This window comes from Hymenobacter citatus (assembly GCF_014333615.1).
GTDB classification, from domain to species: Bacteria; Bacteroidota; Bacteroidia; order Cytophagales; family Hymenobacteraceae; genus Hymenobacter; species Hymenobacter citatus.
Genome location: NZ_JACSCY010000001.1, coordinates 115011 through 172681, shown reverse-complemented (window position 1 = coordinate 172681; position 57671 = coordinate 115011). Strand labels below are relative to the sequence as shown.

Annotated in this window: 39 protein-coding genes, 3 tRNA genes and 3 pseudogenes (2 of these 45 cut by a window edge); 32 read left to right on the top strand and 13 right to left on the bottom strand. The window is 59.0% G+C overall.

All coding sequences use genetic code 11. The features are described 5' to 3' along the window. Together H8B15_RS00710 and H8B15_RS00705 are read left to right on the top strand one after the other, a co-directional pair. A protein-coding gene (locus H8B15_RS00710; RefSeq protein WP_187317736.1) for a BamA/TamA family outer membrane protein crosses the window boundary here: on the top strand, positions 1 to 1153 show its 3' portion. Its footprint begins 2573 nt before the window's first position; 1153 of the gene's 3726 nt are visible here — the last part of the coding sequence; the start codon falls outside the window, past its left edge; it ends in the stop codon at positions 1151 to 1153. 263 nt (positions 1154 to 1416) lie between these two features. Further along, entirely contained in the window at positions 1417 to 2400 is a 984-nt protein-coding gene (locus H8B15_RS00705; protein WP_187317735.1) for a Ppx/GppA phosphatase family protein, read from the top strand. A 232-nt stretch (positions 2401 to 2632) separates the two neighbouring features. Here the strand turns inward: H8B15_RS00705 and ppk1 are convergent, their stop codons facing one another. Continuing rightward, complete coding sequence (ppk1, locus tag H8B15_RS00700) at positions 2633 to 4975, bottom strand: polyphosphate kinase 1 (RefSeq protein WP_187317734.1); 2343 nt, start codon at positions 4973 to 4975, stop codon at positions 2633 to 2635. A gap of 156 nt (positions 4976 to 5131) precedes the next feature. On the opposite strand from ppk1, the gene H8B15_RS21145 reads away from it, so the two are divergent. Further along, on the top strand, positions 5132 to 5353 hold the full coding sequence (locus H8B15_RS21145; protein WP_187317733.1) for a hypothetical protein: 222 nt from the start codon (positions 5132 to 5134) through the stop codon (positions 5351 to 5353). A 232-nt stretch (positions 5354 to 5585) separates the two neighbouring features. Here the strand turns inward: H8B15_RS21145 and gyrB are convergent, their stop codons facing one another. Then, the gene (gene gyrB, locus H8B15_RS00690) at positions 5586 to 7562 is read right to left on the bottom strand and encodes a DNA topoisomerase (ATP-hydrolyzing) subunit B (RefSeq protein ID WP_187317732.1); all 1977 of its coding nucleotides are present in this window, start codon (positions 7560 to 7562) and stop codon (positions 5586 to 5588) included. Between the two features lie 254 nt (positions 7563 to 7816). On the opposite strand from gyrB, the gene H8B15_RS00685 reads away from it, so the two are divergent. Then, positions 7817 to 8029 (top strand): hypothetical protein, encoded by a 213-nt coding sequence (locus tag H8B15_RS00685; RefSeq protein ID WP_187317731.1) that lies wholly within the window; start codon positions 7817 to 7819, stop codon positions 8027 to 8029. Between the two features lie 77 nt (positions 8030 to 8106). Here H8B15_RS00685 and H8B15_RS00680 read toward each other — a convergent pair whose 3' ends face one another. Both H8B15_RS00680 and H8B15_RS00675 read right to left on the bottom strand, forming a co-directional pair. Continuing rightward, positions 8107 to 8844 carry an SDR family NAD(P)-dependent oxidoreductase gene (locus H8B15_RS00680; protein WP_187317730.1) on the bottom strand — a complete coding sequence of 246 codons (738 nt, stop codon included), beginning with the start codon at positions 8842 to 8844 and terminating at the stop codon, positions 8107 to 8109. Between the two features lie 51 nt (positions 8845 to 8895). Continuing rightward, entirely contained in the window at positions 8896 to 10212 is a 1317-nt protein-coding gene (locus tag H8B15_RS00675; RefSeq protein WP_187317729.1) for a family 1 glycosylhydrolase, read from the bottom strand. A 302-nt stretch (positions 10213 to 10514) separates the two neighbouring features. Here H8B15_RS00675 and H8B15_RS00670 point away from each other — a divergent pair, with 302 nt between their 5' ends. Beyond that, positions 10515 to 11585, top strand: coding sequence for a 3-oxoacyl-ACP synthase III family protein (locus H8B15_RS00670; protein WP_187317728.1), 1071 nt, complete (start codon positions 10515 to 10517; stop codon positions 11583 to 11585). 77 nt (positions 11586 to 11662) lie between these two features. Here the strand turns inward: H8B15_RS00670 and H8B15_RS00665 are convergent. Continuing rightward, positions 11663 to 11736: transfer RNA gene (locus tag H8B15_RS00665), tRNA-Arg, on the bottom strand. 52 nt (positions 11737 to 11788) lie between these two features. Continuing rightward, positions 11789 to 11862, bottom strand: a tRNA-Pro gene (locus tag H8B15_RS00660). Between the two features lie 801 nt (positions 11863 to 12663). Between H8B15_RS00660 and H8B15_RS00655 the strand changes: the two genes are divergently transcribed. Further along, complete coding sequence (locus tag H8B15_RS00655; RefSeq protein ID WP_281383862.1) at positions 12664 to 12993, top strand: transposase; 330 nt, start codon at positions 12664 to 12666, stop codon at positions 12991 to 12993. 303 nt (positions 12994 to 13296) lie between these two features. Here H8B15_RS00655 and H8B15_RS00650 read toward each other — a convergent pair. The 4 genes and pseudogenes from H8B15_RS00650 to H8B15_RS00640 form a co-directional block, all read right to left on the bottom strand. Beyond that, a pseudogene (locus H8B15_RS00650) lies at positions 13297 to 13995 on the bottom strand (IS3 family transposase); the annotation flags it as partial. A gap of 109 nt (positions 13996 to 14104) precedes the next feature. Next, positions 14105 to 14236 (bottom strand): hypothetical protein, encoded by a 132-nt coding sequence (locus H8B15_RS21140; RefSeq protein ID WP_281383853.1) that lies wholly within the window; start codon positions 14234 to 14236, stop codon positions 14105 to 14107. Further along, a pseudogene (locus H8B15_RS21335) lies at positions 14233 to 14421 on the bottom strand (hypothetical protein); the annotation flags it as partial. The gene H8B15_RS21140 and the pseudogene H8B15_RS21335, both read right to left, overlap by 4 nt. A gap of 332 nt (positions 14422 to 14753) precedes the next feature. Beyond that, positions 14754 to 15848 (bottom strand): acyltransferase family protein, encoded by a 1095-nt coding sequence (locus H8B15_RS00640; RefSeq protein WP_187317726.1) that lies wholly within the window; start codon positions 15846 to 15848, stop codon positions 14754 to 14756. A 172-nt stretch (positions 15849 to 16020) separates the two neighbouring features. Here H8B15_RS00640 and H8B15_RS21135 point away from each other — a divergent pair, with 172 nt between their 5' ends. Together H8B15_RS21135 and H8B15_RS00635 are read left to right on the top strand one after the other, a co-directional pair. After that, positions 16021 to 16152, top strand: a complete 132-nt coding sequence (locus tag H8B15_RS21135) for a hypothetical protein (RefSeq protein ID WP_281383852.1) — start codon at positions 16021 to 16023, stop codon at positions 16150 to 16152. A gap of 655 nt (positions 16153 to 16807) precedes the next feature. Further along, the gene (locus H8B15_RS00635) at positions 16808 to 16957 is read left to right on the top strand and encodes a hypothetical protein (protein WP_187317725.1); all 150 of its coding nucleotides are present in this window, start codon (positions 16808 to 16810) and stop codon (positions 16955 to 16957) included. Here H8B15_RS00635 and H8B15_RS00630 read toward each other — a convergent pair. Both H8B15_RS00630 and H8B15_RS00625 read right to left on the bottom strand, forming a co-directional pair. After that, positions 16954 to 17690, bottom strand: a pseudogene (locus H8B15_RS00630) (IS5 family transposase). The gene H8B15_RS00635 and the pseudogene H8B15_RS00630 overlap by 4 nt on opposite strands. Before the next feature lie 820 nt (positions 17691 to 18510). Continuing rightward, positions 18511 to 18598: transfer RNA gene (locus H8B15_RS00625), tRNA-Ser, on the bottom strand. A 196-nt stretch (positions 18599 to 18794) separates the two neighbouring features. Here H8B15_RS00625 and H8B15_RS00620 point away from each other — a divergent pair. The 22 genes from H8B15_RS00620 to H8B15_RS00515 all read left to right on the top strand — a co-directional run bounded on the left by H8B15_RS00620 (position 18795) and on the right by H8B15_RS00515 (position 53758). Beyond that, positions 18795 to 19766, top strand: a complete 972-nt coding sequence (locus tag H8B15_RS00620; protein ID WP_187317724.1) for a VWA domain-containing protein — start codon at positions 18795 to 18797, stop codon at positions 19764 to 19766. Beyond that, the gene (locus tag H8B15_RS00615) at positions 19763 to 20755 is read left to right on the top strand and encodes a tetratricopeptide repeat protein (RefSeq protein WP_187317723.1); all 993 of its coding nucleotides are present in this window, start codon (positions 19763 to 19765) and stop codon (positions 20753 to 20755) included. Before H8B15_RS00620 ends, H8B15_RS00615 begins: the two co-directional genes overlap by 4 nt. A gap of 130 nt (positions 20756 to 20885) precedes the next feature. Next, positions 20886 to 22070 carry an acetyl-CoA C-acyltransferase gene (locus H8B15_RS00610; RefSeq protein WP_187317722.1) on the top strand — a complete coding sequence of 395 codons (1185 nt, stop codon included), beginning with the start codon at positions 20886 to 20888 and terminating at the stop codon, positions 22068 to 22070. 167 nt (positions 22071 to 22237) lie between these two features. Continuing rightward, positions 22238 to 23593, top strand: coding sequence for a sigma-54-dependent transcriptional regulator (locus H8B15_RS00605; protein WP_187317721.1), 1356 nt, complete (start codon positions 22238 to 22240; stop codon positions 23591 to 23593). A gap of 384 nt (positions 23594 to 23977) precedes the next feature. Beyond that, on the top strand, positions 23978 to 24088 hold the full coding sequence (locus H8B15_RS00600) for a potassium-transporting ATPase subunit F (protein WP_216859031.1): 111 nt from the start codon (positions 23978 to 23980) through the stop codon (positions 24086 to 24088). 84 nt (positions 24089 to 24172) lie between these two features. Continuing rightward, positions 24173 to 25870, top strand: a complete 1698-nt coding sequence (kdpA, locus tag H8B15_RS00595) for a potassium-transporting ATPase subunit KdpA (protein WP_187317720.1) — start codon at positions 24173 to 24175, stop codon at positions 25868 to 25870. Positions 25871 to 26179: 309 nt separating this feature from the next. Next, entirely contained in the window at positions 26180 to 28225 is a 2046-nt protein-coding gene (gene kdpB, locus H8B15_RS00590; RefSeq protein WP_187317719.1) for a potassium-transporting ATPase subunit KdpB, read from the top strand. A 191-nt stretch (positions 28226 to 28416) separates the two neighbouring features. Then, positions 28417 to 28974 (top strand): potassium-transporting ATPase subunit KdpC, encoded by a 558-nt coding sequence (gene kdpC, locus H8B15_RS00585; protein ID WP_187317718.1) that lies wholly within the window; start codon positions 28417 to 28419, stop codon positions 28972 to 28974. Between the two features lie 118 nt (positions 28975 to 29092). Then, positions 29093 to 30184, top strand: coding sequence for a porin (locus tag H8B15_RS00580; RefSeq protein ID WP_187317717.1), 1092 nt, complete (start codon positions 29093 to 29095; stop codon positions 30182 to 30184). A gap of 25 nt (positions 30185 to 30209) precedes the next feature. Beyond that, positions 30210 to 32180: a KUP/HAK/KT family potassium transporter gene (locus H8B15_RS00575; RefSeq protein WP_187317716.1), complete on the top strand. Its 1971-nt coding sequence runs from the start codon at positions 30210 to 30212 to the stop codon at positions 32178 to 32180. Between the two features lie 15 nt (positions 32181 to 32195). Continuing rightward, positions 32196 to 33365, top strand: a complete 1170-nt coding sequence (locus H8B15_RS00570; RefSeq protein WP_187317715.1) for a universal stress protein — start codon at positions 32196 to 32198, stop codon at positions 33363 to 33365. A 122-nt stretch (positions 33366 to 33487) separates the two neighbouring features. Continuing rightward, entirely contained in the window at positions 33488 to 35263 is a 1776-nt protein-coding gene (locus H8B15_RS00565) for a HAMP domain-containing sensor histidine kinase (protein ID WP_187317714.1), read from the top strand. Between the two features lie 226 nt (positions 35264 to 35489). Further along, positions 35490 to 40016 carry a glutamate synthase large subunit gene (gene gltB, locus H8B15_RS00560; protein ID WP_187317713.1) on the top strand — a complete coding sequence of 1509 codons (4527 nt, stop codon included), beginning with the start codon at positions 35490 to 35492 and terminating at the stop codon, positions 40014 to 40016. Positions 40017 to 40234: 218 nt separating this feature from the next. Continuing rightward, positions 40235 to 41710: a glutamate synthase subunit beta gene (locus tag H8B15_RS00555; RefSeq protein WP_187317712.1), complete on the top strand. Its 1476-nt coding sequence runs from the start codon at positions 40235 to 40237 to the stop codon at positions 41708 to 41710. 148 nt (positions 41711 to 41858) lie between these two features. Continuing rightward, entirely contained in the window at positions 41859 to 43259 is a 1401-nt protein-coding gene (locus tag H8B15_RS00550; protein ID WP_187317711.1) for a toxin-antitoxin system YwqK family antitoxin, read from the top strand. Between the two features lie 492 nt (positions 43260 to 43751). Beyond that, the gene (locus H8B15_RS00545) at positions 43752 to 46277 is read left to right on the top strand and encodes a TonB-dependent receptor (protein WP_187317710.1); all 2526 of its coding nucleotides are present in this window, start codon (positions 43752 to 43754) and stop codon (positions 46275 to 46277) included. Positions 46278 to 46532: 255 nt separating this feature from the next. After that, the gene (locus H8B15_RS00540) at positions 46533 to 47189 is read left to right on the top strand and encodes a TIGR02117 family protein (protein ID WP_187317709.1); all 657 of its coding nucleotides are present in this window, start codon (positions 46533 to 46535) and stop codon (positions 47187 to 47189) included. 178 nt (positions 47190 to 47367) lie between these two features. Continuing rightward, complete coding sequence (locus tag H8B15_RS00535; protein ID WP_187317708.1) at positions 47368 to 47733, top strand: hypothetical protein; 366 nt, start codon at positions 47368 to 47370, stop codon at positions 47731 to 47733. 168 nt (positions 47734 to 47901) lie between these two features. Continuing rightward, positions 47902 to 49320, top strand: a complete 1419-nt coding sequence (gene hisS, locus H8B15_RS00530; protein ID WP_187318032.1) for a histidine--tRNA ligase — start codon at positions 47902 to 47904, stop codon at positions 49318 to 49320. 62 nt (positions 49321 to 49382) lie between these two features. Further along, on the top strand, positions 49383 to 50606 hold the full coding sequence (locus H8B15_RS00525; protein WP_187317707.1) for a hypothetical protein: 1224 nt from the start codon (positions 49383 to 49385) through the stop codon (positions 50604 to 50606). Between the two features lie 34 nt (positions 50607 to 50640). Further along, positions 50641 to 51768, top strand: coding sequence for an aromatic amino acid lyase (locus H8B15_RS00520; RefSeq protein WP_187317706.1), 1128 nt, complete (start codon positions 50641 to 50643; stop codon positions 51766 to 51768). Between the two features lie 64 nt (positions 51769 to 51832). Then, a complete protein-coding gene (locus H8B15_RS00515) occupies positions 51833 to 53758 on the top strand; it encodes a T9SS type B sorting domain-containing protein (RefSeq protein ID WP_187317705.1) in 1926 nt (641 codons plus the stop codon). Positions 53759 to 53760: 2 nt separating this feature from the next. On the opposite strand, the gene H8B15_RS00510 is transcribed toward H8B15_RS00515, so the two are convergent. Beyond that, entirely contained in the window at positions 53761 to 56562 is a 2802-nt protein-coding gene (locus tag H8B15_RS00510) for a PAS domain-containing hybrid sensor histidine kinase/response regulator (protein ID WP_187317704.1), read from the bottom strand. 710 nt (positions 56563 to 57272) lie between these two features. Between H8B15_RS00510 and H8B15_RS00505 the strand changes: the two genes are divergently transcribed. Continuing rightward, positions 57273 to 57608: a YbaB/EbfC family nucleoid-associated protein gene (locus H8B15_RS00505; protein ID WP_187317703.1), complete on the top strand. Its 336-nt coding sequence runs from the start codon at positions 57273 to 57275 to the stop codon at positions 57606 to 57608. Then, on the top strand, positions 57598 to 57671 hold the beginning of the coding sequence (locus H8B15_RS00500; protein WP_216859030.1) for a glycosyltransferase family 2 protein. Its footprint extends 1018 nt past the window's final position; the window shows 74 of its 1092 coding nt (coding positions 1-74); the start codon lies at positions 57598 to 57600; its stop codon lies off the right edge, out of view. The genes H8B15_RS00505 and H8B15_RS00500 overlap by 11 nt, the downstream gene beginning before the upstream one ends.

Here is a 57671-nt window from a genome sequence, read left to right as displayed (position 1 = left end):
ACTAGGCAGGGAGAGCGACAACCGCACCTCTACCCGCCCCGGCGTGAACCGCTACGACCGGGAGGACTTTGAGTACGACTCCTACCGCCCCAGTGCCACGCTGGGCTACAACCGCAACGACGGTTTTATCATCGGGGCGGGCATCAACTTTATGCAACAGGGTTTTCGTAAGCCCGGTTTCAAGAATATGTATACGTTGGATGTGCGTGGCTCCAGCAATGGCAACTTCCAGGTGGGGCTGGGCACGCGCTACCGCCATGCTATTGGCAACTGGGATATTGGCGCCCGCACTGAGTACGGCAACTACTTTCCCTACTACAACTTCTTCGGGCTGGGCAACAACTCAGTGAAGGATGAAGGCCTGTACGACGCGAAGTATTATAAGGCGCGCTACAAAGGCTTCACCCTCAATGGCTTTCTGGAGCGCACCTTCTTCAACAACAAGAGCACGTTCCGCATTGGCCCTACCTACGAACAGTACACTAGCAGCTTCGCTGGCAATAGCTATTTAGGCGACTTGCTCCGCAACCCGCCCACCGATGCGCTGGTACCGAACACCGACTTTCAGCGCCTGCTCGGGCTGAATGCCTTGTTTGATCTGGATTTGCGCGACCGGCAGACGTTTGCCCAGCGCGGCGTACGCCTGCTGGTGCAGCACGACAGCTACCATCAGCTCAACCGCGCCAAGGGTAACTTCGGCCTCACCCAAGGTTTTGCCGAGTATTACGGCACGGCCCGCATCGGCATCCCCGTCACGCTGGTAGTGAAAGGCGGCGGCGCCAAAAACTACGGCGACCGGGACGAAATTCCCTTCTACAAATACACCAGCCTGGGCCTGGCCGAAAACCTGCGCGGCTATTACCGCAACCGCTTCACCGGCGACGCCAGTCTGTACCTGAACACGGAATTGCGCCTGGCGCTGGGCCACGTCCAAACGTCGTTCCTACCCTTCTCCTACGGCATCTTCGGGTTCTACGACCAGGGCCGGGTATACTACCGCGGCAGCTCGCCCGATGGCTGGCACCGCGGCACCGGCGCGGGCTTCTACATCGCGCCCGTTACCGATCAGCTGGCATTGTCCATCTCGTTTCAGCATTCCAAGGAGCAGAACGTGCTGTTCCGGTTTGGGGTAGGCTTTCGTATTGATAAGTAGCGCGTGTGAGCATACCGTCCTGCTGAGCGGAGCCGAAGCATCTGGCGTGCCTTACTAGGCCGTCATTTCGACCAGCGGGAGAAATCTCGCGTGCTGATGGTAGATAGTAATCCAACATCAGCACGCGAGATTTCTCCCGCTGGTCGAAATGACAATCACTTCCCAACTCACAGCCAACAGCGCCAACGACGAGACACAAAATATTGTGTCTCTACTTCGTCCGGCTATATTTGAGCACTTTTCTCTCACGTTTCCCCTTCCTTATGGAATATCCGCTGCTGAAACTGGCCGCTATTGATATTGGCTCCAACGCCGTCCGTTGCCAGATTTCGGCAGTTTTGCTCTACGAAGGCCAGTTTCGGCTGAAGCGCGTGGAGTATGTGCGCTACCCCATGCGCTTGGGGGAGGACGTATTTGCCACCGGCCAGATTTCGGCGCCCAAGGAGGAGAAGTTCGTGAAGTTTCTGCACTCGTTGAAGCTGCTGATGGAGGTGCACGACGTCAACCACCACCTTATTTGCGCCACCTCAGCCATGCGTACTGCCACCAACGCCCCCGGCATTGTGGAGCGGGTGCGTCAGGAGCTGGGGCTCGAAATACAGGTGATTGACGGTCAGGCCGAAGCCGCCTACATCAACCGTGTAATGGAGCACCTGCTGGAGGACAAAAAGCACTACCTGCACATTGATGTAGGTGGCGGCAGCACCGAGTTCAACATCTACCACGACCGCCACAAGGTAGCTTCGCAGTCCTTTGAAGTAGGCTCGATCCGGCGCATGCAGCAGGCCGAGCAAGGCGCCGATGGTACCGCTTTGGAAAGCACTTGGGACCGGATGGAAGCCTGGGTACGCGAGAATGCACGGCGCTACCACGTAACGCGGGCTATTGGCACGGGCGGCAACATTGGCAAGATCTACAACATGAGCAAGCCCGCGCCTGGCACGCCCATCACTCGCAAAACTATTGCCGCTACCCTGCGCGGCCTCGAAGCCATGACCATGGACCAACGCGTGAACGTGGCCATGCTCAATCCCGACCGCGCCGACGTTATCCTACCCGCCGGCAACATCTACCTCTCGGCCATGGAATGGGCCAATATCAAGACCATGCAGGTACCTGACATTGGCCTAAAAGACGGCATGATGCAGACGCTCTTTGAGGACCACTTCGAGGAAATCCGCCCCGCCGCCAACCATTCCGGCCGCATGCCCTTCCCCAACTTACAGAACAATCCGACGACGGAGTAAGTGGTGAGATGGTGAGTGGTGAGATGGTGAGTGGTGAGATGGTGAGTGGTGAGATGGTGAGTTTATGAATGCAAAAGCGTCTGTCATCTTGAGCTTGCGAAGGGCCTTATCCCGTTTGAACGATAGGCGTAGCAACGACTCGTTCTGCGGGCATAAGGTCCTTCGCAAGCTCAAGATGACAGACGCTTTTGCATTCACAAACTCACCATCTCACCACTCACCATCTCACCACCTAGTCCTTACTTGGCCCCAGGTGGTGGTTGGGCGTTTCCAGCATTTCTTCCGATTCCTCAGCATCACACTCTTCTTCGCCCAGGGCGGCTACGGCCAAGGGGTCGAGTAGCTCGTCGGCGGGTACCTCAGGGGCTGTGCCAGCCACAGCAGCTTGTTGAGCGGCAGCCACAGCTTGCTCCGTGCGGCGACGCTGGTGGTCCAGTAGCTCCAGCAGGCCTTCGGGCGTGGCGTTGGCGAGCAACTCTACGTCGGGTTGGTAGAAGGCGCGGTGAATGTCGATGGCTGCTTCGTCTGGGCCGGGTTTGAGGCGGATGTAGGCCCCGTCCTCGCGCATGAGGTAGGAGTTCTGGTTGTCCAACAGGTTCATCATCAAAATGCTGATGGCCTCGCGCTTGAGCTGCGGATTCACAATCAGGAACAGTGCCTCAATACGCCGATCGAAGGAGCGGACCATAATATCGGCCGAGCCAGCATACACTTTGGGTTGCCCGGCCTGGTGGAAGTAGAACAGGCGCGAGTGCTCCAGGTAGTCACCCACAATGCTGCGCACCTCAATGTTCTCGCTCAGCCCTACCCTACCCGGCCGCAGGCAGCAGATGCCACGCACGATGAAGCGAATGGGCACGCCGGCCTTGCTGGCCTTATAGAATTCATCTATTATCTCCTTGTCTTCCAAGGAGTTCATTTTCATGACAATGCCGCTGGGTAGGCCCTTCTTGGCGTTCTTCACCTCTTCCCGAATCAGGTGGATGAGCTGCTGGCGCATGTCTTTAGGCGCCGTGATGAGGTACTCGTAGTCGTCGGGCTGGGAGTGGCCGGTGATGACGTTGAAGAATTCCGACACGTCGTGGCCGTACACGTCGTTGGTAGTCAGCATGCTCACGTCGGTGTACAGGCGCGAGGTTTGCTCGTTGTAGTTGCCTGAGCCGATGTGCACGTAGCGCGTTACCTTTTCGCCCTCTTTGCGGATGATTTGCAGCATCTTGGTGTGGGTCTTGTACTTCCCTACCCCATAAATCACGAAGCAACCGGCCTTTTCCAGCTTGGCGCCCTCGCGGATGTTGCGCTCCTCATCGAAGCGCGCCTTCACCTCAAACAGCACCGACACGTGCTTGCCGTTCTCGGCCGCCTTCAGCAGGGCTGCCGACACCCGCGAATCCTCGGCCAGGCGGTAGATGGTTTGCTTGATACCCAGCACGTAGGGGTCCTCGGCCGCCTGCTCCAGCAGCCGCACCATCGGCTCGATGCTGTTGTAGGGGTGGTGCAGCAGCACGTCGTAGTGCTTAAGGTACTCAAACAGGTTTTCCTCGGCGCCTTCGGGTAGGCTGAGTGGGGGCACCGCCGCCGGCATGCGGGCCGCCTTGCCACGGAAGTTGGGGTGCTTCAGAATCTGAAACAGGCCCTTCATATCCATCATCGAATTGATAACGAACACGTTGCCGTTGTCAATCTTCCAGCGCTCCTTCAGCACGTTCAGGAGCACCGGCGAGGCGTTCTGCTCAATTTCCAGGCGCACCACCCTACCCTTCTTGCGCGTCTTCAGGCCCGACTGAATTTCTTTGATGAAGTCCACGTCGATGTCGTCTGACTCTTCCAGGGTAAAGTCGCCATTGCGGGTGATGCGGAACAGGCTGGCTGCCAGAATATCTACGTTGCGAAACAGTTTGGGCAGGTTGGCCCGCACAATCTCCTCGATGGGTACAAACAGCACCTTATCCTTGCGCGACAGCTCGAAGAAGCGCGCCAGGTTCTGCGGAATCTGCACGAAAGTGAGGCGCTCCTGGCCTTTTTCCAGGTCGCCGTCGCCCAGACTGCCGCTGCCCGCCCGCGTCACTACTCCGAAGATGAGCATCTGGTTCATCATCATCGGGAAGCCGTGGTAGGAGTCGTACACCATGGGCGTGAGCAGCGGAAACACCGTGTTTTTGAAGTAGCCCTCGGCCTTCTTCAACTCGGTTTCCGTCAGGTCCTCCATTTTCAGAATGCTGAACCCATTTTTGTCGAACAGGGGCTTCAGCTCATTCAAGAAAGTGAGCGACTGGTCGTTCACGAAGCGGTGGGCAAAGTCCAACAGCTTGCGCCGAAACGGTAGCTCGCGCAGACCCGAGTAGTCGATGCGCTCCTTGCCGTAATCAAGGTAGTTATACAGCGACCCTACCCGGATCATGAAGAATTCGTCGAGGTTGCTGGACGTGATAGCCAGGAATTTCAGGCGGTCGAAGAGCGTGCGTGACGTATCCTTAGCTTGATCGAGCACGCGGTAATTGAAGCGCAGCCAGCTCAGGTCGCGGCTAATGTACTTGCTTTTGCGGATGAGGTCGGAAGATTTGAAGAGTTTCATAGGAACACGGATGGGCGCGGAATGTGGCGGATTGCACGGATTTCGTGAACGATATCCGCTGCGCGGCCTGCGGTTTGGCAAGTTAGCGGCTTCTACTCGTTCCGCTAGAACTAGAAACGAAAAGAAAATATCCCTGTTGCGCCAAAACGACACGGTTTGACGCCTTGGTGCCGCACTTTTACGCCAACCAACCGCTACGCCGACGCAGCCCTACCCCACCATTACCGCCAAAACCCTGTTACACGACTGGGAAATCCTGGCCCGCCCTACCCCTACCCCTACCCCTACCCCTACCCCTACCCCTACCCCTACCCCCGCCTACTAAGCCGCCCGCGCCGTCATGCACACCGTGCTACACGCACTCTTATCTTACATTGACTTAGATGACAATATAAGTATAGCCTCCTGAGGATCTACGCTACCTACTGCACTGTGTTAGTGGGTTTCTGGGCGGAACGGCTGCGGCCACTAGCCCCCGCCGTACCAAGGAAGCCGCGCATCCTGCCAAAGAAAAACGCCGCCCAAAATTGGGCGGCGTTTTCATAAGGAATAAGGTAGAATCGTCTACAAAATCCGTGTAATCCGCTACAATCCGAGCGAATCTGTGGTCCTAGACGTCCAGCTTGGCGTACTTGGCGTTCTTTTCGATGAACTCGCGGCGGGGGCCTACCTCGTCGCCCATCAGCATGGAGAACAGGTGGTCGGCCTCAGCGGCCGACTCCACGGTTACCTGCTTCAGAGAACGGGTTTCGGGCTGCATGGTGGTTTCCCAGAGCTGCTCGGCGTTCATCTCGCCCAAGCCCTTGTAGCGCTGCACGTTCACCGATTCGGGTTTGCCTTTGCCCATTTCTTCCTGGGCATCCATGCGTTCCTGCTCGGTCCAGCAGTAGCGCTCTTCCTTGCCTTTCTTCACGAGGTAGAGTGGGGGCAGGGCAATGTAGATGTAGCCGCGGTCCACCAGCTCGCGCATGTAGCGGAAGAAGAACGTCAGGATCAGCGTGCGGATGTGCGAGCCGTCGATGTCGGCGTCGGTCATGATGATGACCTTGTGGTAGCGCAGCTTGTCGGTGTTCAAGGAGCTGTTGGTGGTGCCGTCGTCTTCGCTCACCTTCTTCTCCATGCTCACGCCCAGGGCCGTAATCATGTTCCGGATTTCCTGGTTTTCGTAGATGTGGTGCTCCTGCGCCTTCTCCACGTTCAGGATTTTACCGCGCAGCGGCAGAATAGCCTGGAAGCCCCGGTTGCGGCCCTGCTTGGCGGTGCCGCCAGCCGAGTCGCCCTCCACCAAATACAGTTCGCAGATAGCAGGATCCGTCTCAGAGCAGTCGGCCAGCTTGCCGGGTAGAGCCGTAGAGCCCAGCACGGTTTTGCGCTGCACCATTTCGCGGGCCTTACGGGCCGCAATGCGCGCCTTAGCCGCCAGAATCACCTTTTCGATGATGATGCGGGCTTCCTTGGGGTTTTCTTCCAGAAACTGGTTCAGAATTTCGCCTACCACCGTGTTCACGGCGCCGCTCACATCGGAGTTGCCAAGCTTGGTTTTGGTCTGACCCTCGAACTGCGGCTCCTGCACTTTCACGGAAATCACGGCCGTGAGGCCCTCGCGGAAGTCGTCGCCCTGAATCTCCACCTTGGCCTTCTCCAGCATACCCGATTTATCGGCGTACGCTTTGAGCGTGCGCGTGAGAGCCGCCCGGAAGCCGGCCACGTGCGTGCCACCCTCGTGGGTGTTGATGTTGTTGACGTAGCTGAAGATGTGCTCCTGGTAGGAATCGTTGTACTGCAACGCTACTTCTACCGGGGTGCCACCCTTCTCGCTTTCCACGTGAATGGGGCGGGGCATAAGCACGGTCCGGCCGTTGTCGAGGTACTGCACAAACTCGCTCAGGCCGCCTTCAGAGAAAAACTCCTCACCCAAGAAGCTGCCATCTTCCTGCGGCTCGCGGCGGTCCGTCAGTACAATGCGGATGCCTTTGTTGAGGTAGGCCAGCTCACGCAGACGGCCAGCAATAGTTTCGTACTTGTAGACCGACTCGGTGAAAATGGTGTTATCGGGTAGGAAGTCTACCTGGGTGCCGTGCTCGTCGGTTTCGCCTACCTCCTTCACAGGGTATTGCGGGAAGCCGATTTTATACTCCTGCTCGTATACCTTGCCCTTGCGGCGCACGGTCACTTTCAGGTCCTGGCTGAGTGCGTTCACGCAGCTTACCCCTACCCCGTGCAAACCACCCGACACCTTGTAGCTGTCCTTGTCGAACTTGCCGCCGGCGTGCAGCACGGTCATTACCACCTCCAGGGCCGAGCGGCCTTCTTTCTGGTGAAAATCCACCGGAATACCGCGGCCGTTGTCGCGCACGGTGATGGAGTTGTTTTCGTTGATGGTTACCTCAATCCGGTCGCAATAGCCGGCCAGGGCCTCATCAATAGAGTTATCTACTACCTCCCACACCAAATGGTGCAGGCCTTTTATACCAATATCGCCAATGTACATGGCCGGGCGCTTGCGCACGGCTTCGAGTCCTTCGAGTACTTGAATGCTATCCGCGGAGTACTCGGCGGGGACTTTATTTTCGGTGGTTTCGCTCATGTGTCGCTTGTTATTTCAGCGCAAAATTTAGTATACAAAGATACCGATTTTATCCGGTTTTTGCCAGTTTTCGCCCGGTTTGCGGCCCACAAACGTGGCCATTAAATTCAGCATTTCCAGGGCTACCTACTGTCGACTTTTTTTGAGGAAGAGCAGTGCTTCGCAGTACCTAGCAATGGGTAAGAACGCACCATACGGCTTGCAATTATAAATCTATAGCACTATATTAAGCATCTCACCAAGCTCCAACTGCCATGGCTACTCTACTCGCGCTTGCTGGCCGACCCACAAAGGTTCGGCGCATTCTGTCCCTGAAATGGCATCGCTCGTCGCTGCTCACCACGGTGCACCAGCTCCACAAAGCAGAGCGCCTACGAAAGCAGCAGGCATTGCAGGCGCAGGAAGAATCGCGCTGCTATGGCTATGCCTGGGTGAGTGCCTGCCAGGGCTTTGCCTCTATTTTCTAATTCCCTACCCTCTCGCAAACGAGAAGCCCCGTTGCTACATAAGGTAGCAACGGGGCTTCTCGTTTATATGTGCTGGCTTACAACTGCGCCAAGCGGCCACCATCTACGCGGAGCAGGGCACCTTGTATAAATGCGGAATCGTCGGAGGCGAGGTAGGCAATGGCGGCGGCCACGTCTTCGGGCTTGCCTACATTAGCTTTGTCGATTTTTTCTACCCCACTCTTGATGTTGGGATTGTCCCAGAGCATGGGCGTATCGATAGCGCCCGGCAGCACGGAATTTACCCGGATGTTCTTGGGCTGTCCTTCCAGCGCCGAGGAGCGCGTGAGCGACAGCACCGCCGCCTTAGCCGCCGCATAAGGTGCCACTAACGGACTGGTTTCGATGGCGTGAATGCTGGATACATTGACAATGGCACCGCCCCGAGGCATGTGCAAAAAGGCCTGTTTAGTGAAGTAAAACGTGCCGAGCAGGTCCACATTCAATACGCGCATCCAGTCGGCACCAGTGAGTTCTTCCAGGGGCTTGAAGTCCATCAGGCCAGCGTTATTCACGACAATATCCAGCCTTCCGAAGTGCTTCAGTGTACCGGCTACTGTGGCTTCTACCTTCTTTTCCTTGGCTACATCGCATACGCTGGTCCACACATCGGGGGCACCGGCATCCGTCACCAGCTTCGCGGCAGCTTTTAGCTTCTTATTGTCAAGACCTACCAGCACCAGGCAGGCGCCTTCCGAAGCCAGACGCTTGGCCACGGCCAGCCCAATGCCGCCGTCGCCGCCGGTTACCAGCGCTACTTTATTTTCAAATCGCATACTGTACTAAGTTCGTATCTAGGAAGAAACAGGAGGGGAAACTCAACAGTACTACGGTTCCGCGGAAGGTGTGTTGGCTGGCGCGGCCGATTTATCTTGTTGTGCTTGTCTGGCCTGTTTTTTCTTTTTGTTGGCCCATTGCTCGTTGCTTTCGCTGGGCATGATGATAGGCACCTGCAAGCACACGCTTTGGGCAGGTAGCACCTGGCGCCAGTCGTGGATGAGCTGCTTGTAGGCCTCCCCTACCGGTCGGATGTTGCGGTCCAGGTCGTAGAGGCCCAACGGGTTCACGTGGCCGTTGTTTTCGCGCAGGGCAGTGTCCCAGTCTACCTGATCGGTGAGGGAGTACCAAGTGAAGCCCACAATAGGCACGCCGTCGTTGCGCACGCGCAGCACGTTGGCCCACTCCTTCCAGAGCCAGTGCACGGCTTCGTCGCCGTTGGGACCCTGCCACAGGTTGGTTTCGGTGTGCATGACGGGGAGACGGTACCGGTCGTGGTACTGCCGAGTGATGACGTGGTAGCCAAATACCTCCCCCGATGCGGTGGTGCTACCATCGGCGCGCACGCGGTGCTCGTTGGTTTTGTAGTAGTCGTTGCCCATAATGCAATGGTGCTTGAGGTTGTTCTTCAAAAAGAAGTGGTATTCCTCTCGCGTCATGCCGTTGTCGAGCAGGTATTCGTACATCTCGGAGTCTACCCGCCGCCCATAGTTCAAATCCAGCGATAAAAACCGTTTGGCGTTCAATAGCTCGGCGGGTTTGATGGCGGCAGGGTTTTCGGCGTGGAAATATTCCGACGACTCGCTCTGGACAAACAGCGCATCGGGGCGCACTTCCAGAATGGCCTGCATCGCCAGCACATTAGCTTTCACAATGTATTTGAGAGCTGTTACGAAAGCTTGGTCGCTGGCCAGCTGCTCGTTCCACCACCCGTAGAGGGCCGAAAACTCGGCGCAGATATACATTTCGTTTACCGGCGTGTAGAGTTGCACCCACGGAAAACGCTCGGCAAAGGCCCGCGCATACTGCGCGAAAAGGGATGGAAAATCCTGGTTCTGAAAATTCCCTACCCAGTCGGGCACACCGAAGTGACACAGGTCTACGATGGGCACAATATCGCGCCGCCGCAGCTCCCCAAAAGTTTCATCCGCAAACGACCAGTCGTACTTGCCTGGCCCTAGAAACGTGGTGTGAATGGGTGGGCCATAGCGCAGAAATGAAATACCCAGCTCCTGCACCAAGTCAAAATCGGTGCGCCAATGCTTGTAGTGGCCGCATTTTTCCAGCTCATCTACTCGTTCTTTTCCATTCTGGATAGTGGGGTTGCTGTTTTCAATGCCAGTGGCGAAGAGAAATGGGGAGGACATGGGCGGGAGTAAATCGTGATGAGAAAGGGTAGGCAGTTATCGGATACGTATTACTACCAGCCATTTCCTGAGCGAATACTGCTTTTTTGTTGGTCACGCTAGCTTGCCAAACGCAGTTTCCTACTGCCGTGTGTTTTGGCTGCTTGGTATCATAGCCGACTTTCAGCTACGAGGCGTTACCCTACCTGTTTTCGCAAGAAATAATAGTAAATCCGGTTAGGGGCTCAACAATAAGTGGTATCTATGGGTTTTCAAGCAATACACTGCCTACCCTTGGTAGTCATTACATCCCTCCTATCTCAATGATCCGATCCATCATTGCAGCAACGGGCAGCTATATCCCGGACACGGTCGTTGACAACCAGGATTTCCTAGCAACTCGTTTTTTTTCGGCCGAAGGCACCGAAATACAGCAGGCCCCAGCCACTATTCTGGAAAAATTCAGCGCCATTACTGGCATCCAGGCCCGGCGCTACGCTCATTCCGACCACACGGCATCTGACCTGGGCTTTCTAGCTGCGCAGGATGCTCTCACCAGCTCCGGCATCGACCCAGAAACGCTTGACTACATCATTGTTGCCCACAATTTTGGGGATGTAGTAGCGGGCAGCAACCGCGTAGATATGGTGCCGTCACTGGCTTCACGCATCAAGGCCCGGCTGACCATTCGCAACCCCGATTGCGTGGCCTACGATATGGCCTTTGGTTGCCCCGGCTGGCTGGAAGCCCTGGTGCAAGCCAGCTACTATATCCGTTCAGGTGATGCCCGCCGCTGCTTGGTTATTGGCACTGAAACCCTGTCCCGCATCGTAGATCCGCACGATCGGGATACTATGCTCTTCAGCGACGGTAGCGGAGCGGTTATTCTGGAAGCCACTGCGCAGGAAGGTGTTGGTATTTTGGCCCATCACACCCAAACGCACGCCCATGAGTACGCTAGCCTACTGCAAATGGGCAAATCCTATAACCCGGAAAAAGCCACCGACCCGGACCGTTATATGAAAATGAACGGCCGGCGGCTCTACGAGTTTGCGCTGCAACACGTGCCGCTGGTTATTCAAACTGCCCTGCAGAAAGCCAATGTACCCCTCAGCCGGGTACGCAAGGTGCTCATCCATCAGGCCAACGAGAAGATGGACGTGGCCATTTTGCAGCGCCTCTTCAAGCTATACGGAGAAGAATGCACCAATCAGGAACTGATGCCCATGACCATTAGCTGGCTAGGCAATAGCTCGGTGGCCACCGTCCCTACCTTACTCGATTTGCTGCAAAAAGGCCAGCTACCCGGCCACCGCATCGACGCGGGTGATGTGGTGCTGTTTGCTTCCGTGGGAGCCGGTATGAATATTAATGCGCTGGTGTATCAGTTTTAATGGGCTTTTCATAAAGCCTACTCACGGTAAAACGACAAGGCCCTTAGCAGCAAGCTAAGGGCCTTGTCGTTTTACCGTGACCCCGATGTGATTCGAACACATGACCGGCTGCTTAGAAGGCAGCTGCTCTATCCAGCTGAGCTACGGGACCAAAAACAAAAAGCCGGCCGTCCGGCTAGGCGGACGGCCGGCTTTTGCACGGGTCGGGGTGGCAGGATTCGAACCTGCGGCCTCCTGCTCCCAAAGCAGGCGCGATACCGGGCTACGCTACACCCCGAAAAACAATTAAGAATTATGAATTAATAATTAGAAATTAAAATCGACTCTGACAGACCAGATGACTTTTAATCATTAATTCATAATCAACCTGCGGAGAGAGGGGTACCCGATAGTACATCTGCCCCGCCGTTGAATTCGATGCAAAAGTAGCGGAAAAAATGAAGCCCGCAACTTTTCAAAAGAAATAACGCTAGCTGGAGCGGACATTTCTACGCACATACGCACATACTCAGGCTGGTATGTGCGAATTAAATTTTACTGGAATTGAGATTGTCCCACCCTTCCAGCATCTGCTGCTCGGTCTGCTCATGCTCCAGGCGGGTATACTTCATAGATGAACTTATATTTTTGTGACCCATCTTTTCTATGATTTGCAGCAGGTGCAGTTACATGCGCGCCAGCAACGCCCCGTACATGTGGCGCGGTGTGGATCGAAGCGGCCCGCCATTTGGACAAAACTGTCTTGTGCTTTTCCGTGACCTTCGCTATTCTTCGCGCGGCCACCTTGCTCCTAATTACTTTAAAAGTCATCTTCAAACCACATCCTAACTCTGTTCGGCTTAGCTAAGACTATCTCAATGGGGTAGTAGCTCCGTATAATTGTGAATCGAAGTACATAGTGACAAGATAATCATCTATCACGTCGGCGAAATGAATTCGCTCTACACGTGGCTGAATGCACTATGCTTCTCTTGCCGCTTCTCACTCATACTAGGGTGTGGGCAATCAGCGACCTTCGGGTCGTGCGACGTACATGTACTCAAAAATGCTGACTGGGTGCGCTTAGCACCCATAATTACTGGGCAAAGTTGGGGACGCGGGCTGCTCAGCGGCCGACAACCGCTTACTTATTAACGCCGTGCTGTGGATAGCACGCAGTGGGGCACTATGGTGCGATTTGCCTGAGCGGTTCGCCCCTTGGAATACGGTCTACCGGCGTTTCGGCCGCTGGGCGCAAAAAGGCGTGTGGCAGCGCGTACTCGAGGCCGTACAAGACCCCGGCATAGCCTGGCCCATGCTCGACTCAACCGGTGTGCGGGCACACCAACACGCGGCTGGGCAAAAAAAGCAACGGCCTGACCGAAGCCCTCGGCCGTTCCCGTTGCGCTTGGCCCTGACGCCGGGCTAGCAGGTTGATTGTAACGTGGCCGCCGACTTGCTAGCGGGCTTAGCTTTCAGCGTCGTGTTGGCCATTATCAACCAGGCACGGGCTGTAGCCGTCGTGCCCAGTAAACGCAACTAGCGCATCGCCCGCGAGTCGGACCGCAACAGGGTGAAACGCTTTTTAACCGCCGCAAACATTACCGCCGATTAGCTACTCGATGCGACAAAACCGCCTCCTCTTTCCTGTCCTTCGCCCAATACACAGCTACCTTCGTCTGGCCGCTCTAATTGTCAACACGCCCTGATAGCGGATTTTTCAAGCCTGTTTCTACAATATATGGGAATGGTGATACTGTTTAAATTGGGGTGGTCTATTGGAAACGGACAGTTCGCTAAGGTAGGTGTTGAAACAGGTCAGCTTCAAACTGGTGGGGCGAGCGGTACCCCAGGGCCGAGTGGCGGCGGTCAAGGTTGAAGTAGGTGTCCAGGTAATAGGCCACTTTAGTCGAGCCTCTTCGAGGCTGGCAAAGGCCCCGCCGTAGGGCAGCAACTCTGTTTTCAGGGTGCTCCAGCCGGCTTCGGCTTGGGCGTTGTCATAGGGGTTACCCGGCCGGGCATAGCTGGCCAGCGCCCCCGCGTCTTCGATGCGCTGGCGACAAGCGTGACTGGTGTACTGGCTGCCGCGGTCGGCGTGAATGACGAGGCCAGGGCCGGGCTGGCGCAGCGTCAAGGCTTGTTCCAGGGCCGTGAGTACCAGTTCGGTGGGCATGTGCGCAGCCAGGTGCCAGCCCACGACCCGACGGGAGCAGGCATCGCGCCACGTGGCCAGGTAGCACCAGCGCCCGCCCACCAACGGCAGGTAGGTGATGTCGCCCACCCACACCTGATTGGGGGCAGTGGGGGCGGGCTGACCCAGGAGCCGGTTTTCGGCCACCACGGCGGCCGGGTCGGCCTGGGTGGTACGCGGGCGCTGGGGCCGGGTGCTGAGCGCCCGCTGCCCGCTGGCCCGCAGCCAACTACGAACTACGCAGCGCGTAACGCCCTACCTAATGGCCCTCGGCCCGTAACTCGGACCGCAGGCGGCGGGTGCCATACCGCTTGGCATGGCGCATAAACGCCTGCTGGGCGGCGGGCTGCTAGGTGGGGGCTAGTGGCGGACTGGCTGCCCGCCACTGGTGGTAGCCATTGCGGCTCACGCCTAGTACCCAGCACAGGTCAGTAAGCGTCCAGGTGTCTAGCTGTGTGCTGATAAACACGTACTTGCTCATAGTTGAGGCTGTGCAAAGATGGTCACCGCTTCGCGCTCAATTTCCACGCGCTTGAGTTCGGCACGTAAGCGCTGGATTTCCTCCCGCTCGGTGCTGCTGGGTACGGCTTGCTCCAAGGCCGACCGCTGCCAGCGGCCCAGGAGGGCGGGCGAGATGCCCTGGGCACGGGCTACATCCGTTTGCCGCGCGCCGGCGGCTACTTAATGAACGCACTCAGCTTTGAAAGCGGGCGTGTATTTCTTGCGAGTGACGGATTGGCCGTCAACTGGTTTCTTCTCGGGCATGGGCAGGGGAAGTTAAGACTTCTCGCTGTCCGTTTCTGCTAGACCACCTCAAATAATATACTCAAATACTAAACGAATCCGGTTTATGACCAGCAACTGACGCAAGAAAAAGAAAGCAATTGCCTACATGCGGGGAGCTTACGCAGGATGTGCCCTTAACAGAATGTATAACGCCTGAGAGATTGAGTTCCCCTTTCTATGGGCAAAAAAGGCTACTGTTATTCACAGGTAGCTTATACATCGAAATAGGTAAGCAACTTCGCTACCTGTGTTCCTAATTTCTTACTATAGCGCTTTTCTATTAATACATGGATTAGATATGCAACCATTAGCATAAGCCCTAGGGTCGCTACAAGCAGTATATATTTATTCATCAAATGCCCTACTCGATGAAAGATGATGAAGCCAATACTACCGTGCACCAAGTACAGCGGGTACGTGAGGGAACCAAGCCAACTCAACCAAGTAAGGCGACTTAAATCAGTTTTACCTAGCGTAATCAATAGAAACAGCAGAAAAAAACATGTAATAACTGTTATGACTACTCCTCGCGATAATACCCCATGATAGGTAGTAGTTAATACTGCTGCTTTGCTGAAACCGGTTCGGATTGCTAGGATGTACGCTACACCTAAGAGCACGTAACGAAACCAAGTACGCCCACCGGGTTGCTGTATCAGGTAAAATAACATACCTGCTATGAAGTAGGGCGCGTAGCCAATGATAAATAGAAAGGCAAAAGGTCCAAAACCTTTGTTCCAGCCTGGCAACATTACTAACCCTAACCAAGCTATTAAAACAAAATCAATACGGTGTACCAGCTTATAGCTTATTAAAAGCGAAACTAAAAAATAGAACGTTATCTCCGTAGTTAATGACCAGTACGAACCATCCAGTGCAGGTATCCCAAAAAAATCATATAACATAGTCATGTTATAAAGATAGTGGGATATATTAGCAGTAAGGAGAGGTGACATATGGATGTCGGTCGGTCCAGGGCCCCAAATTTTTTGAACTACAAACGTGAGGGTACAGGCTACCCAGAAGGCAGGAAAAAGGCGTATGATACGGGAAAGAAAAAACTGCCGTACCGTCTTACCTTGCGCACTGAGTAAAACAACGTAGCCGCTTATAATGAAGAAAAGTTCTACGCCTAGATAACCGTATTTCGTAATAGGGGATAGTTCCAGAAAAGGAATAGGACTAAGGTTTCCCTCCTCGTAACCGCAATGTGTATAGTGAAAGAAAACAACAGCCAATGCAGCAAGAAAGCGCAACAAGTCTATTTCGTATAACCGGACTGAAACCTTGCGGTGTTGTTGCTCCATAAAATTAAGTAAGAGTGATAGCAGGGTCAAATTTAGCCACTAGATGCGCTCCTTTCCACGCACAAGTAGTTTACTTTCTCACATAAGTTCTAAGTCGCTTAGCATTGGTAAGTTATTTTCTTGGGGTGGTCGAGTAAAAACAGACAGTGGGAAGTTTCGCCTTCCACTGCCCATGCCCGACAACGACAAAATACTTCCGAGCGGCTTGCCACTGACCCGCAAAAAATATACGCCTGCCTTTAAAGCTGAGTGCGTACGCCAGGTGGCCGCTATTACCCGGCAGACCGACGTGGCCCGCACTTAGGGCCTGTCACCCTCCTTGATGGGCTTCTGACAGCGGCAGGCCTTAGCCGAAGCCGTGCCTATTAGTGCGTAGCGCGAAGGAATTAAGCGCTTGCGCGCCGAGCTCAAACGTATGGAGCAAGAACATAATATTTTAAAAGTCATGACCATCTTTGCGCAACCGCCTCATTCATGAGCCGTTACCAATTCATCAAGCAAGCATCGGCTACCGAGCCGGTGCTCTGTCGCGGGCTAGAAGCCAGTGTCGCAGACTATTGTCAGTGGCGGTGCCGAGCAGCGTGCCCACTGCCTAGTTGGGAGTCGGCGGCCACCGCCACCTTTTTACGCTACGTCTAGCGCTAAAACACCCGCTGCTTGTGGGCAGAATTACGCTCTGAAGGATACGCCGTCGGGCGTTATTCCTTGCGCACCTAGCTGCGCCGGCGTGGCTTGCGCGCTCAACACACGGCTATAGCGCCTCCGTACCACCGTGGCCGACCCAGCAGCTACCGCGGCGGAAAGCATGCGGCTCGGTGAACCTGCCCCTACCACCCCGAATTAAGTATGGGTGGGGACATCACTTACCTGCCTCTGGTGGGCGGATGCTAGTGTTATCTGGCAACTTGGCGTGATACCTATTTGCGGCGCGTAGTCGGCTGGCACCTCAACTAGCAGATATGCTCACTGAATTAGTGCTCACCGCCCTGCAGCAGGCTCTGACGTTGCGCCAACCGGCTCCGGGCCTCATTGTCTACGCCGACTGCGGCAGCCAATACACCAGCGCGGTGTGCATCGAAAAAGCCCAGAAACTGGCTAGGAAGTGTTAACAATCGCGCAACCAGAGGACGGTTGCTGCTAAATGAATAAACGCTAGAAAATGCCTGTCCAACTTGTCGTAGCGCGTGGCCACGCGGCGAAACTGCTTGAGGCGGCTGAAAAGCCGTTCGACCGGGTGACGCTGGGCGTAACGGGCCGCGTGGTAGGCCCGCGGGTGGTGGCGCTTGCGCCGGGGCGGAATCACGGCGCAGGTGCCGCGGGCGGCCACCAACGGGTCGGAATCGTAGCCCCGGTCGGCCACCAGGTACGCCGGGGCCAATCCCTCGAGCAGCGGCAAGGCCTGTGGCGCATCGTGGCGGTGGCCGGCGGTCAGGCGGCAGCGCACGGGCCGGCCGCGGGCATCGGCGGCCACGTGCAGCTTGCACGTCAGCCCGCCGCGGCTGCGGCCGAGGGCCTGCGGTCCGTTTTTTTGCGCGCGCCGCTCGCGTGCTGGTGTACCCGCACCGTAGTGGAATTGACCAAGAGCGTGTGCAGGGCGGCTTCCTCCTGCACGGCGTCGAACACGCGTTGCCACACGCCCGAGGCGGCCCAGCGCTGGAAGCGGGTGTACGTCGTGTGCCAGTTACCCCGCTCCGTGGGCAGGGCCCGCCACCGTGCCCCGTTGCGGGCCAGCCAGAGCACCGCTTCCACGAACTGGCGGTTGTCGCGCCCGCGCCCACCGCTCGTGCCCGGCCGCCCCGGCAACAGTGGCGCAATCCGCGCCCATTGTGCATCGGTGAGCATCGTTTCCATGCCCCAAATTAATACCCACTGTTAACAAGTCCTAGCTATAGCCAGCCGGGCAACCCTTGCGTATGATGCTCAATCCAAGGCTGAGTGGAGCATATCCAAAATGGAATTGTTGCCTCACGGCGGCGCGTTTGCTAGTATCGAAGAGGCCCAGCTAGAGTTCACTTACTACCTCGATACCTAATTTTAATATTGACCGGCGCCATTCCGCGCTGGCTACTGCTCCCTGCACCAATTTGAACGCGACTTCCAATTCGGCTTATCTTTAGCGCACTATCTGTTTTTACTCAACTACCCCGAATTGTCAACACGCTCTGGTAGCGGCTTCCTTACTCTATGCAATATAGTGGGGCGCAGCGTTTCTAGGAGCAGCCGAGGTAAGCATCACTGGCGAGGCGTACTTCTTTATCTATTTCAGCCCAGTGCTCAACGTAGCTGCATGCCGGACCACGTTGGCCGCTACCACGTCAGTTAAAACTCGAGGGCGGCTTACTTTGCTGACCGTCTAATCTGGCAGGCAGCCGAAAAACGATACCCTTGGCTAGATGAGTTGGTTCCAGAGTTTCAGCACCGCAAGTGGGTAAAGCTTGTCGCCTACACGCTGCATAGTCTACTCGTAGTCGTGCTGCTCGTAGGGTGCAGTATTGACGAATGCATTACTATTAGCTAGAATTTCACTTGATAATGCGTCGCAAATTTAATCTTCATACTAGCTTTCGCTGCTAATGGAGACGATAGCCGCGCACATACCAAAGAAAAACCGTGAATAAACCCGATGTACGGGGCCTATTCACGGTTTTTTCTTTGGTATGTGCGGAGAGAGGGGGATTCGAACCCCCGGTAGCCTTTAGAGCTACGGCAGTTTAGCAAACTACTGGTTTCAGCCACTCACCCATCTCTCCGTAAGACGGCTATTCCGTCTGATTGGTGCGCAAATATACGACTGGAATGGAGAAATCAAGCATTTTCTAAAAATATCTTCCTCGCAGCAGCGTTGTCGGAAAGGCCTTGCTACCCAGCAAGAGCTATATTTGCCGGTATGAGTAACGTGAGGGCAAACCCTTATCAAATGAGACCCAATGGCTTGGGCAGAATCCAATGAATTGGGCCTACCCTCTTGGCTGGCCCGAATTGACTGCGCTGCTGGTCTTTATTTTTTTATACGTGGGCTACGCTGTGCGTACGTGGCGCCTAGCCGCCCCGCTACAACAGCGCGGTTGGCGGCTGGCGTGGAAGCTGGTGCTGCGCCTCACGTATTTCAGCTTGCTGCTGGTGGCGCTGCTTGGTCCGGCTTATGGCCTCACCCAACAGCCCGTGCGCACGGCTGGCAAAGACGTGTGGTTGCTACTGGACGTGTCGCGCTCCATGGATGCGCCCGACGTGTCGCCGACCCGTCTGCTAAAGGCACGGGCTGAGTTAAGTGAGCTGATCAACCGGTTTCAGGCCGACCGCATTGGGCTGGTGGTGTTTGCGGCCGATGCCTACGTGCAGTGCCCTCTGACGTATGATCAGAGCGCACTGCAGTTGTTTGTCAGTACTATTCAGACCAATCTATTGCCTGTTGGCACCACGGATCTGGCGCCGGCGTTGGATCTGGTATTAGCCCGACTGAACGCCACACCCCAGCCCGTGGGAAGCCCACCCCGGGCTACGGCGCTGGTGTTGGTGAGCGACGGCGAGGACTTTGGGGAAAACCTGGAGCCCACGGTACGCCAACTCACCCGTTCTGGCGCCCGGTTGTTTACTGTGGGGGTAGGCACGCCCGAAGGCAGCCGCATCCCCCGCAAAGGTGGCTACGTGCGTGACGCCAACGGCCGCGATGCTGTGACGCGCCTGGAGCCGAAGACGCTGCGCCGCCTGGCCGAGCAAACCGGCGGGCAGTATTTTGAGTTGACAGATCAGCGCAACGAGTTTCCGTTGCTTGTGAATGCCCTGAACCGAGTAGAAGGCCAGGCCGAGCAAGTCCGCACCGTGTCGGTGGCTGATAACCGCTACCGCTACCCTTTAGCGCTGGCGCTGCTGCTCTTAGGAGTTGATATCTTACTGACTGTGAAAATAATTCGTCCGTGAAAATCTTTGGGCTGTTGCTGGTAGTGTTGCTTAGTGGGGGGGGTGGGCTGGATCAGCTCACCCGCATCCACCACCGCAACGTAGCCGTGCAGGAGGCGCAAACGGCTTACGCCCGGCAAGATTTTGCGGCGGCAGCGCGTGCCTACCAGGCGGCCGTGGTGCAGTATGGCGCTACGGAAGATGCCATTATTCTGAACCTGGCACACTCCTGCCTGCGGGCCGGCCAATCGGCGCTGGCCCGCGCTTACTACGGCCAACTCCTGGACAGCCCTACCCGCACCGTGCGCAGCGTGGCACAACAGCAGCTGGCGCTGTTGGCTAGTCAGCGTGGTGAGTATGCGCAGGCCGTAGGGCTGTTGCGGCAGGCGCTGCTGGCCTCTCCCACCAATGCGGACGCCCGCTATAATTACGAGTTGCTGCGCGACTACCTGGCCCGTCGGCAGCAGTCGCCGGACATACCGCCGCCGGCCGTACCGCCTACTGCCCCAACTCCTAAAAAGCCTACCCCACCCCAGGAGCAACAACAGCAGCAACGCCAAGCCGACACCGGGCAGCAAGGCCAGCGCAACGACCCTACCCTACCCGACGACCCGCGCAACGCCCCCCAGCCCCGCGCTGACCAACAGGGTAGGCCCGATGCCCGTCAGCCCGATGCAACACCTGGCTCCACAGCACGGGGTGGCTTCCGGCCGGGTAGTGGCACGCGGCGCGAGGTAGCCACAGACAACGCGCCGGGTACCGTGCGCGGCCTCAGCAACGATGCCGACGGCCCCGCCGCCCGGCAGGGCTATAGTAAGCGAGCGGGCACCGACTTGGCCACCGATGAAGCGCAACTGCAAACCCAACGCGCCCGCTTGGAACAGATGAATCTCAGCCCCGACAAAGCCCGGCAGCTCCTGAATGCGCTAGGCGCCGCCGAACAGCAATATTTGCAGCAGATTCCGCACAAAGCAGACAAGAAACCCGACTCCGATAAACCCGCGTGGTGACTGTTGATGCGATGATTACAAATGTATAGATGTGCTGATTAATGTTTGGCATATCAATTAGTTACACATCAATAACCAGCACATCAGCACACCAATAATCAATTCATCAAATCCCACCCACCCTTTTGTTATGCAAATCAAAGACGTAGTAATTGTAGCCGCTGTCCGTACGCCCATCGGCAGCTTCGGCGGTAGCCTTTCTTCCCTATCGGCCACGGAGCTGGGCGGCATTGCCCTAAAAGGGGCCCTCGACAAAGCCGGCGTGGCCCCCGAGCAGGTGGAGCAGGTGATTATGGGCAACGTAATTTCGGCCAACCTGGGCCAGGCGCCCGCCCGCCAGGCCGCCCGCCACGCTGGCCTCCCCGACACGGTGGAGTGCACCACCGTGAACAAAGTGTGCGCCTCGGGCACCAAAGCCATTATGTTTGGCGCTCAGGCCATTATGCTGGGTCAGGCCGACGTGGTGCTGGCTGGTGGCATGGAGAGCATGAGCAATGTGCCCTACTACCTCGACAAAGCGCGTTTTGGAGCGAAGTACGGCCACGGCCAGATGATTGACGGTCTGGTGCGCGACGGCCTCTGGGACCCCTACCATGACTATGCCATGGGCAACGCGGCCGAAAACACAGCCAAGGAAATGGGCTTCACCCGCGAGCAGCAGGACGAATTCGCCATTGAGTCGTACACCCGCAGCGCCAAAGCGGCCCAGGAGGGCAAAAAGAAGGACGAGATTGTGCCCGTGACCATCACTAGCCGGGGCAAGACCACAGTGGTGGAAGACGACGAGGAATACCTAAAGGTAGACTTCGCCAAACTGCCCGGCCTGAAGCCTGCGTTCCTGAAAGAAGGTGGCACCGTAACGGCTGCCAACGCCTCTACCCTCAACGATGGCGCCGCCGCCGTACTGCTCATGAGCCGCGAAAAGGCCGAGGAGCTGGGCATCACGCCGATGGCCCGCATCCGCGGCTTCGCTGACGCAGAGCAGGCGCCGGAATGGTTCACCACCTCCCCTTCCCTTGCCATCCCGAAGGCGCTGAAGCACGCCGGAGTAGACGCTTCGGAAGTTGATTTCTACGAAATCAATGAAGCGTTTTCGGTGGTGTCGCTGGCGAATAACAAGCTGCTGAACCTGGAAGGCACCAAGGTGAACGTGTACGGCGGGGCCGTGAGCCTGGGCCACCCGCTGGGTGCCAGCGGCGCCCGCATCGTGACCACGCTGGTGAACGTGCTGCGCCAGGAAGGAGGCAAAATCGGCGTGACGGGCATTTGCAACGGTGGCGGCGGCGCAAGCAGCCTGGTCATTGAGCGGTTGTAAGTTTTGACTTTGAACGTCATTTCGACCAGCGGGAGAAATCTTGCGTGCTGACGAAAGATAGTATCTATCATCAGCACGCGAGATTTCTCCCGCTGGTCGAAATGACGTTCTTACTTTTCTCAAACCAACTTCAGCAACGATGGGCGTGTGCAACGCGTCCCTACCCTATGCCTACCGGAACCATTCTGCTCATCGACGACGAAGCCGTGCTGCGCCAGGCCATTGCCCGCACCTTGGAGTTGGAAGGCTACACCGTGCGCCAGGCGCCCGATGCCCGGCGCGGCCTGGAGGAGCTGCGCGCCCACGCTGAGGAAGTGCTGGTGGTACTCTCGGATGTGAAGCTGCCCGACGGCCGGGGTCTCGACCTGCTGCCCCGCTACCGGGCGCTGGCGCCCCTGGCCGAGGTAGTGCTGATGACCGCCTACGGCACCATTGCCGACGGCGTGCGGGCCATGAAGGAAGGTGCCTTCGACTACCTCACCAAGGGCGACGCCGATGACCAGCTGGTGGTAGTGGTAGACCGCGCTGCCGACAAAGCGCGCCTGCAACACCGCGTGGCCACGCTGGAAAAAAAGGTAGGCACGCAGTACAGTTTCGACTCGATGATTGGGCACGCGCCGGCCCTGGAGCAGGCCAAAACCGTGGCGCAGCAAGTGGCCCTCACGGATGCTACCGTGCTCCTGGAAGGCCCTACCGGCGCGGGTAAGGAGCTGTTTGCCCAGGCCATTCACCAGGGTAGCGGGCGTCGGGGCAAGCCGTTTGTGGCCGTCAACTGCTCGGCTTTTCCGAAGGATTTGCTGGAATCGGAGCTGTTTGGGTACAAGAAGGGCGCTTTTACGGGGGCGCTGACTGATAAGAAAGGCCAGATGGAAGAAGCCAACGGCGGCACGCTGTTTCTGGATGAAATTGGGGAGCTGGAAGCCGGCGCCCAGGCCAAGCTGCTGCGTGCCCTCGAAACCCAGGAGTTCACCAAGCTCGGCGACAGTAAGCCTACCCGCGTGAACGTGCGTCTGGTGGCCGCCACCAACCGCAACCTGCGCCAGGAAGCCGCCGACGGCCACTTCCGCCCCGACTTGTACTACCGCCTGTCGGTGGTGACCATTCAGGTGCCGGCCCTGAGTGCCCGCCGCGCCGACGTGCCGGCGCTGGTGGCGCATTTTGCCCGGCAGTTTGCGGTCAAGTTGCGCCGCCAGCCCTTGGAAATCAGCCCTGAGGCCATGCAGGCGCTGGCAGCCTACCCCTGGCCGGGCAACGTGCGCGAGCTGAAGAACGTGCTGGAGCGCGCCTCCATTCTTACCCCGCCCAACCATGCCCTTGCCGTGGATGACCTGCCCCTGGAAATTCAGCTGGCTACCACCACCGATGCCCATACCCCCGACGACCCGCGCAGCCTGCGCAACGCCGAAAAGCAGCACATCCAGCGTGTGATGCTGGAAGCGGGCGGCAACAAAGCCGAGGCGGCGCGGGTGCTGGGCATTGCGCACACCACGCTCTACCGCAAGTTGCAGGAATACGGGCTGTAGCGCGAACTGTGTAGTTCGCGTCCCCGCACCGTTGGAATGACTCAGACGGCGCGGGGACGCGAACTACACAGTTCGCGCTACGACGCACGCTGTACTACACTAGCATTTCGCACACCGGACTAGCAAAACGCTAGTCCGGTGTGCTGCTTTATGGGGTAGCAGAATTCGCGCATTTTATTTTTTATCACTGCCTATCAAGTAGTTAAATACACTTTATCCAATAATCCAAGGGGGTAGGGCTGGGAATTGCTCACTGGTTGGCATCACCAATACAAGCAAAAAGCATATGCCTACTCCCCTGCTTCTGCCGCTCCTTATGGCTACTGGTTGCGCCGGCTTCTGGCTGTTCTACCGTTCCATTTCCTTTTTCGAGCGCATCTGAAGGTGCGCCCTGACTTCTATCGCTACCCTACCATGATGCTTTCCCTGCTCCTGCTTTCTCTGGCCACCTTCGCCTACCTCAGCTACGTGCTGCTGAAGCCAGAAAAATTCTAGCTGCGAGTTGCCGGCTGTGAGCTGCGCGTCATCCGCGCCGTGCCTCACACCCTGACAACTACCAACTGACAACAGACAACTACAATGAATATTGAACTTCTCGGCATCCTCCTAATAATGGGTGCCACGATGCTGCTGGCGGTGCCACTAGGGCGCTACCTGGCCACCATCTACCGCGGCGATACAAGCTGGTCGGACTTTCTGGCGCCGCTGGAGCGCCTGCTGTTTCGCCTGGCCGGCATCGACCCTACCCGCGAAATGCGCTGGCAGCAGCATTTGCTGGCGCTGCTCACCATCAACCTGCTGTGGTTTTTCTGGGCGATGCTGGTACTGACCACCCAGGGCAGCCTACCCCTCAACCCCGACCACAACCCCTCGATGCCCGCCGATCAGGCCTTTAACACGGCCATATCATTTCTGGTGAACTGCAACTTGCAGCACTACTCCGGCGAGTCGGGCGTGACGTACTTCTCGCAGGTGTTCTGCCTGATGTTTCTGCAATTCGTGACGGCCGGCACGGGCATGGCGGCGTGCGTGGTGGTGTTCAACGCCCTGCGCGAAGGCACCACGGAAAAACTCGGCAACTTCTACAACTACTTCGTGAAGAGCATCACGCGGGTGCTACTGCCCCTGTCGTTGGTGCTGGCGCTGGTGCTGGTGTTTCAGGGCACGCCCATGACGTGGGAGGGCAAAATGTCCCTCGTAACGGTGCAGGGCGACACTACGGCGGTGAGCCGCGGACCGGCCGCTGCCCTCATCGGCATCAAGCAGCTGGGTACCAACGGCGGTGGGTTCTTCGGCGTGAACTCTGCCCACCCCCTCGAAAACCCTACCTACCTCACCAACGCCCTGGAAAACATGGGCATCCTGCTCATTCCGATGGCCATGGCCTTGGCCCTGGGCTATTACCTGCGCCGCCCGCGCCTGGGCTGGATGGTGTTTGGGGTGATGACGGCCGGCTACCTGCTGCTCCAGCTCCCTACCCTCTACCTGGAAATGCACGGTAACCCCGCCCTCACCGCCATGGGCGTTGATGCAAGCCAGGGCGCGCTGGAAGGAAAAGAGATGCGCCTGGGTGCGCCGGCCTCGGCGCTGTGGGCCATCAGCACCACCGTCACCAGCAACGGCTCCGTGAATGCCATGCACGACTCGCTGATGCCGCTCTCCGGCATGAACACGCTGCTGGGCATGATGACCAACTCCTTTTATGGGGGTGTGGGGGTAGGTTTCCTCAACTTCTTTGTGTTCATCATCGTGGCCGTGTTCATCTCGGGGCTGCTGGTGGGGCGCACGCCCGAGCTGCTGGGGAAGAAAGTGGAAGCCCGCGAGATGAAAATTGCCGTCATCATTGCGCTGCTGCACCCGCTGCTGATTCTGGCCGGCACGGCCCTCACGGCCTACCTATACGCACGCAACCCCGCAGATTACGCCGGCTGGCTGGCCAATCCCGGCTACCACGGCTTTTCGGAAATGCTCTACGAGTTCACGTCCTCGGCTGCCAACAACGGCTCGGGTTTCGAAGGGCTGGGCGATAACACGCCCTGGTGGAACATCTCTACCGGCGTGGTGCTGCTGCTGGCGCGCTACCTCCCCATCATCGGGCCGGTAGCCATTGCCGGCCTGCTGGCCGCCAAGAAGTACACGCCCGAATCGGCCGGTACGCTCCGCCTCGACACGGCCACGTTCGGCCTGATGGTCTTCTTCGTCATCTGGATTATCGCCGCCCTGGCCTTCTTCCCGGCCCTGGCCTTGGGGCCGCTGGCCGAGCACTTTACGCTGTAGAACGAAACTCCCCTCCTCGGCTGAGGAGGGGATGTTCAGCCGCCAGGCTGGACGGGGGTGGTTGGCTCGTTGCTGATGTTGTTTGCCAAGAACGACTGTAGCAGAGCGTCATTCCGAACGCAGTGAGGAATCTCGCGTGCTGACGCTAGATAGAAATTACTCACAAGCGAGATTCCTCGACAAGCTCGGAATGACGGTCTAGCTGCTCGGAATGACAGCCTGACTACACAACGACTGAACCACCCCGCCCTTCGGGCACCCCTCCTTAAAAAAGGAGGGGAACTCCTACCCTTCGTTTTTCTTTTCCCCATGTCTTCTTCATCCCAATCTCTTTTTCAACCCGCGCTGGTAGCGGAGGCTACCAAGCAAGCCTTCGTGAAGCTAGACCCGCGCACGATGTTCCGCAACCCGGTGATGTTCACTGTGGAGCTGGGTACGGTGGTGATGCTCGTTGTCACGCTGGGCCTGCTGTTTCGGCCCGATGCGAGCCAGGGTAGCTTCGGCTACAACTTCACGGTATTTGTGGTGCTGCTGCTCACGCTGCTGTTCGCCAACTTTGCCGAAGCCATTGCCGAAGCACGCGGTAAGGCCCAGGCCAACTCCCTGCGCAAAACCCGCCAGGACACACCCGCCCGCCTGCGCCTCGACAACGGCAGCTTCCAGCAAATCAGCTCGGCGCAGCTGCAAAAAGGCCAGATTTTCGTGGTGGAAGCCGGCGAAATCATTCCTACCGATGGGGAGATTGTGGAGGGCCTGGCTACCATCGACGAGTCGGCCATTACGGGCGAGTCGGCGCCGGTGATACGCGAGGCCGGCGGCGACAAATCCAGCGTGACGGGCGGCACCACGGTGCTATCGGACCGCATTGTGGTACTGGTGACTACGGCCCCCGGCGAGTCGTTTCTCGATAAGATGATTGCCTTGGTGGAAGGCGCTTCGCGGCAGAAAACGCCCAACGAAATTGCCCTCACCATCTTGCTGGCCGGTTTCACGCTGGTGTTCATCATCGTGTGCGTCACGCTGAGCCCGTTTGCCGATTACGCCCAGACGCCCATTGCCATTTCGGCCTTCATTGCGCTGTTTGTGTGCCTGATTCCGACCACCATTGGCGGGCTGCTCTCGGCCATCGGTATTGCGGGCATGGACCGCGCCCTGCGCGCCAACGTCATCACCAAGAGCGGTAAAGCCGTAGAAACGGCCGGCGACATCGACGTGCTGCTGCTCGACAAAACCGGCACCATCACCATCGGTAACCGCAAGGCCACCCACTTCTGGCCCGCGCCGGGGGTAGACGCCCGGCAGTTTGTGGAGGGCGCCACCGTGTCGTCGCTCACCGACGAAACCCCCGAGGGCAAGAGCATTGTGGCCTTGGCCCGCGAGCAGCAAATCAGCCCCGAGCAGCTGCAAGGCCGGCTGGAAGGCGCTGAGCTAATCCGCTTCACGGCCGAAACCCGCAGCAGCGGCGTGACGCTCCCCGACGGCACGCGCATCCGCAAGGGCGCCGCCGACGCCATCCGTCAGCTCACCGAAAAAGCCGGCCACCCCTACCCCGCGGAAGTGGCCGAACGGGTGCAGGCCGTATCCGCCAACGGGGGTACGCCGCTAGTCGTCAGCCAAAACGACCAAGTGCTGGGCGTAGTGGAGTTGCAGGACATCATCAAGCCCGGCATTCAGGAGCGGTTTGCGCGCCTGCGGGCCATGGGTATCAAAACGGTGATGGTGACCGGCGATAACCCCCTCACAGCCAAGTTCATTGCTGAAAAAGCCGGTGTTGATGACTTCATTGCTGAGGCCAAGCCCGAGGACAAGATGCAGTACATCCGCGCCGAGCAGCAGCAGGGCAGGCTGGTGGCCATGATGGGCGACGGCACCAACGACGCCCCCGCCCTGGCTCAGGCCGACGTGGGAGTAGCCATGAACAGCGGCACCCAGGCCGCCAAGGAGGCCGGCAACATGGTCGACCTCGACAACGACCCTACCAAACTCATTGAGGTAGTAGAGATTGGCAAGCAGCTGCTGATGACGCGCGGCACGCTCACCACCTTCAGCATCGCCAACGACGTGGCCAAGTATTTCGCCATTGTGCCGGCCTTGTTCATGACGGCCATTCCGGCCCTGGGCGCGCTCAACGTGATGGGGCTGCACTCGCCGCAGTCGGCCATTCTGTCGGCCGTGATTTTCAACGCCCTCATCATTCCGGCCCTGGTGCCGCTGGCCCTGCAAGGCGTGGCCTACAAACCCCTGGGCGCGGCGGCGCTGCTGCGCCGCAACCTGCTGGTGTACGGGGTAGGCGGCGTGGTAGTCCCATTCGTCGGCATCAAGCTGATTGACCTGTTTGTCGGGCTTTTTGTGTAGCTCAGAAACAAGAATTAAGAACGTGTCATGCTGAACGGAGGCGCAGTCGAAGCATCTCTACAGCAGCGCTAATTATTTGAAAATAAGAACGTCATGCTAATCTGCCTTCGCATCGCTTAAGTAGTTCGAACGAAGCGGTAGAGATGCTTCGACAAGCTCAGCATGACAGTTACTCGCAAACATCAACAACCATGAAAACGCATTTGCTTCCTGCTTTCCGTCTCACGCTGGTACTCCTTATAGTATGCTGCGTGCTCTACCCGGCCCTGGTGTGGGCCGTGGCCCAGGCTGCCCCCGGCCACGGGCAGGGCGTACAGGTGTCGCATAAGGGTCGCGTGGTAGGCTTCGCCAACGTGGGCCAGAAATTCGACCGGCCCGAGTATTTCAACTCGCGCCCCTCGGCCGTAGACTACCACGCCGACGGCTCGGGCGGTTCCAACAAAGGCCCCAGCAACCCCGAGTACCTGGCTACGGTACGCACCCGCGTAAGCGAGTTTCTGCGCCAGAACCCTACCCAGCAAGGCGCAGTGCCCGCCGAGCTAGTGACGGCCAGCGGCTCCGGCCTCGACCCGCACCTTTCGCCAGCCGGGGCCTACGCCCAGGTAGGGCGCATTGCCCGCCTGCGCCACCTACCCGAAGCCCGCGTGCGGGCGCTGGTAGCAGCCCACGTGCACGAGCCGCTGGTGGTATTTTTCGGGCCAGCTACGGTGAACGTGCTGGAGCTAAACCTGGCCCTCGACTCGCTGTAGCCCCCCTCGGCCCTGACGAATGGCCTCACCCCCCGGCCCCCTCTCCCCTAGGAGAGGGGGCCGGGGGGTGAGGCCACCCGTTGCAGCCGCATTCTTTTTCTTTGCGCAAAATCACTCCATGAAATACCTCGCGTTTTTAGCGGCAGCGGCCCTCGTTAGCCCCGCCGCCCTGGCTCAAACGGACACCACCCAGGCTACCCCCGCACCTGCTCCCCTCTCCTACTACGGCTTCGTAGATGGCTACTACGGCTACGATTTCAACCACGGCCCTACCCACGACCGGCCCGCTTTTCTCTACTCCCACAACCGCCAAAACGAGTTTACCATCAACCAGGCGCTGGTGGGCGTGCGCTACAACAACGACCGGGTACGCGGGGCCATTGGGCTACACGCGGGCACCTACGTGAGTGCCAACTACGCCGCCGAAGACCAGGTGCTCAAGCACGTATTCGAGGCGTACGCGGGCTTCCGGCCGTTTGCCAAAGCCTGGCTCGATGTGGGTATCTTCGGCTCGCACATTGGGTTTGAGTCGGCTTTGAGCAAGGACAACTGGACGCTGACCCGCTCGCTGATGGCTGAAAACTCACCGTATTACGAGTCGGGGGCCCGCTTCACCTACGAGGTGGCTCCCGAGCTCACGCTCACCGGGTTGGTGCTCAATGGCTGGCAAAACATCCGCGACAACAACCAGGCAAAAGCCCTGGGCACCCAAATTCAGTGGAAAATATCGGACAAGCTGCTCCTCAACAGCAGCACGTTCTACGGCAACGAGCAGCCCCAGGACTCCGTGATTCGCCGCCGCTACTTCCACGATTTCTACCTCACCTACGCCGCTACCAGCCGCCTGAGCCTGGCGGGCGTGTTTGATGTGGGCAAGCAGCAGAGCCAGGGCCGCCGCGGCTACGACACCTGGCACACCGGCGCGGCTTTCGTGAAATACCAGCTCAGCGACCAGTTCTCGACTACCCTGCGCGGCGAGTATTACTACGCCGAGCGTGGCGTGTTCATCAACAACATCACGCCGGCCCGCACCGACGCCGACTTCCGCACCAGCGGCGGCTCCCTCAACCTAGACTACCTCCCTACCCCCAACGTGGCCTTCCGGGTAGAGGGCCGCTACCTGCGCGCCCGCAACGCCATCTTCCAGCACGACGACGGTTTCAGCCGCAACTACGGCAACCTGACGACCAGCGTGGCGCTGTCGTTCTAAGCGGCGGACAATCCGCTACCTTCTCATGAGCACTTCTGTTTCCCCCGTCGTCTCCGCCTCTGCTGCTACCTCCGTGCACGAGCGCGTGACGGCGGCGGGCTTGCTGGTGGCGCTGGGCATTGTGTACGGCGACATTGGCACGTCGCCGCTGTACACCGTGCGGGGCGTGTTTGTGAGCCAACCCGTGACGGAGGCCGTGGTGCTGGGCACCATCTCCTGCGTCATCTGGACGCTCACGCTGCTCACTACGGTGAAGTATGTGCTCATTGCGCTGCGGGCCGACAACCACGGCGAGGGCGGCATTCTGGCGCTGTACGCCCGCTTGCGGCAGTTGCCGGTGCGGCGGCTCTACCTGCCGGCCATTGTGGGGGCGGCGGCCCTGCTGGCCGACGGCATCATTACGCCGCCTATTTCCGTGGCATCGGCCATAGAAGGACTGCGCATCCTGAAACCCGACCTGAACACGGTGCCCATTGTGGTAGCCATTCTGGTGGCTTTGTTTGCGTTTCAACAATTTGGCACCCAGATCATTGGCAAGCTATTCGGGCCAGTGATGGCGCTGTTTTTCTCGATGCTGGCCGTGCTGGGCGTGGTGCATCTGGTGCAGGAACCCAGCATTCTGCGCGCGCTTAGTCCGCACTATGCCCTGGCCATGATTACGCAAGTGCCCGGCGCGTTCTGGCTGCTGGGCTCCATCTTCTTGTGCAGCACCGGGGCCGAGGCCCTGTACGCCGACATGGGCCACGTGGGCAGGCGCAACATCTACGGCTCCTGGACTTTCGTGAAAACGTGCCTGATTCTCAACTACCTGGGGCAGGGCGCGTGGCTGCTGCGCCACCTGGGCCCGCCGTTGGGCGAGCAAAACCTATTCTTCCTGCTGCTACCCCAGTGGGCGTTGCTACCCGCCATTGGGCTGTGCACGCTGGCCACCATCATTGCATCGCAGGCTCTGATTTCGGGCTCGTTTACGCTGGTGATTGAGGCTCTGCGGCTGCATTTCTGGCCCAAGGTGCGCGTGCAGTACCTTACCGAGCTGCGCGGCCAGGCCTACGTGCCCAGCCTGAACTGGCTGCTCTGCGCCGGCTGCGTGGGCGTGGTGCTCTATTTCCGCGAGTCGGGCCGGATGGAGGCCGCGTTTGGGCTTGCCGTTACCGTCACCATGCTCATGACCACCGTGTTGCTGGCCTACTACCTACGCCTGCGCCGCACGGCCGTGGGCTGGATTGTGGCGCTGATCGGCACGTATCTCGTTATTGAAGGTTCGTTTTTGATAGCCAACCTGGCCAAGTTTGCCCACGGCGGCTGGCTGAGCGTGCTACTGGCCGTGGTGTTGCTGCTGGTGATGCTGAGCTGGATAGCCGGCCAGCGGATTCGCAATGAGCTGACCGAGTTTACGGGTCTGGCGGAGTGGGTGCCCCTGCTCCGCCAGCTCAGCCACGACCACTCGGTGCCCAAATACGCGACTCACCTGGTCTACCTCACCAAGTCGCAGAACCCCAATTTGGTGGAGAACGGGGTGATTCACAGCATCTTCAAGAAGCGCCCCAAGCGGGCCGATGTGTACTACCTGGTGCACGTGACAACCACCGACGAGCCGTACACGCGCCGCTACCACATCACGCACGTGCTGCCCAAAGAGCTGGTTCGCATCGACTTTTACCTGGGCTTTCGCGTCGACCACGCGCTGAACTACATGTTCCGCCAGGTGGTAACCGAGCTGGTGCAGCGCCGCGAGGTCGACATCACGTCGCGCTTCGAGTCGTTGCGGGGGCAGGACGTAACCGGCGACTTTCAGTTCATCATCCTCAACAAAACCCTACCCTACCAGTACCTGCTGCGCGGCTGGCAGCGCATGGCCCTGCGCTTGCACGGGTGGCTGAAGCGGCTGGGCGCATCCGAAACCGAAAGCTTCGGGCTTGACAACAGTACGTACACCGTGGAAAACGTGCCGCTGCACATGCCGCCGCGCCCCGAGCTGCACCTCACCCGCGACTAACTACTCTCTCACCCAATGACCAGCACCGAGCAAGCTCTACGCGACACCTCCGCCGAGCGGTTTCTGCACCTTGTGCAAGCCAAGCGCCGCGGCACCCTGAAGGTGTACCTGGGCCTGGCTGCCGGGGTAGGCAAAACCTACCGCATGCTGCAAGAAGCCCACGACTTGCACCAGCACGGCGTAGATGTGCTGCTCGGCTACATCGAAACCCACCAGCGCGCCGGCACCGTGGCCCAGTTGCGCAACGTGCCCCTGCTGCCGCGCAAACAGCTGTTTTACAAGGGTAAGGCGCTGGAAGAAATGGACCTAGAAGCCATTGTGCAGCGCCGCCCGCAGGTGGTGGTGGTAGACGAGCTGGCCCACACCAACGTACCCGGCTCGCGCCACGAAAAGCGCTGGCAGGACGTGGAATACCTGGTGCAGCAGGGTATTTCGGTGATTACGGCCGTGAACGTGCAGCACCTGGAAAGCCTGCACGACCAGGTGCTGCGCATCACCGGCACCGACGTGACCGAGCGCATCCCCGACCGCCTCCTGAGGCTGGCCGACGAAGTAGTGAACGTGGACCTGACCGTGGGCGAGTTGCGCACCCGCCTGGAGGAAGGCCACATCTACCACGCCGCCAAAATACCTACCGCCCTCAACGGTTTTTTTCAGGCCGAAAACCTATTGCAGCTGCGCCGCCTGGCCGTGCGCGAGGTAGCGCAGCTACTGGGCCAGCAGGTGGCCTCCGATGCCGGCGGCGCGCCCGCCGTGGCCGCCCCCCGCCGCACCGACGACCGGCTGCTGGCCTGCATCAACTCCAACGAGCGCGCGGCCCGCGAAATCATCCGCAAAACCTCGCGCCTGGCCGATCAGTTGGGCGCGGCCGTGTGGTACGTGCTCTACGTGCAAACCGCCCGCGAAACCGCCGACCGCATTGGGCTGGCTACCCAACGACACCTATTAAAGAACCTGCAACTAGCCACCGAACTGGGCGCCCAGATTTTGCGGGTGAAGGAAGATGATGTGGTAGGCGCCATCCGGCAGGTAGCGCAAGAGAAGAATGCTACCCTGCTGGTGTGCGGCATCACCGGCGAAAAAGGGCTGTGGGAGCAGGTCAGTAGGCGCAGCGTAACGCACGACTTGCTCCGCGCGGTAGCCCGCACCACCCCTACCCTCGATGTGTATTTGGTAACGTATTAAAGATCGTGTCATGCTGAGCGGAGTCGAAGCATCTCTACCGTGAGTAATCAATTTATTATCAAACTAAGCGGTAGAGATGCTTCGACTCCGCTCAGCATCACTACAACCGGCTCCCCTTCCCGATGAATCTTAAAACGAAAATAAACCTGGGCTTTCTGGCCATGCTGCTGCTGGTGCTCAGCATTGGGGGCTACGCGTGGTACTCGCTGCGCCAGCTCGACCGTAGCTCCCGCGATGCCCTCACGGCCAACCTGTATTCCGTGGAGCTGGGCCACCGCATGCTCCGCAGCCTCGACCAGCTGGCCCAAAAGCCCATCCAAGACACTACTGGCACCGCCCAATTTATGGCGCTGGTGCAGCAGGAAGCCCGCAACATCACCGAGCCCGGCGAGCAGCAGCTTGCTGATGCGCTGGTGCGCGGCACCCAACAGTTGGTGCAGGCCCAGCAGGCCGCGCAAGACGGTCGGCTGCAAGTGGCGTCTCCGTTAGTAACACTTCGGGGGCTTACCTACCGCGTCATTTCCCTGAACACGGAGGCTCTTACCCGCAAAACCGAAGCCGCCAACCAGCGCACCGACCGGGCCAATCGTAACTTGTTGGTGTTTATTACCCTGGCTACGCTGCTGGCGCTGGCGCTGGCGGGCAGCGTTCCCGAAATAGCCGTGCAGCCTCTGCGCAAGCTCACGGCCGCGCTCAGCCACGCCACCGAGCGCGGCTTCACGGCCACCATCCCGCAGGAAAGCCGCGACGAATTTGGGCAGGTGGCGCGGGCCTTCAACCAGATGCTGGCCCAGCTACGCGAGTACCGCACCTCCACCACCGCCGAGCTGATTACGGAGCGCAACCGCGCCGCCAGCATCGTGGATACCCTGGACGAAGGCCTGCTGCTGCTCGACGAAAACCGGCGGATTCTGCTGGCCAACCCCGTGATGTGCGAGCTGCTGGCCCTACCCGCCACCCGGCTCGTGGGGCAGTCGGCCACCCAGGTGCGCCTCGAAAACGACCTGCTGCACACGCTACTGCTGCCCCTGGATGCGCCCAATCAGGCCGCGGCCGTGGCAGCGGCCCCGTTGCTGCACATTGCCTACCGCGGGGAGGAGGCATTTTACCAGTTAGCCGTGCAGGATTTGATTTCTTACAACGAAGCCACCGACAAAACCGAGCTGGTAGGCCAAATGCTGACTCTGCGCAACGTCTCGGATTTCAAGAAGCTGGATCAGGTGAAGTCGGATTTCCTGGCCACGGTATCGCACGAGCTGAAAACGCCCTTATCGAGCATCAACCTGAATGCCCGCTTGCTGCAAGATGAGCGCCTGCCCATTGACGAGCGCCAGCGCGTGACCACCCACATCCGCCAGGAAACCCAGCGTCTGCAACGCATGGTGGCCGAGCTGCTGGCCGTGTCGCGCCTCGATGCCGGGGCTGGCATCCAACTCGACCTGCAGCCTACTGGCCTGGCCGAAATCGTAGCTTACGCCACCGACACCGTGCGCCCCCAGCTGGCCGACAAACAGCTACGGCTGGACTTGCAGCTGCCCCCTACCCTACCCCCCGTGCGCGCCGACGTGGAAAAAACCACCTGGGTGCTCATCAACCTGCTCGCCAATGCCATCCGCTACTCGCCCAGCGGGGAGGTGCTGACTGTAATGGCCACCGCCACCAACGGATTTGTGCAGGTGCAGGTGGTAGACCACGGCCCTGGCATTGCCACTGAACACCACGAACGCATCTTCCAGCGCTTTGCCCAAATCCCGGACAAGGCGGGTTACCGGGGCGGCTCGGGTCTGGGCCTGAGCATTGCCCGCGAGTTCATCACTACACAGGGCGGCCGGCTGTGGGTAGAGAGTGAGCTGGGCAGCGGCAGCACCTTCTGCTTCACGTTGCCGGTAGTTAAATAAGCGCTTTGGCTGCACTGCTACTCACGCGTGCACGCACGAGCGGCAATGGCACGAAAGCCCCAAATTACGTTACGCATTTGTTAATAAATTGCCTTTTTATTGACAAAAGCATAAATAATCTCACTAAAACTACTTGCAACTATGACAAATCGAACATTTTGTTATAACTTAAATTTTTAGCTAGGCTGCACTACTTCTGGTTGCGGCATCAGGCTATTCTTTCGCGATGAAACTTACCGGTGACAACCAGCAGGGACTGTACCGTCCGGAATTCGAGCACGACTCCTGCGGCACAGGCTTTATTACGGCCATTGACGGACAAAAATCCCATCAAACCATCTCCGATGCTCTCACCATGCTCGAGAACATGGAGCACCGCGGCGCCTGTGGCTGCGACTCCGACTCAGGCGACGGGGCGGGCATCCTGTTCCAGCTTCCGCACGAGTTCTTGCTTGATGAGTGCATCGACCAGGCCGTGCGCCTACCCGAGCCGGGCCAGTATGGGGTAGGGATGCTGTTTCTGCCCAAGCGCATTGCTACCTACGCCGCCAGCAAGGCCATTATTACGGATGTAGCCGGCCAGCTGGGCGTGCCGGTGCTGGGTTTCCGCAAGGTGCCCGTGAACCCGGCCGGCATTGGCGAAACGGCGTTATCGGCGGAGCCGCAGGTGGAGCAGGTGTTCTTTGGGCGCCCCGCCGGCCTGGCTACCGACGACGATTTCGAGCGCAAGCTCTACGTGCTGCGCCGCGCTATCAACAAGCGCGTGAACGAGACGGTGGAGCTGGGCAACGAGGCCTTCTACTTCACCTCGCTATCCTGCCGCGTCATCGTATATAAGGGGCAGCTCACCACCTACCAGGTGCGCTCCTACTACCCCGATCTATCGGATGCGCGGGTGGTGTCGGCGTTTGGCATGGTACACTCGCGCTTTTCCACCAACACCTTCCCGAGCTGGAAGCTGGCCCAGCCTTTCCGGATGCTGGCCCACAACGGCGAGATTAACACCCTCACCGGCAACCTGAACTGGTTTTATGCCGGCCTGCGCTCCATCTCCTCGGCCTACTTCACGCCGGAGGAAATGGAACTGCTGCTGCCTGTTATCGACAACAACCAGTCGGACTCGGCTTGCCTGGACAACATCATTGAAATCCTGCTGCACTCGGGCCGCTCCCTACCCCAGGTGATGACCATGCTGGTGCCCGAGGCCTGGGACGGCAACGAACAGATGGACGCCCTCAAAAAAGCCTACTACGAGTTCAACGCCACCCTGATGGCCCCCTGGGACGGCCCGGCCGCCCTCACCTTCACCGACGGCCACATCATCGGCTCGATGCTGGACCGCAACGGTCTGCGCCCCCTGCGCTACACCATCACCAACGACAACCGCATTATTGTGGCCTCCGAGGCGGGCGTGCTGGATATTCCGGCGCACACTGTTGTGCGCAAGGGCCGCTTGCAGCCGGGCAAGATGCTGCTGGTGGACATTGAAGCCGGCCGCATTATCACCGACGAGGAAATCAAGCACCACATTGCCACGCAGCAACCCTATGGGCAGTGGTTGGAGAACTACAAAATCCGGCTGGAGGAGCTGCCCGAGCCGCGCCTGGCCTTCACCGGCCTCAATGCGGAGGCCGTATTCAAGTACCACCAGGTGTTTGGGTACAGCCGCGAGGACATCGACACGCTCATCAAGCCCATGGCCCTGGAAGCCAAAGAGCCCATTGGCTCGATGGGCGTAGATGTACCGCTGGCTGTGCTCTCGGACCGGCCCCAGCACCTGAGCAGCTACTTCAAGCAGTTCTTTGCCCAGGTAACCAATCCGCCTATCGACCCCATTCGGGAGCGGCTGGTGATGAGCCTGGCGACCTTTATGGGCAACAACGGCAACATCCTGGACGAGGACAAGATGCACTGCCACTGCGTGGCCCTGCAACAGCCGGTGCTCACCAACACCGAGCTGGAAAAGCTGCGTAGCATCGACACGGGCATGTTCAATGCCAAAACCCTGCAAACCTACTTCCGCGCCGACGGCAAGCCGGGTTCTTTGGAGGCTGGCCTGGCCCGCCTGTGCCGCTACGCCGAGGACGCAGTGGAGGATGGCTTTGAGGTGCTGATTCTTTCGGACCGGGCCCTGGACTCGGAGCACGCCGCTATTCCGTCACTGCTGGCCGTATCGGCCGTGCATCACCACCTGATTAAGAAAGGCTACCGCGGGGCCGTGGGCCTGGTGGTAGAGGCCGGCGACGTGTGGGAAGTGCACCATTTTGCCTGTTTGTTAGCCTTTGGGGCTACGGCCATCAACCCCTACCTGGCGCTGGCCAGCATCAAGACCATGCAGGCCGCGGGCCAGCTGGAAACCAAGCTGGACGCCCCGGCGCTGGTGAAGAACTACATCAAGGCGGTGTGCGACGGCCTGCTGAAGATCTTCTCCAAAATGGGCATCTCTACCCTGCAATCCTACCACGGCGCGCAGGTGTTCGAGATTCTGGGCCTCAACCAGGAGGTAGTAGACCGCTACTTCTGCGGGGCCGTGACGCGCATCGGTGGCCTGGGCCTCGATGAAATTGCCCGCGAAACCCTCTACAAGCACCACCACGGCTTCCACGACAACTCGCCCGAGCAGGTGCACCTATTGCCTGAGGGCGGCCTCTACCAGTGGAAGCGCCGCGGCGAGGCGCACCTGTTTAACCCCCAAACGGTGCACCTGCTGCAATACGCCACCCGCACCGACGACTACAAAACCTACCAGAAGTACGCCCGCCTCATCAACGAGCAGACGGAAAAGGCCTTCACCATTCGGGGCCTGCTGAACTTTGCCCACCACCGCAGCGCCGTGCCGCTGAGCGAGGTAGAGCCGGCCGAGAGCATCATGCACCGCTTTGCCACGGGCGCTATGTCGTTTGGCTCGATTTCGCACGAGGCGCACAGCACCCTGGCCATTGCCATGAACCGCATCGGCGGCAAGAGCAACACCGGCGAGGGTGGCGAGGACCCCATGCGCTACGAAAAAATGGCCAACGGCGACTCCATGCGCTCGGCCATCAAGCAGATTGCCTCGGCCCGCTTCGGCGTGACGGCGCACTACCTCACCAACGCCGACGAGCTGCAAATCAAGATGGCGCAGGGGGCCAAGCCCGGCGAGGGCGGCCAGCTACCCGGCCACAAGGTAGACGAGTGGATTGCCAAAACGCGCCACTCCACGCCGGGGGTAGGGCTGATTTCGCCCCCGCCTCACCACGACATCTACTCCATTGAGGACCTGGCCCAGCTGATCTTCGACCTGAAGAACGCCAACCGCGCCGCCCGCATCAACGTGAAGCTGGTGAGCAAGGCCGGCGTAGGCACCATTGCGGCCGGCGTTGCCAAAGCCCACGCCGACGCCATCCTGATTGCCGGCTACGACGGCGGCACGGGCGCCTCGCCCATCAGCTCCATCAAGCACGCCGGCCTACCCTGGGAGCTGGGCCTGGCCGAAGCCCACCAAACCCTGGTGCGCAACCGCCTGCGCAGCCGCGTGGTGCTGCAAGCCGACGGTCAGGTGAAAACCGGCCGCGACCTAGCCGTAGCAGCCCTATTGGGCGCCGAGGAATGGGGCGTAGCCACGGCCGCCCTCATTGCCGGCGGCTGCGTGATGATGCGCAAATGCCACCTCAACACCTGCCCGGTAGGCATTGCCACCCAGGACCCCGAGCTACGCAAGCTGTTCACGGGTCAGGCCGATCATATCGTGAACCTGTTCCGGTTTATGACCGAGGAGCTGCGCGAGATTATGGCCGAACTGGGCTTCCGCACGGTGAATGAGATGATTGGCAAAGTGCAGTACCTGAAAGTGCGCGACGATATCGACCACTGGAAAGCCCGCACCATCGACCTGTCGGGTATGTTGCAGCTGGTGCTGAACCCCGGCGGTGGCACCCTCTACAACAGCGAAACCCAGGACCACCGCCTCGATAATATCCTGGACTGGCAGCTGCTGGAGCACGCTCAACCCGCCCTGAATGAGCGCGAGCCGGTGTTTGCCACCTTCCCCATCAAAAACACCGACCGTACCCTGGGCACGCTGCTTTCCAACGAAATCACCAAGCGCTACCACGCCGCCGGCCTCCCCGAGAATACCATCAACTACAAGTTCACCGGCTCGGCCGGGCAGAGCTTTGGGGCATTTTGCGTGAAGGGCCTGGCGTTTGAGCTGGAAGGCGAGGCCAATGACTACGTGGGTAAGGGGCTGAGCGGCGCCCAACTCACCATCTACCCTGCCAAAAACAGCGGTTTCGTACCGGAGCAGAACATCCTCATCGGCAACGTGGCGCTGTACGGCGCTACCAGCGGCGAGCTGTTCGTGCGCGGACAGGCCGGCGAGCGGTTTGCGGTGCGCAACTCCGGTGCCACCGCCGTGGTGGAGGGCGTGGGCGACCACGGCTGCGAGTACATGACTGGCGGCCGCGCCCTGATTCTGGGCAAAACCGGCCGCAACTTTGCGGCTGGCATGAGCGGCGGCATTGCCTGGGTATACGACGAGGACGGCACTTTCCGCGAAAACTGCAACATGGAAATGGTGGAGCTGGAAGGCCTCGACACCGAAGACGAGGACCAGATCCAAACGCTGCTGCGCAAGCACCAGCACCTCACCGGCAGCCAGCTGGCCGCCTACCTGCTCGGCAACTGGCAGGAAGCCGCCGGCAAGTTCCGCAAGGTGTTCCCCGTGGAATATAAGAAGGTGCTGAAAATGGCCAAGTACGAGCCCGTGCGGTAGGGGCGCCTTGCAGGCGCCCGTCGTTCAACGATTGGCCTCACCCCCGGCCCCCTCCCCTCCGGGAGAGGGGGAGCCAGCCGACGAAATATTACATAGTGAATGGTAAATGCTTGTTGAGCAGCATTCAATACAATACTTAAGCAGTCAAAAATCCCTGTCGTCTGGCACCCCCTCTCCCGGAGGGGAGGGGGCCGGGGGTGGGGTGAACACCAGAACCCATGTCCCACATCACCGGTTTCAAAGAATTTCCCCGCGTCCTACCTCCCAAAGTGGCCCCTACCGAGCGCGTGCGCCACTACCAGGAGTTTATTGGGATGTACTCGGAGGCGGAGCTGAACCACCAAGCGGCGCGCTGCATGGACTGCGGCATTCCGTTCTGCCACTCGGGCTGCCCGCTGGGCAACATCATCCCCGAGTTCAACGACGCCGTGTACCAGCAAGACTGGCAGGAGGCCTACCGCATTCTGGCGTCTACCAACAACTTCCCCGAGTTTACGGGCCGCATCTGCCCCGCGCCCTGCGAGTCGGCGTGCGTGCTGAGCATTCATAGCCAGCCCGTGGCCATTGAGGAAATTGAAAAGCACATCATCGAAATTGCGTTCGAGAAAGGCTTCGTGCAGCCTACCGCGCCCGTGCTGAAAACCGGCCAGACGGTGGCTGTGGTAGGCTCGGGGCCGGCGGGACTGGCGGCGGCGGCGCAGCTGACCAAGGCCGGTCACACCGTAACGGTATTCGAGCGCGACGACCGACCGGGCGGGCTCCTGCGCTACGGTATTCCCGATTTTAAGCTGGAAAAGTGGGTGATTGACCGCCGCATTGAGCTACTGGAAAAAGACGGCATCGAGTTCCGGTGCAACACGGAGGTAGGCAAGGATATTTCGGCCGATGAGCTGATGAACTCCTTCGACGCCGTGGTGCTGGCCGGGGGCGCTACCATCCCGCGCGACCTCACCATCCCGGGCCGCGACCTGAAGGGTATCCACTTTGCCATGGATTACCTCAACCAGCAAAACAAGCGCGTGAGCCAGCCCGATTGGGTACACGAGCACGAGCCGGTTTTCGCCACCGACCAAGACGTGGTGGTCATTGGCGGCGGCGACACCGGCTCCGACTGCGTGGGTACGGCCAACCGCCAAGGCGCCCGCTCGGTGCGGCAGTTTGCTATGATGATGGAGCCGCCCAAGGAGCGCACCAAGCACATGCCCTGGCCTACCTACCCCCTGCTGCTCAGCACCACCAGCTCGCACGAGGAAGGGTGCGAGCGGCACTGGGGCGTGAACACTAAAGCCTTTTTGGGCGATATGCAGGGCAACCTGCGGGCCTTGCTGGTAACGGACATCACCTGGGAAACCGACGAGCGGGGCAAGCGCATCAAGTTCGAGGAGATTGCCGGCTCCGAGCGCGAGATTCCGGCCCAACTGGCTTTCCTGGCCATCGGCTACCTGCACCCGCGGCATGATGGCCTGCTGACAGATTTGAAAGTAGAGCTGGACGAGCGCGGCCACGTGCAAGCCACCGAGCGCGACTACCGCACCAACGTCGACAAGGTGTTTGTGGCCGGCGATGCGCGCCGGGGCCAGTCGCTGGTGGTGTGGGCCATTTCGGAAGGTAGGGAAGCTGCTCGGCAGGTGGATTTGTTCCTGACCGGCAAAACCGCCCTACCCAGCAAAGACGCGGTGGCCATGTTTGCCTGATACGTTTCTCGCAGAGGTTCGCGGAGGTAAAACGCAGAGGTTCGCAGAGTTCAACGACAACCATCGTCAGAACTCTGCGGACCTCTGCGTTTTACCTCCGCGAACCTCTGCGAGAAATTTTCTTCCCCAACTTTCCGTTCTTGTCAGCATGAAACGTTTGCTGTTCCCGCTGCTGCTACTGCCTACCCTCGCCTACCCCCAGAAACTGCGCCGCTTGGTCACGTACCAGGACTCGACCAAAACAAGGGTGCGCGAGGTGTACTCGGCCGTTGTGGCCGGCGACACTGTGATGGAAGGCCCGTATAAGCGCTTCTACCGCTCGGGCGCGCTGGAGGCCCAGACCAGCTACCGTGCCGGCAAGGCCGATAGTGCCTACGTGGAGTTTTTTCCGGATGGCAAGAAGCGGGTGGAGGTAACCTTCCGGCAGGGCGAGCGGCAGGGGCCGTTCAAAACGTTCTACAACTCGGGGCAGGTGGCGCAGGAAGGCACCTACGCCAACGACCAGCCCACCGGCACGCTGCGCTATTACCACCCCGATGGCAAGATCAAGATGGAAACCACCTTGACCAACGGCCAGCCGGCCGGCGTGGTGCGGGAGCTGTATCCTTCGGGCAAGGTGCAGTCGGAAATCACCTACGCCAACGGGCAGCCCAACGGCCCGTCCAAAACCTACTACGAAAACGGCCAGCTCCAAAGCGAGTCGACCTACCGGGGCGGCCTGCTCACGGGCTCCTACAAAACCTACTACCCCAACGGCCAGGTAGACACCGAAGTGCAGGCTGACGCCAAGGGCAAGGGCACCTACCGCAGCTACTACCCCTCGGGCAAGCTCCGCACCGAGGGCAACTACGCCGCTGCTACCCTTCAGCAGCGGGCCGTGACCAACCCCCTGGCCGACAACAGCACCAAAGCCCCCACCGCTAACCTAGGCGGCACCAGCAACCTCGATGGCCCCGCCAAATCCTACTATGAAAGTGGCGCCATCAAAAGCACCATGACCTACAAAAACGGCACGCTGGTGGGCACGCAGAAGGACTATTACGAGTCGGGCAAAGTGGAGCAGGAAATCGAGTACAGCAACCAGGCCCGCGACCGAAAACTCACGACCTACTACCCAACTGGCGCCCTGAAGGCCGAGCAGCAGTTCAAGAACAGCCAGCCGGCCGGCACGTGGCGTACGTTTTTCGCCGATGGCAAGCAGCCCCACTTCGTGGACCCTTACCAAAACGGCAAGCTGGTGGGCGAGCGGCTGGAGTATTTTGAGAACGGCACCGTGCAAAGCCGCGTGACCTACGAAAACGGCCGCCCCACCGGTCTGAAGCAGGAATTTTACCCTTCGGGCAAGCTCAAGAGCGAAACCACGTATGCCAAAGGCCTGAAGGCCGGCCCCTACCGCCAGCTACGCGAAGATGGTACTTTAGAGGTAGCAGGTGCATTCCGCAATGGTAAAGAAACCGGTGTGTGGACGTATTATAAAGCCGATGGCAAGGCAGTGCAGGAAAAGAAAACCTTCCGCAATGGGCAGGTAGTGGCGCCGGGCGCGAAATAGCCAATTTATTCCGCCCTTAGATTAAAGGAAGGGAAAAAAGGGAGTTAGAAGGAGCGAGCTGACAGATAACGTCAGTGCTCCTTTTAACTCCCTTTTTCTGTTTCCTTGCTTCAGGTTTGAAATCTTTATAGCAAGTATATCAACTAAATACTGATTCATAGGCAACGGTTTCAGCTACCTGTGCATCTACCCTATCAAATACCACTTCTCCCACCGACTATATAGAAAATCAAAAATAAATTTACCTAGTACCTTGCGTTGCATAGTACCTTATACTACCTTTGAATCACTAACCTGACATACCCGCTGTGGCGCCCGACCCTACTCCGGCGTCGCCCGTCACGGCCACCGGACACCGCCCCGCCAAACGGGTTGGGCTGCTGACTATGCTCTTGTGAAATTATACTTTTCCAAGTTATAGTCTTTGTGCTCTGGTTCGTGGAGCTGCTTGCAAGCAGCTTCCCTCCTACGTATGCGCTTACACTGGTGGCAATGCCCCTCCCCCTCGACGGAACCGCGGCCGTCGGCTGGCCTCGCATTGCCGGATTTTTCATCCAACTCACCACTCCGATGAACTCTTTCCTGACTTTTCGCCGGGCACTGCGGTGCCTGGGGCTCCTCGTTATGCTCTTTCCGCTGACCGCCTGGGCCCAAACTGCCGGCACCATAACCGGCACCCTACTCGATGCTGCTAACAACCAGCCCCTCCCCTTCACCACTGTAGTGCTCCTGCAAGCCCGCGACAGCAGCCAAGTGGCTACGGGCACGCAAACCGCTGAAAACGGCACCTTTACCCTGGAGCAGGTGCAGCCTGGCGCCTACCTGCTGCGCACCTCGGCGGTGGGCTACAGCACGCTGCGCCGGGCCATAACCATCACGGCGGCGACTCCTACCCTGCGGTTGGGCACGTTGCGGCTCACCTCCACTACTACCAAGCTAGGCGAAGTGACTGTGACCGGCGAGCGGGCGGCCGTGGTGGATAACCTGGATAAGAAGGTAATCAACGTAGACAAGGACCTGAACAGCGCCGGCGGCACGGCCGTGGACGTGCTGCAAAACGTGCCCTCCGTGGCCGTGGACCAAAACGGGCAGGCCACCCTGCGCGGTGCCGACGTGGCCATCTACCTCGATGGCAAACCCGCCCCCAGCAGCTTCCGGCTGGAGCAGCTGCCCGCCAGCCGCATCGAGAACGTAGAAGTGATTACCAATCCTTCGGCGCGCTATCCCGCGGCCGGTGCGGGTGGGGTCATCAACATCACCCTCAAAAAGCAGCAGAAAGACGGCTGGAACGGCCAGGCGGCCGGTATCTTGGGCACGCGGGACAAGTATAACCTGTCGTTGAGCGCTAACCGCAAGCTGGGCAAGCTCAACTTCTTCGGTAGCTACGATGCCAACGACAACCGCTACCGCGGCGAGTCGGACCTGCGGCAGGCGGCTACGGTGGAGGGCCTGACTACCCGCACCGACCAGACTGGGCGTAGCCTGCGCCACCAGCAATACCACGGCGGCCGCTTTGGGGTAGACTACGACCTGACAAAAGACCAGAAAATAACGGTTTCGGCTGATTTGAGCCAGAGCCGTGGCAACTCGCAGGAGAACTTGAATACCCTACTCACCCGCGGCACCGATGCCCCGCTGGCCCTGCGCAACTTGGGCTACTCCAACGAGAAGCAGCACGAATCGGTGTTCTCGGCAGACTACCGCCGCACCTGGGCTGAGCACAAAGGGCGTGAGCTGACGGCCAACGTGGCTTTTGTAGATGTAGGCGTAGATGTGCAGGTAGGGCAGCGCGTGCTGGATGGCCCCGCTTCCTACCCCCGCCAGGAGCGCCGCCAGCTATACGGCGTAGGCATCAACGTGCTGCAAGCCCAGGCCGACTACGTGCACCCGCTGGGCGAGAAAGGCCGCCTGGATATGGGCCTGCGCAACGAGTCGTGGTGGTCGGACGGTACCACCGACTACCTCCTGCAAGCCGGTGAAAACGAATCCTTCACGCGCCTCGATAATCAGTCGTTTGCCTACCGCTACCAGCAGCACGTGCGGGCCGGCTACGCCACCGCCCAACAGGAGTTTGGGAAGTGGAGCCTGCAAGGCGGGTTGCGGGCCGAGCACACCACCCTCGATGGCCGCGTGCTGCCCAACACGGGCCAGTTCACTCAGCGCTACCTCAACTTGTTCCCTACGGCTACCCTGGTGCGTACCCTGCCCGGCGACCAGCGCCTGCAACTCAGCTACTCGCGCCGCCTCAACCGCCCCAATTTCATGCAGGTGCTGGCCCTACCCATCTACAACGACCAGCGCAACTACCGCATCGGCAACCCCGTGCTGCGGCCCGAGTTCATCAACGCGGTGGAGCTAGGCCACCAGGCCACCTGGAAACAAACCGCACTGACAACCACGCTGTTCTGGCGCCAGACCACGGATGCCATTCAGGCCATTCGCGCCATCGACACGGCGGCTACCCGTCTCAGCGGCCAGCCCGACTTCATCACCCGCACCAGCTACCAGAACTTCGGCCAAACCAACAACTACGGCCTCGAAATGTCACTGAATCAGCCTCTTGCGAAGTGGTGGAAAATCACAGCCAGCGGCTCGGTATACCGCAATGAGGTGACCAGCTTCCTGGGCGACGGCCGCAACCGCCGCACCGTTACGGGCACGGCTCGTGTGATGAACAACTTCACGCCCACCAAGCAGCTCGATGTGCAGCTCACGGCGAACTACCGCGCCCCTCAGCTCACGCCCCAGGGCCGCCTGGCCGCTTTCCACGGCATTGACGTAGCCCTGCGCCAGCGCCTGTTTGAAGACCGCGCCGCCCTCACGCTGCGGGTGAGCGACATCTTCAACACCCGCCGCAACTACACCCAGCTCTACTCCGAAGGCCTGGAATCCAACTTCCGCACCAAGTACGAAACTCGCGTGGGCTACCTGGGCTTCACCTGGTTCTTCGGCAACAGCAAGCCCTCTAAGAAAATCGACCAAGGGCCACAAGGTGGTGGCGGTGGTTTCGGTGGCTAAGATTGATGGATTGATGGCCTAATGGATCGACACGAAGAACTGTCATCCTGAGCTTGCGAAGGACCTTATCACGTATGAACGACTGACGTATCAACGACCCGTTCACGCGTAATAAGGTCCTTCGTCGCCGCTTGATGCGCGGAATGTTCAGGATAACACAAGCGCACAAGCACATCAGCACGCAAGCACATCAACACACAAGCACACAAGCACATCAGCACATCAGCACATCAATACTCAACCTATCAGTACCCCATGCCGCTTGCTGCGTTGGTTTTATTTCTGCTCACCGGCACCCTGGTGCCCATCAACCGGAAATTCCGCGAAACGCCCGGCGGCATTCCGGTTTTTGTGGTATCCAACGGCTTGCATACCGATGTAGTAGTTCCCACACAGGAGCCGCACACGGGCCTCGACTGGCGGCCGCTGCTCACCGCGCCGGGCCAGCCGGCACCACTGGCGGCCTACCCTTTTGTGGCGTTTGGCTGGGGCAATGCAGATTTTTACCGTAACTCCCGTGGCGGGCACACGCCGGGCGTAGGCACTACCCTACGGGCCGCCCTACCCTCGCCTACCCTACTACACGTGAGCTGGTGGGCAGGGCCACCGCAGCCCGGTACCCGCGTGGCAGCGTTGCACATTTCGGCCGCGCAGTATCAGACCCTTGCGGCCACTATCCAAGCCTCATTTCAGACTGACTCCGCCGGACGCTTTGTACCAGCTGCTTTACCCGGGTATACCCTTCACGACCGCTTCTTTGCAGCATACGGGCGCTACTATATACTGCGCACCTGCAACGATTGGACGAACCGCGTATTGCGGCGTGCCGGCCTGCGGGCGGCGCTCAAAGCGCCGTTAGCTGGTTCTGTACTTTACCAAGTTCAACATGCTCACAAAGCAACGAGCAAGTAAAGCGCTTGAGTAATAGAATGTTACTTTTTATACGGGTTTATCGGATTATTTTAATGAAAACTGATATTTTTCGACAAAAAACCACTTTCACGTGCACTTTATGTGGATTTGGCCGTTTAAGTATCATTATTCTCACCGCTCTTGCACTCGGGGTGGTCACGAGCCGATCCAAATTACGATGCTACATATCCACCGCGACCCATTGCCTGACCGCTTCCTGCTGATCCCGGCTTCTGATTCATCGGAGTCGGCGGAGTTGGATTTATCACGGTCGTTGCACCGGGCTTCGCGTAGCGACAAACCCTCTATCTGGCTCGACTGTAGTCTGATTACGGATCAGCTGTCGGAAGATGCTATTGATATCCTGTTGGCCTATTCCTTTATGTTGCGCCAACAAGGCCGGCAGTTGGTACTTTGCCATGCCAACGAGGCTATTCAGGCCGAATTTGCTCGTCACGACGAGGCCTCTCAGCCCAGTATCGTCTCCACTCTCCTCGATCAGCCCGACACGGAATCCGGGCAGGTTCACCACATCAGCTTATAGCCCCGGCATCGGTCTGCCGGTCGGGTTTGTGTACCTTCGCAGTTTCATTTAAAGACGAAGTAGCAGAACCGCAACGCTGCGTTTTGGCTATTCCGTTTTGACTAGCCTCAGAATGAAGCAGAAAGAGTATGAAGCTCAGGTTTCTACTCTTTCCTTCTTAGTTGTTAACTGACTGCAATGAAACCCAGCATACCGCAAGGCACCCGCGACTTTGGACCGGCCGTCGTGGCTCGCCGCAACTATATTTTTGGCATCATCCGCCGCACATTTGAGAAGTTTGGCTACGCCCCGCTCGAAACCCCTACCCTCGAAAACTTGTCGGTGCTAACGGGTAAGTACGGCGAGGAAGGCGACCAGCTACTGTTTAAGGTGCTCAACTCGGGCAACTTTCTAAAAAAGCAGAAAGGCGATGTGGTGAAGGAGGAAGTGACGCCCGACGACCTACTGGCTGGTCCCCGCCAGGTGCTGCCCAAAATCGCGGAGAAAGGCTTGCGCTACGACCTAACGGTGCCGTTTGCCCGCTACGTGGTGATGAACCGGGGCACGCTCACGTTTCCGTTTAAACGCTACCAGATTCAGCCGGTGTGGCGCGCCGACCGCCCCCAGCGCGGGCGTTACCGCGAGTTTTATCAGTGCGACGCCGACGTGGTGGGCACCGACTCGTTGCTGTGCGAGGCCGAGATTGTGCTGATGATGAGTGAGGTCCTGAACGGACTGGGCCTCACGGACTTCACCATCAAAATCAATCACCGCCGGGTGCTGAGCGCTATATACCAGGCGCTGGGCGGCGAGGGCACCGAAACCGCCCTGTTCACGGCCATCGACAAGCTCGACAAGATTGGGCAGGAAGGCGTGGAGAAAGAGCTGCGCGAAAAAGGCTTCGGCGACGACGCGCTGGGCCGGTTGTTTGCTCTGCTGGGCGTGGAGGGCACGTTTGGCGAGAAGCTGGAGCGTCTGCAAGCGGCCTTCGTAACGGCTGGCGTAGCCCCCGAAAGCGAGGAGGGCTACAAGGGCTTGCAGGACCTGGCGCGGGTGCAGGAGCTATTGCAAAGTTTCGGCTTCGCGCAGTTCGACCACCTCGATTTCGACGTGACCCTAGCGCGTGGCCTGAGCTACTATACGGGCTGCATCTTCGAAATCAAGATCAACAACGTGAACATGGGCAGCGTGTCGGGCGGCGGCCGCTACGACAACCTGACCGGGGCCTTCGGCCTGCCGGGCGTGTCGGGGGTAGGGTTTTCGTTTGGGGTAGACCGGCTTTATGACTGCCTCGACGAGCTGCAACTCTTCCCCTCCGACGCCACCACCACCACGCGCTGTCTGCTCGTCAATTTTGATGCTGAAAGCGAAGCCGCCGTGCTACCTGTGCTGCGCCAGCTACGCGAGGCAGGCATTGCCAGCGAGCTGTACCCGGAGGCCGGCAAGCTGAAAAAGCAGTTTCAGTACGCCGACCAAAAGGGCATTCCCTACGTGCTGCTGCAAGGCTCGGAGGAACGGGCCGCCGGGCAATTCAAGCTGAAAACCATGCAGACCGGCGAGGAGCGCACGTTGCCGCTGAGCGAGGTAGTGGCTATCCTCAGCGCATGAGCCAGCCCAGCAAACAGATAGTTTGGCTGGGTATTGTTGGTGTACTTGTGCTGCTTGGACTAGTGGCCTATTGGTTTACTACAGCCTACGCTCCCACACAGAAAGCGCCGTCAGAAGTAACGGTACGCGCATCACCGCCCGCATCTGCTCCGGCACCGGCTGCTGCTGATTCGGCGGCTGGGTGTCATCCGCTGCCACTTAGGTTTGTGAGCAGCCCGGCGCTGCGGCGGCCCATGGAGGTACATCGTTACGTGGGTACGGTAGGCGGGCATCCGGCCACGGCCGTTTTGCAGTGGGTAAACCCAGATTCGATAGAAGGCAGCTTCTATCTGCACCAGGGTGGGCCGGCGTATTCGCTGTACTTGAGCAGCAAAAGTGCAGGGCCAATGGTGCTACAGGTATATGACGATCAGGCTGCGCAACGTGACCGTGGCGTGTGGCGCCTAACCGGTCGACTAGGAGGCACTGCCCTGACTGGCTTTTGGCAGGATACCAGCCAACGGCAGGCTATTCAGTTGCACGAAAGCTACGAGGGGGCCGTGCGCTACAGTATAGAGACAATGCTACTGATAGGCGGCACACCGGATACTGGCGACCCCGCAACTGATTCGGTTAGCTGCATTGTTCCTAAATTTCAACAGTACTTTCTGACCCTACTGGAACCTGCGGCAATACACCCAACACTACGTTCTGTTCTAACATCACCAGTTGCCGCCCGGCGCCAGCAGATGCTGGATGCACAGGAACCTGACGCAGATGTAAACGTGTGGTTAGACGTTCGCCTCAACGACTTTGGCCTGTTTAGCTACCAAACAATTTATGCTGCCTCGCCTTTTGGCGGGCGCCTCCAATACGGAGTCGAAAGCACGCTCGTTGATCTGACAACCGGCAAAGCCTTGAGCGTAGCCAGTCAATTGCAACCTAACTACGAGTTGCCACTTCGGCGCCTCCTCTCCCAGCACCTTCTGCAAGACCCCGCTTTCGATGAGGTCAACAACACCGATACCACTGACACCGAGCAGCAGGATTTTGGTGAGTGGGCTTGGCACGACGCGGAAGAGAATCCGAGCCTATTAGTCAGCTTACCCGACCTAAAAGAACCAAGCGCCGACGACCTGACCCTGACCGCAGTAGGAGTCGAAGCCACGTATTCTCCCTTCGGTTTATTTAAGTCGCCCGGTGGTAAGCTGCCATCCTACTCCGTAGTGATTCCCTATCAGGAGTTACGCCCATTGGTGCGGCCGGGCACCGCGCTGGCGCGCATGCTGGCGGCGCGGGGGCTATAGCAGCGTCATTTGCTTACAACGCGTAAATTGTTCGATGTCAACTAATTTCCTCCTTACCCCTACCACTCCCCTCACTCTGCCTACCCTGCGCACGCTGCTGGCTAGCACTGCCCGCGTGGTAGCGCCAGATAGCAACAGTGCTTCAGCCGACACCACGGCCACAGGCTCGGCCGCTTTGCTCCAGGCGACGGCCTGCGGGGTAGGCGCCGAAGTACCCGGCGAGCTGGTGCGCCTTATGCTGCTACTGCACGCCGGGCAGCAGCAGCGGCGCGGGGCTTCGGCGGCCACCGTGCGCCGCCTGCTCGACTTCTACAACCGTGAGGTGCTGCCCGTGGTCTACCAGCAGGGCGGCGAGCAGGTAGCGCTGGCCCACCTAAGCCTGCCGCTGTTTGGCCTGGGCGAGGTGAACTACCAAGGCTACCGTCTGCAAGCCTACGACGTGCTGGAGCTGTTTGGCTGGGCGCCCCTGCCACAGGCTGATGCGGACGTGCCGGCGCTGCTGGCCGGGTCGGGCTTCACGCTGGCTTACGCGGTGCGGAGTTGGTTGCGGGCCGAGCACTTGTTGTGGATGGCAGACAGCCTTAGCGCCGCGGCGCAAAACCAGGCAGACTCGGCGCCTACCTCTCCGCATACGGCTTGCCATGCTGCATTAGCGTATGTGCAACAGTCGTTGGAAGAGGCACTAACCACGCCTCCTACCCCCACTAATCAGCAAAACGCTGATACCAATCAACTTGCCACAACAGGCGCTTCACTGGCGCTGCGCACGTTGCTGTTAATGGTGGCGGAGTTGGGCAGCCACTCTGCCCGGCGCACGGAACGGCTGCTACGCAGTGCAGGATCCGCGCTGGCCAGCCTACGCCACCCGGTTGAGAGCTTGCAACAGCAGAGCGCTCAGCTGTGCGCCGTGGCACCTACCGGCACCGCCGCCGATGTTGCCCTCTGCACCTATCAACTGCTTGACTACGTGGATCAACTGCTTGGTATTGAGTTATTAGTAATTTCCCGACAGCCAGCAGAGCAACTACCGGCTACGGCGCAGTTGCTACTAGATGCACGCGAGCAGCTGCCGGCTCTTACTGAGCAGCAACTGCTGTACCCAACGGTGCACGCGGCCGCGCAGTTTGTACGCCGCTACGCGCGGCCTGAGCAGGCTGCGTAAGGTGTATTACGCATTCCCAAACCGTTTCAGACACGCAAGCAGGCTCGGCCGTCGTTACTACTCCGTGAAACTCTACCAACTCTTCCTGTGCGGCTTGCTGAGCATCGTGGGGCTGACAGCGGCGCGGGCGCAATGCCCTACCTCGCCGCCCTCGGAGCAGGCGCGGTTCCGCTTTTTCGACGTCGAGACCAAGCAGGAAATCACCGGCCGGTTTTTGTGCGTGGGCAAGCGTATTCGGATTGTAGATGCCAGCAATCCGCGCCTGGTGCCCGGCCAGGTGTTTTACCAGTGGCAGACCAGCGTAGCGTGCCGGGGGTTCACGGATACCACTTCGTTCTATACCCCTACCACCGCCGGCCCCATTGTACTGACGGCCAACATCAACCAAAATCAAACAGGCGGCGGCTCCTCGGGACTGCTGGTGGCGTATCCGGCATTTGAGGTGAAAGCCTCACCCCCGCCTACCTTCTCGCTCGTGAGCTGCACGCCGGGCGCGGTCCAAGTCACCGTGACCGACCCTACCTACGACCGGTACACGGTGCAGGTAGGCAACGGGCCGGCCGTGGCGGCTACCCGCAATACCACGACTACCTACCCTGTTCCTGCTGGCAGCCCTACTACCGTAACTGTGACGGGGGCCTATGCGGCCGCTACCCTGTGCAGCAGCGCAGCCACGCAGTCGTTTACGCCGCCCGCCCCAGCCCAGGCCGCGCAGTTTCAGCGGCTGAGTCTGATCGGTACCACGGCCCAGCTCACGTTTGCGGGGTTGCAGGCTGGTTATCAGTATAGCTTGCAGCTACGCGATGCCAGCGCACCCGGTGGCTACCGTACCCTCACGGCCCTGTCGGCAGCAGCTACCACGTACTCGCTGCCCAACGCGGCCGTACCCGGCTGCTACCGCCTGCTGCAAACGGATGCTTGTCAGCCTTCTGTAACTAACCTGCCTTCCAACGAATTGTGCACGATTGGCCTCACGGCCACTGCCCAGAACAACCAGAACCTGCTTACCTGGACTACCGACCAAGCCGGGCCTTTTGAAGTGGTGCGCGACGGACAAGTAGTGGCGCAACTACCTGCCGGCACGGTGCGCTACGCCGATGCGGCCGTGACGTGCGGCACCACCTACACCTACCGGGTGCGAGCCACTGGCGGTGGTGTGTCCGAATCTGGTGAGGTGCGCGCGACGGCAGTTTCGACGGATGCGCCGCCCGCGCCGGTGCTGCTGGCCAGCTACACGCTCCGCAATCAGCTAGAGCTGTCAGTAAGCGGCCCCACAGGTAGCAATGTGCAGTATACGTATTTGCGCGACGCCGCTTTGCTGGCTACCACCACGGCCCGCCTGCTGCGCGATTCTACGCAGGCCACGCCGGCGCCGGCGTGCTACACCGCTACCGTGCGCGATGCCTGCGGCAACACCTCGGCCCCCAGCGCCGCTGTGTGCCCCGTCATATTGACGGCCGAACCCACCACCGCCGAGGGCACCACCGTGCGCCTGACCTGGACGGCCCTCGGCGCCCCTACCCCCAACGCGCCCGTTACCTACCACCTCCTCACGCTGGCTCCCGACAATACGGTGCTCAACACCCGCGTCGTGACGCTGCCTACTACCCTCGACCAGCCCACTGCCGACCAGCAGGTGCTGCGCTACCGCATAGAAGCCACTGGGGGCGGCTTGCCAGCGTCCAGCTATTCCAACGTGGCCACGGTGGCACGTCGCCTGCAAGTGGTTATCCCCAACGCGTTTTCGCCCAACGGCGATGGCCAGAACGATGTATTTGGCGTGAAAGGCCGCTTCCTCGGCAATTTTCTACTGGTAGTAGTAGACCGAAGTGGCCAGGAGGTATTCCGGGCCACCGACCGCACCCAAACCTGGGACGGCCGCATTGGCGGGCGCCTACCAGTACCCGCCACCTACGTGTGGCGCTTCGAGGCAACGGATGCCACTGGCCAACGCACCGTAGAGCACGGCACCGTCACGATTTTGCGGTAGGGCTATTTTGCGTGCGTGGTAGGCAATGATGGATATTTGCGGATGAGTTGCACGAGCAAACGGCATAAGTCGTCCTCTTCGAAGGGTTTGGTCAGGCAGGCGTTCATTCCCGCCGCCAGATAGCTGGTCCGATCTGCTTCGAAAGCATTTGCCGTCAGCGCAATAATAGGCACGCTGGCCCGCCGCTCATTGGCGCACTGCCGGATGGCCTGGGTCACTTCTACCCCACTCAGCCCCGGCATCTGAATGTCGAGAATGGCCGCATCGTAGTCGTTTTCCTGTAGCTGCGCTAGGGCGTCGAGGCCATTGCCCACAGCATACACCAGCACGCCCCAGTGTTCCAGCATCACAGTAGCCAGCCACTGGTTCACCATATTATCTTCGGCCAGCAGCACACGCACCCCATGCAGCTCTGGGTAGCCTGGTGCGGCCGGTTGCTCGGCTGGTTGGCCGGCGGCTGTAGCATCTTCGGCGCGGGGCAGCGTGAGGACAAAGGAAAACGTAGTGCCCTGATTGGGTAGGCTGCTCAGCAGTAAGGTACCTCCCATAAAACGCACCAGCTGTTCGCTGATAGCCAATCCCAGGCCGGTCCCCCCAAACCGCCGACTAGTTTCGGGGCTAGCCTGTGCAAAGGTGCCGAAAATAGCCTCCTGCTGCTCAGGCGCAATGCCGATGCCGGTATCAGTCACCCAGAAGCGGAGTGTTAGGGCCGCGTTGGTTTCGGACAGCACCGTCACGCCTAGCTGCACACTCCCTTTCTCTGTGAACTTGATAGCATTGCCGAGCAGATTGAGCACTACCTGGCGCAGGCGGTAGGCGTCGCCGAGCAAGCGAGGAACGGGCGCGCAGTCCAAAGATTGAATAATCAGTTGCAACCCTTTTTCGATAGCCAGGGGAGATACGGTCTGACCAACGGCTTCCAGCAGCACCTCCAGGCTGAAGGCTGCCTGATCTAGCTCCAGATGATTGGCCGTTATTTTTGCCATGTCCAGCACATCATTAACCAGCTCTAGTAGGTGCTGCCCTGCCCGCTGCATGGTAGACAGGTACTCATGCTGCTGGCTGGTGAGCGAAGTTTTTTCCAGCAGGGCAGCCATGCCCAGTACCCCATTCAGTGGCGTTCGGATTTCGTGACTCATACGTGACAGAAACGCTTCTTTTGCGCGCGCGTTGTCTTCTGCCTCTTGCTGCGCCTTTTTTAGCGCGGTGATGTCGGTGCTGACTATCAATAATTCTGGCTCTTTATCGAGCTGCGGCAGGGCGTGCATGTATACCTGCAACATGCAGGTCTCACCTGAAGCCATTTCCAGCGGCATTTCCGTCGTTAGTGACTTCTGCGACGTTAAGACTTGCTTCCCCAGCTTATGAATCAGCCGAAGCTGCTCCCTCACAACAGCGGTTTGCTGATCGGCAGGTAGCATATGCTGACTACGAGCGGCCATGTCATCAAAAGCCGCATTTCGAAACACTACCTCATTGCTGGCGTTTTTCACGTAGATAACGTTGGGTAGCGAGTCCACAATAAGCCGAATAAAAGCCTCCTGCGCCCGCATTTGGGCCTCAGCCTGACGCTGGCGTTCTTCAGCTGCATACCGATCCGTAATATCAATACCCGACCCTACCACCATCTGCAAGCCGCCCTCAACATTAATAACAGGGCGCAGGTGGCGCAAAATGCGTTTGTTGCCGGTAGGAGTCTTCATTGTTTCCTCCCACAGCACATCAGTATGGGTTTCTAATGCTTGCTGGAAACGATCTTTACGCTCCTGCGCCAGCTCCATAGAGCGTCCTCGCAGTGCAAAGTATTCGTCACTGGTCAGGCCTAGTATCTGCTGGCGCACCTGGGCATCAGAGATAGAAGAAGGATTGGTGAACAGGAAGCGGTGCTGATCGTCGAAGACAGCTACGTCAACTGGCAGCAGATTCAGGATAGACTCATAGAATTCTCGTTGCCGGGCCGCGGCTTCCTCGGCTTCTTTGCGTTTGGTGATGTTCAGGCCGGAGCTAACAACCATGCGAACATTTCCATTGGGCCCCGTGATGGCCCAGCTACGCCGCAGCCAATGTTGCAGCTTGCCGGTGGCATGCTCCACTATCTGCTCCTCCCAGACCGATTCGCGCCGGTTGTCAATTGCTTCGGCAAAGGCTCGCTCGCGCTTCTGAACAACCTCCTCTGACCGCTGCCGCATTTGGCACACCTCACGGGTAGTTTTCCCCAGCATCTGCCGCCGCATAGCAGGATCTGGCTCTACGGCGGGGTTCACAAACAAATAGCGGTGCTCCACATCAAATACCGCTACCCCCGCGGGGACCTCCATCAGAATGGTTTCGTAGAATAACTGTTGCTCCAACAAGGCCTGCTTGGCTTGTAGAATCGTGGTGACATCGGTTAAGTAGTATGTAACGCTGGTTTCGCCGGACGTGGCGCCATCTACCAACAACAGATAATGCCGTTCGCCTACAGTCAGTTTCTGGATGGGCTGCTCCGAAGCAGAAGCAGCCAGCGCCCGCAGGCGTTGTGGCAACCTGGTATGTACCTGCAACAGCGCTGTGCCGGCCCGATTGGCCCAGCACAGCGTGTCATCCGCCTTCACCCGCAGAATGGGGTTGGGGTTTTGTTCCGAGACGTACGTTAGCGTATGGAAAGTATCAAATTGGGATGTAGTGGCAGCTAATTGCTGTTCAAGCGCTGCAATCCGGGCTTCGGCGGCAGCTAGCGCCTCTTCGGCCCGAATCCGGCCGGCCTTCTCGGCTGCGACATAAGCAGCACAATGCTTTGGAGTGGGTGGTAGCAGTGTATTCATATGGTGCGTAACAGCCAAACTATTCAAGCATAACACTTGTAGGCGCCTGCAGATATACAAGAGGCATTGTCTACCCACAAACTACGCCAATACATTATCTTATTTTTCGATTTCCATCTATAGTACATCCGGGCAAATTATTGTCCCAATTTGGTTTATACTTCCTCACTAAGCTAGGTGTTCCTGAGCAGAATTACTGGCTGTTGATGAGCTAACTAGCCGAATATGATGGTTGATTTCGACCACATTATAACCGGTATATCTACTATAATTGGCCCCTCATATCATCGTTCGTTTTGTTGCTGGTGCTGTGCGCTACACGGGGTTCTTTTATGTCCTGAATTTACCACCAGCACACTTGGATTAAGAAGGCATTTGAGTTAAACACTGCACGGTGGGTGTAGAGCAGTATTTCAGCTAAAGTCTCGCCTGCATCCTATCCTCAAACGGCTTCTTACCGCTTGTATTGCGGCTTGCTACCTTACCCAAGCCCGAACAGGCCCTAGTGTGGCCTTTCAGCGCGGCGTACGATGTCCCGCTTCATTTCGCGTAAATTGCGCCCACTACTACTTTCCCGCTACTTTGGCGGCAACGAAACCGGAAGCTTTCGGCACGAGTACGGCTAGCACAGTGGCCATTCCTCGCCATTAGCTGCTACTTACTTCTTTTCAAAACCGCGTGTTCAACGAATACGCACAGATTTTAAGCATATGTTTGATATGATGGGCATGATGGGCAAAGTAAAAGAGCTGCAAGAGAAAATGCAGCAGGCCCAAAGTGAGTTGCAGTACCTAACCGCTACGGCTGAGTCGGGCGGGGGCTTGGTGAAGGCTACCGCCAACGGCCAGCGCCGCCTGCTGAAGCTGGAAATTGACGAGTCGCTGCTGACGCCGCAAGACCGCGACATGCTGGCTGACCTAGTGGTGGCAGCTGTGAACAAAGTGATGGAGGACGTAGGCGAACAAGCCAAGCAGGAGCTGAAAAGCAAAACGTCCGGCCTGCTGCCCAACCTACCCGGCCTCGACCTGGGCAACTTTGGCCTCTGATACCACCGCCACGCCCGGCCCGTGCGCCGACGTGGCCGTAGTCATTCTAAACTGGAACGGGCG

Excerpts from the sequence above, each read along its gene's own strand:
- H8B15_RS21135 (WP_281383852.1), top strand. The coding sequence starts at position 16,021 with ATGCCCGACAACGACAAAATACTTCCGAGCGGCTTGCCACTGACCCGC.
- H8B15_RS00640 (WP_187317726.1), bottom strand. The coding sequence starts at position 15,848 with ATGGAGCAACAACACCGCAAGGTTTCAGTCCGGTTATACGAAATAGAC.
- H8B15_RS00620 (WP_187317724.1), top strand. The coding sequence starts at position 18,795 with ATGAATTGGGCCTACCCTCTTGGCTGGCCCGAATTGACTGCGCTGCTG.
- H8B15_RS00550 (WP_187317711.1), top strand. The coding sequence starts at position 41,859 with ATGAAACGTTTGCTGTTCCCGCTGCTGCTACTGCCTACCCTCGCCTAC.
- H8B15_RS00545 (WP_187317710.1), top strand. The coding sequence starts at position 43,752 with ATGCCCCTCCCCCTCGACGGAACCGCGGCCGTCGGCTGGCCTCGCATT.
- H8B15_RS00605 (WP_187317721.1), top strand. The coding sequence starts at position 22,238 with ATGCCTACCGGAACCATTCTGCTCATCGACGACGAAGCCGTGCTGCGC.
- H8B15_RS00635 (WP_187317725.1), top strand. The coding sequence starts at position 16,808 with ATGCTCACTGAATTAGTGCTCACCGCCCTGCAGCAGGCTCTGACGTTG.
- H8B15_RS00555 (WP_187317712.1), top strand. The coding sequence starts at position 40,235 with ATGTCCCACATCACCGGTTTCAAAGAATTTCCCCGCGTCCTACCTCCC.
- H8B15_RS21140 (WP_281383853.1), bottom strand. The coding sequence starts at position 14,236 with ATGAGCAAGTACGTGTTTATCAGCACACAGCTAGACACCTGGACGCTT.
- kdpA (WP_187317720.1), top strand. The coding sequence starts at position 24,173 with ATGAATATTGAACTTCTCGGCATCCTCCTAATAATGGGTGCCACGATG.
- H8B15_RS00540 (WP_187317709.1), top strand. The coding sequence starts at position 46,533 with ATGCCGCTTGCTGCGTTGGTTTTATTTCTGCTCACCGGCACCCTGGTG.
- H8B15_RS00670 (WP_187317728.1), top strand. The coding sequence starts at position 10,515 with ATGATCCGATCCATCATTGCAGCAACGGGCAGCTATATCCCGGACACG.
- H8B15_RS00505 (WP_187317703.1), top strand. The coding sequence starts at position 57,273 with ATGTTTGATATGATGGGCATGATGGGCAAAGTAAAAGAGCTGCAAGAG.
- kdpB (WP_187317719.1), top strand. The coding sequence starts at position 26,180 with ATGTCTTCTTCATCCCAATCTCTTTTTCAACCCGCGCTGGTAGCGGAG.
- gltB (WP_187317713.1), top strand. The coding sequence starts at position 35,490 with ATGAAACTTACCGGTGACAACCAGCAGGGACTGTACCGTCCGGAATTC.
- gyrB (WP_187317732.1), bottom strand. The coding sequence starts at position 7,562 with ATGAGCGAAACCACCGAAAATAAAGTCCCCGCCGAGTACTCCGCGGAT.
- H8B15_RS00680 (WP_187317730.1), bottom strand. The coding sequence starts at position 8,844 with ATGCGATTTGAAAATAAAGTAGCGCTGGTAACCGGCGGCGACGGCGGC.
- ppk1 (WP_187317734.1), bottom strand. The coding sequence starts at position 4,975 with ATGAAACTCTTCAAATCTTCCGACCTCATCCGCAAAAGCAAGTACATT.
- H8B15_RS00685 (WP_187317731.1), top strand. The coding sequence starts at position 7,817 with ATGGCTACTCTACTCGCGCTTGCTGGCCGACCCACAAAGGTTCGGCGC.
- H8B15_RS00570 (WP_187317715.1), top strand. The coding sequence starts at position 32,196 with ATGACCAGCACCGAGCAAGCTCTACGCGACACCTCCGCCGAGCGGTTT.
- H8B15_RS00510 (WP_187317704.1), bottom strand. The coding sequence starts at position 56,562 with ATGAATACACTGCTACCACCCACTCCAAAGCATTGTGCTGCTTATGTC.
- H8B15_RS00610 (WP_187317722.1), top strand. The coding sequence starts at position 20,886 with ATGCAAATCAAAGACGTAGTAATTGTAGCCGCTGTCCGTACGCCCATC.
- H8B15_RS00520 (WP_187317706.1), top strand. The coding sequence starts at position 50,641 with ATGTCAACTAATTTCCTCCTTACCCCTACCACTCCCCTCACTCTGCCT.
- H8B15_RS00580 (WP_187317717.1), top strand. The coding sequence starts at position 29,093 with ATGAAATACCTCGCGTTTTTAGCGGCAGCGGCCCTCGTTAGCCCCGCC.
- H8B15_RS00575 (WP_187317716.1), top strand. The coding sequence starts at position 30,210 with ATGAGCACTTCTGTTTCCCCCGTCGTCTCCGCCTCTGCTGCTACCTCC.
- H8B15_RS00705 (WP_187317735.1), top strand. The coding sequence starts at position 1,417 with ATGGAATATCCGCTGCTGAAACTGGCCGCTATTGATATTGGCTCCAAC.
- kdpC (WP_187317718.1), top strand. The coding sequence starts at position 28,417 with ATGAAAACGCATTTGCTTCCTGCTTTCCGTCTCACGCTGGTACTCCTT.
- H8B15_RS00535 (WP_187317708.1), top strand. The coding sequence starts at position 47,368 with ATGCTACATATCCACCGCGACCCATTGCCTGACCGCTTCCTGCTGATC.
- H8B15_RS00565 (WP_187317714.1), top strand. The coding sequence starts at position 33,488 with ATGAATCTTAAAACGAAAATAAACCTGGGCTTTCTGGCCATGCTGCTG.
- H8B15_RS00675 (WP_187317729.1), bottom strand. The coding sequence starts at position 10,212 with ATGTCCTCCCCATTTCTCTTCGCCACTGGCATTGAAAACAGCAACCCC.